We start from the raw sequence: 56,314 nt of genomic DNA on the forward strand, positions 1-56,314 counted from the left end.
ACGGACAGTAATGATCCGGACAGCTTTTTCCGCCCGCTCATGAGCTGCGCGGCGATCGATTCGCAAACCAACTACGCGCACTGGTGTAATCGGGAATTCGACGCTGTGCTGCAGAAAGCGTTAGCCACCCAGCAACTTGCGGCGCGCATTGATGCCTACGACGAAGCCCAGAGTATTCTGGCGAAAGAACTGCCGGTGTTACCGCTGGCCTCTTCCCTGCGTCTGCAGGCCTACCGCTACGATATGAAAGGCCTGGTACTCAGTCCGTTTGGCAATGCGTCCTTTGCGGGCGTCTCTCGTGAGAAACCGGAAGAGGTGAAAAAACCGTGATTATTTTTACCTTACGCCGGCTGGTATTGCTGCTCATCACCCTCTTCTTTCTGACCTTTATTGGCTTCAGCCTGAGCTATTTCACCCCTCATGCGCCGCTGCAGGGGGCATCATTATGGAATGCCTGGGTATTCTGGTTTGACGGCTTATTGCACTGGGACTTTGGTGTCTCCAGCATTAATGGTCAGCCCATTTCCGAGCAGTTAAAAGAGGTCTTCCCGGCGACCATGGAGCTCTGTATCCTCGCTTTCGGTTTTGCGCTGATGGTTGGTATTCCCGTGGGGATGCTGGCCGGGATCACCCGCAATAAGTGGCAGGATAAGCTGATAAGCGCTTTCGCACTGCTGGGCTTCTCAGTGCCGGTCTTCTGGCTGGCTCTGTTGCTGACGCTGTTCTTCTCGCTGACTCTCGGCTGGCTGCCGGTATCAGGGCGCTTCGACCTGCTCTATAACGTGAAAACCGTCACCGGTTTTGCCATCATCGACGCCTGGTTATCTGACTCCCCGTGGCGCCACGAGATGATCGTCAGCGCCGTGAGTCATATGGTTTTACCGGTGCTGACCCTTGCCGTGGCCCCCACCACGGAGGTGATTCGCCTGATGCGTATCAGTACCATTGATGTGTTTGATCAGAACTACGTCAAAGCCGCCGCGACGCGCGGACTATCGCGCCTGACGATTCTGCGCCGCCATGTGCTGCATAATGCGCTGCCGCCGGTAATACCGCGTCTGGGCTTACAGTTTTCGACCATGTTAACGCTGGCGATGATCACCGAGATGGTCTTTAGCTGGCCGGGTCTGGGTCGCTGGCTGATTAACGCTATCCGCCAGCAAGATTACGCCGCCATTTCTGCGGGCGTGATGGTAATAGGTGCACTGGTGATCATTGTGAACGTGATCTCCGATATTCTGGGCGCTATGGCTAACCCACTGAAACATAAGGAATGGTATGCCTTACGATAGCGTTTACAGCGAAAAACGCACCCCCGGTGCGCTACGCACCGCGTGGCGTAAATTCTACGGAGACACGCCGGCAATGGTCGGCCTTTACGGTTGTGGTGGCCTGCTGCTGCTCTGTCTGTTAGGCGGCTGGTTTGCACCTTATGGTATTGATCAGCAGTTCCTCGGTTATCAGTTGTTGCCGCCGTCCTGGTCGCGCTATGGCGAGGTCTCATTCTTTCTGGGGACCGACGATCTGGGACGCGATCTCCTGAGCCGTTTATTAAGCGGCGCGGCCCCTACCGTGGGCGGTGCGCTTATTGTCACGCTTGCCGCCACACTGTGCGGTCTGGCGCTGGGCATTCTGGCCGGGGCGACGCATGGCCTGCGCTCGGCGGTGATGAACCATATTCTCGACACCCTGTTGTCGATTCCGTCTCTGCTGCTGGCCATTATCGTGGTGGCCTTTTTCGGGCCTCATTTGAGCCACGCCATGTTTGCCGTCTGGCTGGCGCTGCTGCCGCGCATGGTGCGCTCGGTCTACAGCCTGGTACATGACGAACTGGAGAAAGAGTATGTTGTGGCGGCGCGTCTTGATGGCGCTACCACCCTGAACATTTTATGGTTCGCCGTGCTGCCCAACATCGCCTCGGGGATGGTGACAGAGATCACCCGCGCCCTGTCGATGGCGATTCTGGATATCGCGGCCCTCGGCTTTCTTGATCTTGGCGCGCAGCTCCCTTCACCTGAATGGGGCGCGATGCTCGGCGACGCGCTGGAGCTTATCTACGTGGCGCCCTGGACGGTGATGCTGCCCGGCGCGGCGATTATGGTTAGCGTACTGCTGGTCAACCTGCTGGGCGACGGCATTCGCCGTGCGATTGATGCGGGGGTGGAATAATGCCATTACTGGATATTCGCAATTTAACCATCGAATTCAAGACCAGCGAAGGCTGGGTCAAAGCCGTCGATCGGGTCAGCATTACCCTGAGCGAAGGCGAGATTCGCGGACTGGTAGGAGAATCCGGTTCGGGTAAAAGCCTTATTGCCAAAGCCATCTGCGGCGTGGCAAAAGACAACTGGCGGGTCACGGCCGACCGTATGCGCTTCGATGATATAGACCTGCTGCGCCTTTCCGCACGCGAGCGGCGTAAGCTGGTGGGCCATAACGTATCGATGATCTTCCAAGAGCCGCAATCCTGTCTCGATCCCTCTGAACGAGTGGGTAAACAGCTGATGCAGAACATCCCCGGCTGGACCTATAAAGGTCGCTGGTGGCAGCGTTTTGGCTGGCGCAAGCGCCGTGCCATTGAGTTACTGCACCGGGTCGGGATAAAAGATCATAAAGATGCCATGCGCAGTTTCCCTTACGAGCTGACAGACGGCGAATGTCAGAAGGTGATGATTGCCATCGCGCTGGCGAACCAGCCACGTCTGCTGATTGCCGATGAACCCACTAACGCGATGGAGCCCACCACGCAGGCGCAGATTTTCCGCCTGCTGTCGCGGCTGAATCAAAATAACAACACCACCATTTTGCTGATCAGCCATGATCTGCAAATGCTGAGTAAATGGGCAGATAAAATTGACGTGATGTACTGCGGCCAGACGGTAGAAACCGCATTCAGTGAAGATCTGGTGACCACACCGCATCACCCTTATACGCAGGCGCTGATCCGCGCGATTCCCGATTTTGGTAGTGCGATGCCGCATAAAAGCCGGCTTAATACCCTGCCCGGCGCGATTCCTCTGCTGGAGCATTTACCCATTGGCTGTCGCCTTGGGCCGCGCTGCCCCTATGCGCAGCGTAAATGTATTGAGACGCCGCGCCTGGCCGGGGCCAAAAACCACCTGTTCGCCTGCCATTTCCCGCTGAACATGGAGAGAGAGTGACATGGTCGACACACTGCTGGAAGTGCGCAATCTCAGTAAAACCTTTCGCTATCGCACCGGTTTATTCCACCGCCAGAACGTTGAGGCAGTCAAGCCGCTGAGTTTCGCGCTGCGTGAAAAGCAGACGCTGGCGATTATTGGCGAGAACGGTTCGGGTAAATCGACGCTGGCAAAAATGTTGGCCGGAATGATTGAACCCACCGACGGCGAGATCCTGATTGACGATCATCTGCTGAAGTTTGGCGACTACTCTTTCCGTAGCCAGCGCATCCGCATGATTTTTCAGGATCCGTCGACCTCGCTCAACCCGCGCCAGCGCATTTCGCAAATTCTGGATTTTCCGCTACGTCTGAACACTGATCTCAGTGCCGAAGCGCGGCGCAAGCAAATTATCGACACCCTGCGTATGGTGGGTCTGTTACCGGATCATGTGAGCTATTATCCACACATGCTGGCACCGGGGCAGAAACAGCGTCTGGGCCTCGCCCGCGCCCTGATCCTCCGCCCGAAGGTGATCGTTGCCGATGAAGCGTTGGCCTCGCTGGATATGTCGATGCGTTCCCAACTGATTAATCTGATGCTGGAGTTACAGGAGAAACAGGGGATCGCCTATATTTATGTGACCCAACATCTGGGCATGATGAAACATATCAGCGATCAGGTACTGGTGATGCACGAGGGCACCGTGGTTGAGCGTGGTAGCACGGCGTCGGTACTTGCTTCTCCGCTGCATGACCTGACAAAACGGTTGATAGCCGGGCATTTTGGCGAAGCTTTAACCGCCGATGCGTGGCGAAAAGACAGGTGATTCCTCCCTGTTTGAGTGGTCGGATTAACTAACTTCGCGACACATGCTATTATCGCCGCGTTTTAACGACGGTCGTCCACAAATGATGACGATCGCCACAACAATGAATATAAGGATTAAGAGCTATGGGTTTTCTTTCCGGTAAGCGCATTCTGGTCACTGGCGTTGCCAGCAAACTGTCCATCGCATACGGTATCGCACAGGCTATGCACCGTGAAGGCGCTGAGCTGGCGTTCACCTACCAGAACGAGAAGCTGAAAGGCCGTGTGGAAGAGTTTGCCGCGCAGCTGGGGTCCAGCATCGTTCTGGAATGTGACGTTGCTCAAGATGAAAGCATCGATGGCATGTTCGCTGAGCTGGCAAAAGCATGGCCGAAATTTGACGGCTTCGTGCACTCTATCGGTTTCGCACCGGGCGATCAGCTGGACGGCGACTACGTCAATGCCGTAACCCGTGAAGGCTTTAAAATCGCGCACGACATCAGCTCCTACAGCTTCGTGGCGATGGCGAAATCCTGCCGCACTATGCTGAACCCAGGCGCTGCCCTGCTGACCCTCTCTTATCTGGGCGCAGAGCGTGCAATCCCTAACTACAACGTTATGGGTCTGGCTAAAGCCTCTCTGGAGGCGAACGTACGCTACATGGCGAACGCAATGGGTCCTGAAGGCGTGCGTGTTAACGGCATCTCTGCGGGTCCAATCCGTACGCTGGCTGCCTCCGGCATCAAAGATTTCCGTAAAATGCTGGCGCACTGCGAAGCGGTTACCCCGATTCGTCGTACCGTTACCATCGAAGACGTGGGTAACTCTGCGGCCTTCCTCTGCTCTGACCTCTCTGCAGGTATCTCCGGCGAAGTGGTTCACGTTGATGGCGGTTTCAACATCGCGGCAATGAACGAGCTGGAAATCAAATAAACTTGTCCTGTTACCCGGCGGCGCACGCTGCCGGGTGCTTCCCTCCCTTCTCCCCCGCATCACCCCGACCTTATATACCGTTCTGCTATTTGTTATCACTTAACAATATTTTTCCCTCCGTATGGGTTACGCCAGGATATTGATCGCCATTTTGAGATCAAGGAACGCCCATGGAACAACGCCGTCTTTCTGGTAAAGGCCACTGGTATCACGAAACCCAGTCTAATCACTGTCCGGCTGATGTTCTGCCCCTGGTGCCTGAAGCCGCTTACGTCGACGACCGTTTTTTGCTCGATTTAGCCCTTTCTGAAGAGACCCTGTCCGCGCATGAAGGCTGGCTGGCGCCTGCGCGGGAGCTCTGTAGCTTGCTGTTCCCTCTGCGGGTACCGGTATCGCGATTACGAACCCTGAGCGCATATGACCGCCTGAGCACCGCCCTGACGGTCGCTCAGGTCTGTGGCGTGCAACGTTTATGCAATCACTACGCAGCCCTTCTCGCCCCGCTCCCCGGCCCGGACTCCTCGCGTGAAAGTAACCGCCGCCTTGCCGAGATTACCCAGTACGCCCGCCAGCTTGCCAGCTCGCCCGATGTCATCGACACCAAAGCCCAGCAGCAACTGGATGAAGTGGGTTTAACCACCTATGACGTGATAGTGATTAACCAGATTATCGGCTTTGTCGGCTTCCAGGCGCGCGTCGTCGCTGCGTTTCAGGCGATGCTGGGCCACCCGGTACGCTGGTTGCCAGGCCACCCTGGTTCGTCGCAACCGCTGATTGAGGAGGCGCAGCTGAGCGACTGGCAGGCGATTCTGCCGGTGGTGGCGCTTCCTGACGCCAGCGCACAACAGCTGGAGTCCCTGGCCCGCTGGCAAAACCAGCCCGCGTTACAACACCTGGCACCGGTGTTATGCCATGAACCGGCGCTGCTGGAACGCACCGGTCAGATCCTGACAAGCGGAGTAGAGACCGTATCGACCTGCCCCGCCGCACTCACCGCAGTCGAACTGCTGAGCTGCTCGCCAGACCGCTTTAGCGCTGCGCAATTCGCCCCGCTTATCCGGGAGGACGTTACCGCAACCCGGGCGATCAACCTGCTCGCCTGGAGCGCATTTTGTGGCTGGCTAAACCGCCTGAAGATCGCGCTACGTAAGGTCGAATAACCCTTCTTTTTACCGAAAGAGCGCTTGCTGAAGACCTAAGAATCGCGTAAAACTGTCAGCCGCTCATTGGCTACGAAAATAGACACTATGCTTCAGGACAACCCGCTGCTTGCGCAGCTAAAACAGCAGCTTCATTCTCAGACGCCCCGCACTGAAGGGGTTGTAAAAGCCACGGAAAAAGGCTTTGGCTTCCTCGAAGTCGATGCGCAGAAAAGCTACTTCATCCCGCCTCCGCAGATGAAGAAAGTGATGCACGGCGACCGTATCGTCGCTGTGATTCATACCGAAAAGGAACGCGAATCCGCCGAGCCGGAAGAGTTGATCGAGCCGTTCCTGACCCGTTTCGTTGGTAAGGTTCAGAGAAAAGACGACCGTCTTTCTATTACGCCGGACCATCCCCTGTTAAAAGATGCCATTCAGTGCCGTGCCGCACGGGGCGTTGAACACGATTTCAAAGAAGGCGACTGGGCCGTTGCTGAAATGCGCCGCCATCCGCTGAAAGGCGATCGCTCCTTCTATGCTGAACTGACCCACTTTATCACCTTCGGCGACGACCACTTCGTGCCATGGTGGGTAACCCTGGCGCGCCATAATCTTGAAAAAGAGGCGCCAAACGGCGTGGCGACGGAGATGCTGGATGAAGGTCTGGAGCGTCAGGATCTGACTGCCCTGAACTTTGTCACCATTGATAGCGCCAGCACCGAAGATATGGACGATGCGCTGTACGTCGAAGAGCGTGCCGATGGCAAACTGGTGCTGACGGTGGCTATCGCCGACCCTACCGCCTGGGTTGCCGAGGGGAGCAAGCTGGATGACGCGGCCAAAATCCGTGCGTTCACCAACTATCTGCCGGGCTTTAATATCCCAATGTTGCCGCGTGAACTCTCTGATGACCTGTGCTCTCTGCGCGCCATGGAGGTTCGCCCGGTGCTGGCTTGTCGTATGACCATCGCGACGGATGGCACCATCGAAGATGACATCACCTTCTTCGCGGCAACCATCGAATCGAAAGCGAAGCTGGTATATGACAACGTTTCAGACTGGCTGGAAAATAGCGGTAGCTGGCAGCCTGAAAACGACGCCATTGCCGACCAGATTCGTCTGCTGCACCGCGTATGCCAACGCCGTAGCGAATGGCGTCAGACCCATGCGCTGGTCTTTAAAGATCGCCCAGACTATCGCTTTATTCTGGGCGATAAAGGTGAAGTGCTGGATATCGTGGCAGAACCGCGCCGCATTGCTAACCGTATCGTTGAAGAGTCAATGATTGCGGCCAACATCTGTGCAGCCCGCGTATTGCGCGACAAACTTGGTTTTGGCATCTACAACGTCCATACCGGTTTTGACCCGGCCAACACCGAAGCGCTGGCGGCTCTGCTCAAAACTCACGATGTGCATGTTGATCCGCAAGAGGTGCTGACCCTCGAAGGTTTCTGCAAATTGCGTCGCGAGCTGGATGCCCAACCGACGGGCTTCCTCGACAGCCGTATTCGTCGCTTCCAGTCATTTGCGGAAATCAGCACCGAGCCCGGTCCCCACTTTGGCCTTGGCCTGGAAGCCTACGCGACCTGGACCTCACCTATTCGTAAGTATGGCGACATGGTGAACCATCGTCTGCTGAAGGCTATCATCAAAGGCGAAACCATTGCCCGTCCCGGCGATGAGACCACCCTGCAGATGGCCGAGCGCCGCCGCCTGAACCGCATGGCCGAGCGCGATGTCGGTGACTGGCTGTATGCCCGCTTCCTCAACGATAAAGCCGGAACGGAGACGCGTTTCCCGGCCGAAATTATCGATGTCAGCCGTGGCGGCATGCGCGTACGTCTGGTGGACAATGGTGCGGTGGCGTTTATCCCTGCACCATTCCTGCACGCCGTTCGCGACGAGCTGGTCTGTAGCCAGGAAAATGGCACAGTGCAGATCAAAGGCGAAACGGTGTATAAGGTCACCGAAGTGATCGATGTCACCATTGCGGAAGTCCGTATGGAAACCCGCAGCATCATCGCCCGTCCTGCGGTCTAATATCCCGCTGAAATGTCGGCTGCACCTCTTTCAGGGCAGCCGACATTTTTTATTCTGCGTTAAACCTCGCATTCATCACTGTTCCTCGCTTTTTTCCCCCACAATCCGCCAAAAGCGATCACAATTATCTATAGCTTCGGTGCGGTAGCATCACGATATTGTAGAATTTTCATTCACTTTTACCCCTTTTCATTATTCTCGTTCTAATATAAGAAAACAGGGAAAAAACAATAATTTCATCTCGTGAATACCTTTCTGGACTGATGGTGTACGCGAATGAAAATGCGCATTGTGAGCGCTATTAAGCGGGCCCGGGAGAGAACATGATTGACGATCTGGAGCAAAATTTGCTGTTTCGTTATATGGGCACCCTCAGTCCCTGGTGGCGCCTGACAGCCGACAGTAACGCGCTCCACCTTGCTGCCAGCGAGAGTTCCGATACCACGCAGGTGGTCGCCCTGACGGATGAACAGGCCGACAGCATTCGCGAGATGACCGTTATTACCTCCAGCATTACCATGACACTTTCGCTCTATGGCACCGACGTCCCGGTGCATCTGGTTGGCCGTAAAATCAATAAAAAAGAGTGGGCTGGCACCGCCTCTGCCTGGAATGACACCCCTTCCGTTGCGCGGGATCTGGCCCAGGGGCTCTCTTTTGCCGAGCAGGTGGTTTCTGAAGCCAACTCCGTGATTGTCATTCTCGACCGACACGGCAATATTCAGCGTTTCAATCGTCTGAGCGAAGAGTATACCGGCCTGAAAGAGCAGGAAGTCATCGGCCAGAACGTCTTTAAACTCTTTATGAGTCGTAGCGAAGCGGCTGCCTCCCGGCGTAATATCAGCGGTTTTTTTCGTAACGGCAGCTCCTATGAGGTGGAACGCTGGATCAAGACCCGCAAAGGTCAGCGCCTGTTTCTCTTTCGTAATAAATTCGTCCATAGCGGTAGTGGAAAAAATGAGATCTTCTTGATCTGCTCAGGCACGGATATCACGGAGGAGCGCCGCGCCCAGGAACGACTGCGCGTGCTGGCGAATACCGATACCATTACGGGCCTGCCTAACCGAAACGCCATCCATGAAATGATCAGCGATGCTATTGCGCAGCGCGGAGAGGGTCAGGTGGGCGTGGTCTATCTCGACCTGGATAATTTCAAAAAGGTGAACGATGCCTACGGGCACATGTTTGGCGATCAGCTCCTACAGGCCGTCGCGCTGGCAATTTTGAGCTGCCTTGAAGAGGGGCAGGTTCTTGCGCGCCTGGGTGGGGATGAGTTTATTGTTCTGGCGACTGACACCTCCCAAAGCTCGCTGGAGGCGATGGCCTCACGCATTTTAACCCGCCTGCGGCAGCCCTTTCGCATCGGTCTCATCGAAGTCTACACGGGTTGCTCACTGGGTATTTCCCTTGCGCCTCAGCACGGCACCGATCGCGAGAGCGTGATCCGTAACGCCGATACGGCGATGTACACCGCCAAAGAGAGTGGCCGTGGTAAATTTACGGTCTTCTCGCCGGAGATGAATCAGCGCGTATTTGAGTACCTGTGGCTGGATACCAACCTGCGCAAAGCGCTCGATAATGACCAGTTAGTGATCCACTACCAGCCCAAGATTACCTGGCGCGGAGAAGTCCGGAGCCTGGAGGCGCTGGTGCGTTGGCAATCGCCCGAACGCGGGCTGATCCCTCCCATGGAGTTTATCTCCTACGCGGAAGAGTCCGGGCTCATTGTGCCTCTCGGGCGCTGGGTGATGCTCGATGTGGTGCGCCAGGTGGCCAGGTGGCGTGATAAGGGAATCAACTTACGGGTGGCGGTTAACGTCTCTGCGCGGCAGCTCGCGGATCAGACCATTTTCAGCGATCTGAAACAGGCCCTGAAAGATTTGAATTTCGAATACTGTCCGATTGATGTAGAACTCACCGAAAGTTGCCTGATTGAGAATGAAGAGCTGGCGTTATCAGTGATCCAACAATTCAGCAAGCTGGGATCGCAAATCCATCTGGATGACTTTGGTACTGGATACTCATCCCTCTCTCAGCTGGCGCGTTTTCCCATTGACGCTATCAAGCTCGACCAGGCCTTTGTGCGGGATATTCATAAACAGTCCGTCTCTCAATCGCTGGTACGTGCCATTGTGGCCGTGGCGCAGGCCCTGAATCTGCAGGTGATCGCTGAAGGTGTGGAGAGTGCGAAAGAAGACGCCTTTCTGACAAAGAATGGCGTCAATGAACGACAGGGATTTCATTTTGCTAAACCTATGCCCGCGACTGCCTTCGAGCGTTGGTTTAAACGCTACCAGTCACGCAATGCCCGCTAGCTCGCTTTACGCAATCCGGAGGCGGTGTGACGATCCTGCAGCTGAACCAGCCGTTCCATATAGGCGATATCTTTCGGTTGCAGGCAGAAAGCGGCATCTACCCAGTCCTCGGTGATATCCATCAGTTCGCTACGGGGTAACTGCATCACGCGCTGCCGGGCCCGCAACATCGCCCGAACACCATTCATTTTGGGCTGCAGGGTATCAATAAAGGTCCGTGTCGCCACATAGCCTTGCCCCGGCTCAAAAAGCACGTCCACCAGTCCATGCTGCTGGTACCACTCCGCCGTGTGTGATTCCCCTTTGTAAATCAGCTCTTCGGCCAATTTCATGCCGGAACGACGCGCAACCAGCGAGTAGCCGCCCATCCCCGGAAAGAGGTTGAAGGCGATCTCCGGGAACCCTAAGCGCACATCTCGCTGGGCCAGCAGAAAGTGATGGGCCAGCGCCGCCTCAAAGCCTCCACCCAGCGCGCTCCCTTCGACCATCGAGAGGGAAATCGCCCCGGTATCAAAGCCCCTTGAGGCCGCATGGACACAATCCACGCAGGCGCGGGCGTAAGCGCGTAAGGCTTCGCGTCGCCCATGCTGGATACACTCCACGAAGAAACGTAAATCACCTCCTGCATTGTACATATCCGGTACCAGCGAGCCGGTCACCCAAAAGTCGACGATAAAGCCCGATTGCCGCACCAGCCATGACATATTCATGATCTCTTCGATCAACGCATGATTAAAACAGGGTCGCGGCTGAGCGCGCAGCATCATCCAGACGGTACGTCTCTCCTCCTCGTAATATCCCGCCAACTGCGTGAATCGTTCCGTATCAGTAAAGAGTTTACAGGTCACCTGATTGATAATAGTCATAGTCTATTTCCTCTTGGAAAAAAGCGCGTTGCGCGCAGAGTTAGACTAATCCACTGCTAAAGTACCCATCATGTTGAGCGTTAAAAATATCACTATCATTTATGTCATTTGGTGAGAACACATTTTCCCTTCTCTTTTGCCCTCATTTTCTGCATCATTGAATTTATTCACTTTTCATTTAAGGATGAGATTATGTCTGATATCAATGCACTGAAAGTGGCTCAACGTATTGATACCGTGCTGGATATCCTGGTCGCAGGCGATTATCACTCTGCTATTCGTAATCTCGAGATTTTAAAAAGCGAATTACTGACCCAGGCGGGGAGCGAACCCGCTTCCGATGCCCCTCAGCCGAAAGCGCCATGGGAGGTGTGAGGTATTCACTACCTCATGCGTGCTCCGTAGTGAGTTATCTCTGTTTTAACCATTAACCAACGGTGCTTACCGTTTTGATATGGATGCTATGAATTCCCGACAACAACAAATTCTGCAGATGGTGATCGACAGAGGGCGCGTCAGCGTCGTCGAGCTGGCGAAAACAACCGGCGTGTCGGAAGTGACCATCCGCCAGGATCTCAACCTGCTTGAAAAAATGAGTTATCTGCGTCGCGCGCACGGCTACGCGGTTCCGCTCGACAGTGAAGATGTTGAAACGCGGATGATGAATAACTATGCCCTGAAGCGTGAACTGGCGGAGTTTGCCGCCTCACTGGTGAACAACGGCGAAACGGTCTTCATTGAGAATGGCAGTAGCAATGCCCTGCTCGCCCGGACGCTGGCAGAGCAGAAAGAGGTGACTATCGTCACCGTCAGCAGCTATATCGCCCATCTGCTTAAGGAGACGCGCTGCGAAGTGATCCTGCTGGGCGGTATCTATCAGAAGAAGAGCGAAAGCATGGTTGGCCCGCTGACGCGGCAATATGTTCAGCAGGTGCATTTCAGTAAAGCCTTTATCGGCATCGATGGCTGGCAGCCTGAGACCGGCTTTACCGGGCGTGACATGATGCGTTCCGATGTCGTCAACGCGGTGCTGGAGAAAGGCGGCGAAGCTGTGGTACTGACCGATAGCACCAAGTTTGGTGCTGTTCACCCTTATATGATGGGCCCCATCTCGCGCTTCAGCCGGGTCATTACGGATAACGGCCTCAAAGCGGAGCATCAGCAGCAATTAGAACGTGACGGACTCATCGTCGATATCGTAAAAAAACCTGAATGACCCCCTCCTCTTCGCCCGATTATTCGGGCGAATTATCCCCTCGCGTTGTATGAGACTATTCCGACCATTTCTTTAAGACTATTTACCTGTCTGCTGAATGATTAAGTCGTAAAATTAATGTTAGCGATATAACAGGAAGTAACTATCACCTGCGTGATTTTGTAACGCCTGCGCGACAAGGTTTCATGGATAACGGCAACTGAGTATGTAAATAAGCTATACTTAGATTGATTATGTGTTCCATGAATCAATAATTCAGGAGAACGTATTATGTCTTTACTTACCAGCAAGAAATTAACTGCTGCCGTGGTGGCAGTGACTCTGGCAATGTCTTTGAGCGCATGTTCCAACTGGTCCAAACGCGATCGTAACACCGCTATCGGCGCGGGTGCTGGTGCTATCGGTGGTTCAGTCCTGACCGATGGCAGCACGCTGGGTACCTTAGGTGGTGCAGCAGTGGGCGGTATTATCGGCCACCAGGTAGATTAATTAAGTTAGTCGGCTTCACGCTATTGAATTTAATGCCACGGCCAATGCCGTGGCTTATTTTTTGCCTTTTTTAACCGCCTGCCAGTTTGACTTTCATCCCTTTGGCTTCCAGCAGCGATTTAATAAGATCGCGTTTATCCCCCTGGATTTCTATTACGCCATCTTTTACTGCGCCGCCACAGCCGCATTTCTTTTTTAATTCCGCGGCTATCTGCACCAGCGTAGCATCGTCAGCATCAATACCGGTAACCAGACATACGCCCTTCCCTTTCCGCCCGCTGGTCTGGCGCTGAATACGCACAATACCGTCCCCTTTCGGTCGTTCTGGGCAAGATTTGGGTTCATCGATACGCCCGGTTTCAGTTGAGTAGACCAGACGACTGTTTGTATCGCGCATTACGCCCCCTTATTCAGTGATGCGTTGATGGCACGCAGGGTTTGCGCCGGATCGGCAGACTGGGTCACCGGACGCCCAATAACCATATAGTCTACGCCGGCAGTCTGCGCCTCTTGCGGCGTCATGATACGACGCTGATCGCCCGCATCGCTGCCAACCGGACGAATCCCTGGCGTCACCAGCTTGAAGGACTGACCCAGCTCGCTCTTAAAGCGAACAGCTTCCTGAGCGGAACAGACCACGCCATCGAGGCCACAGTTTTGGGTCAGGCGTGCCAGACGTTCTGCGTGCTCCGCTGGCGTGAGCGTAATGCCCAGCTCGAGCAAGTCGCTGGCTTCCATGCTGGTGAGCACGGTAACCGCAATCAAGAGCGGGGCATCGTTGCCAAACGGTATCAGCGCTTCGCGCGCTGCTGTCATCATTCTTGCACCGCCGGAGGCATGAACGTTCACCATCCATACACCCAGATCTGCAGCTGCCGCTACGGCATGCGCGGTGGTGTTAGGAATGTCGTGAAATTTAAGGTCGAGGAAGATTTCAAACCCGCGCTGCTGCAGGTCACGGACGATTTGCGGCCCGAACAGCGTAAACATCTCTTTACCCACTTTCAGACGGCAGTCGCGTGGGTCGATGCGATCAACAAAAGCCAAAGCGTTATCACGATTGTTGTAATCAAGGGCGACAACAACAGGAGAGGATGTAACTACGCGGGAAGATGATGAAGCTAAAGACGTCATGACCTGGCCTTCTCGTCGATGGGCGCCGCACCGGCGCGGGATAGATAAACGGCGAGCATTCTACCTGTGAGTGCTAAAAATTAACAGAAACCATTTAAATCCTGTCAGGCCACAGGCCGCACGGAGTCAAAGGGCGGCAGATGAATCGTCAATAGTATGTTGTAACTAAAGTGAGGTTTTTTAAAAATTACTGTCCATCCAGCCCGCGAATCGGCTTAATGGTATTCCATGCCCGGCACGACGGACAGTGCCAGTAAAGGGTATAGGCCGTAAAACCACACTTCTGACAGCGAAAACGCGGCTTGCTGCGTACCTGTTCACCCACCATGTCGCGCAACACCATCAGACTCTCTTTGGCGCGCCCCTCTTCGGCATCATGAAGGTGATAATCCATCAGTTTATGAAATACGCGCATGGTTGGATGGCGCTGTAGCTGACGGTTTATATAGAGCTGCGCAGTGTCGCTACCTTCATGCTGTTCGATGACATCTGCCAGCATCAGCTCGGCGCTGGCCCCGGTGTTCTCTTCCACGCAGCGGCGCAGGAAAGCGACCCACTCCTCGGGTTTGCCCAACTGCTGATAGCAGGTTTGCAGCATCTCTAAGGTTTCGCTAACCAACTCTTTATCTTGATCAATGACGCGCAGCAAGCTCTCCACGGCTTTGTTATATTCGCCTTTGGCCATAAACACCCGGCCGAGCATGATGGAGATACGCGCGCTATTACGATCCGCCGCGGCGCCTTTTTTCAGCAACGCAATAGCGCGATCCATGTCCTCGCTGCCCATCTGCTGCAGCGCAAGCTCGCAGTAGAAATGAGCAATTTCGCCGCGCTGTTTATCTTTACCCAATTTCACCAGCCGCTCAGCCACCTCAATCGCTTTTTGCCAGTCACTGGTGGCCTGGTAAATTTGCAATAACTGCTGCAGGGCGCTGATACGGAAATCGGTTTCGTCCACCAGTTGGTTGAACATATCTTCCGCGCGGTCATAAAGCCCGGCGGCCATGTAGTCACGACCAAGCTGTTGAACGGCAAGCAGGCGCTGGTCGTAGGTTAACGACGCGCTCTCCATTAAGGTCTGGTGAATACGAATTGCACGGTCAACTTCTCCGCGGGAGCGGAAGAGGTTACCGAGGGTGAGGTGAGCCTCAACGGTGCCGGTATCTTCTTTCAACATCTCAAGGAACAGGTCTACCGCTTTATCCTGTTGATTGCTCAGCAGGAAGTTAACCCCTGCCACATAGTCACGTGACAGGCGATTGGCTTCATCCTGTTTTGTCTGTTGCGCACTTCTGCGGCCCATATACCAGCCATAGGCTGCGGCGACAGGCAAAAGCAGAAACAACAACTCCAGCATCTTCGATTATTCCTTCGCGACCGGCACACCTGAAGTTACCGGAACGTCGGCCGTGGGCGCGATCTGATATTCAAGACGTTTAATTTTTCGTTCAGCACGGGCCAACGAGACGCGTACTTTAAGCCAGAATAGCCCGCAAATTAGCCAGCCGATCGCAAAGCCTGCTGCAAAAAGCACCGCCAGCAGACTTGAAATTCGATACTCGCCCTGCGCCAGCAGATAATTGAAAGTTACCTGTTGATCGTTTTGCGCACCTAATGTGACGGAAATGACAAAAATCGCCAATACCAGTAAGAAAATGAGTAAATATTTCACATTACTTCCCGTTATGTGGTTCGAGCGAATAAAGTGTGTTCAACATACCGCAATCAGCCTTATAACCTATCATTTTAAGGGCTGGCGCGAAACGGAAAAAGTCGCGCGCCAGATTAGGATCTGCGGGTTAAATCGCGATTTTCAACCGCGGTCAGCTTTCCGCGTCCCGGGTGGCGATTTCTCGCTCTTCTTCTTTCGGCGGCATCAGCGGTCCACAGACTCGCTCAGCAATCCAGGTGGCAAGCGTCACCAGCAGCCATGATATAAGCGTAGCGACGATCAGATCGACCGGCCAGTGCATTCCCAGGAGCAGACGACTGCCCATCACCCCCGTGGCCCATGCCAGCAGAACGACGATGGTGAGGGTGCGCCGGCGTGGCCATAACAGCCCAACGCCCAGCAACGCCCAACTGGCGGCAAACATGGTGTGGCCCGAAGGAAAGGCAAAACCCGTCTCTTTTTGCCAGTGCTTGCGTAAGAATTTCGGAATATCCGTCTGCTCGGCCAACTGCTCTTTCACCAGTTCACCGCGCGCCTTACGCTTTAAATTGTAGAAGTCGTTTACCGGCACCTGGTGCTCTTTTTCGAGCCAGACAACATAAGGACGCGGTTCTTGCGCGCGTTCTTTAACCCAGGATTTCACCCCCTGCCCCACGGCAATCGATCCCCCGAGAATGGCAAACAGCATGATGGCGGCACGTAGACGAAAGCGCAGACACCATAAGAACCAGAGACAGAGTAGCGTATGGGTAATAATGCCCCAGGGTTGGGTGACGGTTTCGGTTACCCAGAACAGGGTTTTCAACCAGGCGCTGCTGCCTCCTGGCTGCCACTGCCAGCCGGAGATCCAGACGGCGGCGGGCATAATGAGCAATATCCCTGCTCCTACCGCCGTACGGCGGGCAATTGAAAGCATGTCGACTCCTTTTATCGGTAAGCCCAACAATCATAACCGAAAATTCATCGACAGGTAAAAATGTCGGATTGTGCGTTTAACGTTCGTATAGCGGGCGTGGATTAGGTGAACCTGCGCAGCTTGTGGCAAAATAAGCAGATAAAGAGAGCCGAACAGGCACATTTCTGGAGAATCACATGCAGCTTAAACGTGTGGCAGAAGCCAAACTGCCTACCCCCTGGGGCGATTTCCTGATGGTGGGTTTCGAAGAACTGGCAACCGGGCAGGATCATGTTGCGTTAGTCTACGGAGACATTTCCGGTCAGACGCCGGTACTGGCACGCGTGCACTCTGAATGTCTGACGGGCGACGCGTTGTTTAGCCTGCGTTGTGACTGCGGGTTCCAGCTCGAAGCTGCCCTCTCGCATATTGCTGAAGAGGGGCGCGGTATACTGATGTATCACCGCCAGGAAGGACGTAACATTGGCCTGCTGAATAAAATACGGGCCTATGCACTGCAGGATCAGGGTTACGATACCGTCGAAGCGAACCATCAACTGGGCTTCGCGGCCGATGAGCGTGATTTCACGCTGTGCGCGGATATGTTTAAGCTGCTGGGCGTAGACGAAGTGCGTCTGTTGACCAACAACCCACGTAAGGTCGAAATTCTGAGCGAAGCGGGCATCAATATCGTGGAGCGCGTACCGCTGATCGTCGGACGTAACCCGAAAAACGCCCATTACCTGGATACGAAAGCCGCCAAGATGGGCCATCTCCTCGGCGAATAAACGCGATAAAAATGAATGCCCGGCCATCGCTGCCGGGCATTTTTTTGCGTTAGTTAAGCATGTTTCGAATGACGTAATGCAGGATGCCGTCGTTCTGGTAGTAGGTTAACTCGGTTGCGGTATCAATACGGCAGCGGCATTCCAGCACTTCCGTTTTGCCATCGGCACGCGTCAGCGTAACTGGCACGGTCGCCCCCGGTTTCAGATTTTGAAGATCGCGAATATCGATCTTCTCCTCACCCGTCAGCCCCAGCGTTTTCCGTGATTCGCCCTGCGGGAACTCCAGCGGCAAGATGCCCATCCCAATCAGGTTTGAACGGTGGATACGCTCGAACGACTCGGCAATCACCACCCGCACGCCTAACAGACGTGGCCCTTTCGCCGCCCAGTCACGGCTGGAGCCAGAGCCATACTCTTTCCCGGCGATAACCGCCAGCGGCGTGCCTTCCTGCTGATAGGCCATGGCCGCATCGTAGATCGACACCACCTCGCTGCCCGGCAGGTGACGGGTCATGCCCCCCTCTACGCCCGGAACCATCTCATTACGAATGCGAATATTGGCAAAGGTACCGCGCATCATCACTTCGTGGTTACCCCTGCGCGAACCGTAGGAGTTAAAATCACGACGCTCTACACCGCGGCTTTGCAGATAACGTCCTGCCGGGCTGTCGGCCTTAATACTGCCCGCCGGGGAGATATGGTCCGTGGTCACCGAGTCCCCCAGCATTGCCAGGATCCGTGCCCCGTGGATATCCTCCAGCGGTTTTGGCTCGGTACCCATATCGTCAAAGAATGGGGAGAGACGAATATAGGTTGAGTCGCTCTGCCAGCTATAAGTATCTGAGCGTGCCACTTCGATATTTTTCCACTCAGGTGTGCCTTCAAAGACTTCGGCATACTCTTTGCGGAACATATCGGTTGAGACCTGCTCAACCGCGCGAGATATCTCCTGCGCCGATGGCCAGATATCTTTCAGGTAGACCGGGTCGCCTTTGCGGTCATGCCCCAGCGGATCGGTTGCCAGGTTGATATTCATGTTCCCCGCCAGCGCGTAAGCCACCACCAGCGGCGGCGAAGCCAGCCAGTTCGTTTTTATCAGGGGATGAATACGACCTTCAAAGTTACGGTTGCCCGACAGCACCGCACCGACGGTGAGGTCACCCTGCTTAATCGCCTGTTCGATAGGCTCCGGCAGCGGCCCCGAGTTGCCGATACAGGTCGTACAACCGTATCCCACCAGGTTAAAGCCCAGCTCATCGAGGTATGGGGTAAGTCGGGCCTGCGCCAGGTAATCTGATACCACTTTCGAACCCGGTGCCAGCGAGGCTTTGACCCACGGCTGACGCTTCAGGCCCAGCGTGACGGCTTTTTTCGCCAGCAGCCCGGCGGCCATTAGCACGCTGGGGTTGGAGGTATTAGTACAGGAGGTGATCGCCGCGATAGCCACCGCGCCGTCCGGCAGCTGGTAGGCGTGGCCGTTCATGGAATAATCGACGGGACGGCGATCTTTCTGCGCCGTATTGACCTCAAGCTCGGTGCTGGCGGCAAAGGCTTTCGGTACATCCCCCAGGGCAACACGATCCTGAGGGCGTTTTGGTCCGGCCAGGCTCGCCTCTACGCTGCCCATGTCCAGCGCCAGCGTACTGGTGAAGACGGGCTCATCTCCCGCATTACGCCACATACCTTGCGCCTTAGCATAGGCTTCTACCAGTGCCACCTGCTCCTCGCTGCGGCCACTCAGACGCATATAGTCGAGGGTGACGCCATCGATAGGGAAGAAGCCGCAGGTTGCGCCATATTCTGGCGCCATATTGGCGATGGTGGCGCGGTCCGCCAGCGGAAGAGAATCCAGTCCGTCCCCATAAAATTCGACGAATTTGCCCACTACCCCGTGCTTACGAAGCATCTGGGTGACGGTCAATACGAGGTCAGTGGCGGTGATGCCCTCACTGAGTTTGCCGGTCAGTTTGAAACCGACCACATCAGGAATAAGCATTGATACCGGTTGACCAAGCATCGCCGCTTCGGCTTCGATACCGCCGACGCCCCACCCCAGTACCCCAAGGCCGTTGATCATAGTGGTATGCGAATCCGTGCCAACCAGCGTGTCCGGATAGGCCACCCACTCTTTATCCTGAAGTTCGCTCCAGACCGCTCTGCCCAGATATTCAAGGTTCACCTGATGGCAAATCCCCGTTCCGGGCGGTACGACACTGAAGCGGCTAAATGCCTGTTGTCCCCACTTCAGGAAGACGTAGCGCTCGTGGTTGCGCTCCATTTCCAGACGCACGTTCTCTTCAAAGGCATCGTCGTCACCAAAGTGGTCAACGGTAACGGAGTGGTCGATAACAAGGTCAACGGGGGAGAGAGGATTCACTTTTGCGGTATCACCGCCCAGCCGTTTAACGGCTTCACGCATGGCGGCCAGGTCAACAACGGCAGGCACGCCCGTAAAGTCCTGCATTAAAACCCTGGCGGGGCGGTAGGCGATCTCCCGGTCAGCATGGGCGGTTTTCAACCAGCCGGCGAGCGCGCGAATATCTTCAAGCGTGACGGAAGTTTCGTCCTGCCAGCGCAGCAGGTTTTCCAGCAACACTTTTAACGACTTGGGTAGACGCGCAATATCCCCAAGTTCCCTGGCAGCCAGCGGCAGACTGTAGTAATGGTAAGTTTTATTCTCAGCCTGCAATGTGTCCTTACTGGCTTCGCGTAGGGTTAACGACATAAGCTCCTCCTTAATTACAGGGATTGCGATGTCCTGACAGTTATCAGGGCTGTAATTAAAGATAACACAAAGAGAACGTAACGTTTTGATAACAACCCAAATTGATAAATTAGCGGGATAAATCTGAATAAAGACGCATAAAAAACCCCGCACACAGGCGGGGTTTTTAAGCAATCAGTTGATTGTCATCCAGATTAGCTGGCACCAGAAAAGGATCGACAGTGAAAACGCGCCCATCCAGGACCAGTATTTGATACTGCGCATATTATTCATCATTGCGACACCAGTCATATATTTATTCGTAAGGGTTGAGGTTTTACTCAGTAATATTGCTGATGTGTATTTATTAATGAGTACAAAAGCGCGGCGAGTAATTGGACAATTACGCGGAGCGGCAAAAACTAAATTATTGTTTTTTCGGTTCGTCTTCTGCGAACGCGTCAATAAAAGCTTTCTGCTGCGGCGACAGCTTCCAGGAAGCCGGCACGTTAGCCTTGTCAGGTTTACGCGTGTCGCGCGCTGTGTCACGGTGCTGACACATTAGCTTGATGATTTCAAACCGCTCCTGAACAGCCATAGTTAACCCCAAAAGTGCCAGACGAGGAGCGCAACAACCACCCAAAACAGTGCTGAGCCAAGGAATACGGCCAGCCAGGCTTTACGCTTGAGCTGCGGGTCCCTTTGCGGTTCTTCACTTCCTGATGGCATTGCTATCCTCTTGCAATCGATTTCGCTTATCATTTCGATACCAAACAATCGGCATAAGTAATCATGGTTGAGATAAATCCTAAAAGAACTTTAGACGAAAATCCAGTGAATTTACGAATCCTAAGCCATTAAATAGTTAATCTTTTGACCGGAAATAAATAATTGAAACGATGAATTTGCGAAGCGGGATAATATTTTCTACTTTTGTCGCAAATTTGCGACAGTTTAGTCTGGCGAAGGGAGAAATTGGGCGGGTTAAACGAAGATGATGATAATTCTAATTTAGGTTAAGCCATTAAAGACGGTATCTTTCCGCAGGGGAAAGATACCGGATGTGATTATTTTTCCGGAAGTTTAATATCTTTAAACATCGCTTCGATATCTTCATTCGAGCGTAACGCGACGGCGGTATCCACCACATCGCGCGTCAAATGAGGCGCGAAACGTTGAATGAAATCATACATGTAACTGCGCAAGAAGGTGCTACGACGGAAACCGATTTTGGTCGTACTGTGGCTAAATACGCCCTGCGCATCCAGACGGACTAAATCCGGATCGGAGACGGGATCGACCGCCATACTGGCAATCACCCCTACCCCAAGCCCCAGACGAACGTAGGTTTTAATGACGTCGGCATCAGTAGCGGTAAAGACGATACGCGGCGTCAGCCCGGCACGATTAAATGCGGTATCCAGCTCTGAGCGCCCGGTAAAGCCAAAGGTGTAGGTCACCAGCGGGTACTGGGCCAGTTCCTCAATAGAGACGGAGCTCTTCGCCGCTAAGGGGTGATCCGGGGTCACTACGATAGAGCGGTTCCAGTGATAGCAAGGCAGCATGACCAGATCGTCGTACAGGTGCAGGGCCTCCGTGGCAATCGCAAAGTCAGCATTGCCTTTCGATACCGCCTCGGCAATTTGCGTGGGCGAACCCTGGTGCATATGCAGTGATACGCGCGGATAACGCTCAATGAAACCCTTAATAACGCCTGGCAGCGCATAACGCGCCTGGGTGTGGGTCGTCGCAATATAGAGCGAACCTTTATCAGGCCAGGTGTGTTCGCCCGCCACGGATTTGATGGCATCCACTTTGGATAGCACTTCGCGCGCAATACGAATAATTTCCTGCCCGGCGGGAGTGACCTGCGTCAGGTGTTTACCGCTACGGGCAAAGATTTGGATGCCCAGCTCATCTTCAAGCATACGCACCTGCTTGCTGATACCGGGCTGGGAGGTATAAAGACCTTCTGCGGTCGAAGAGACATTGAGGTTGTGATTAACGACCTCAACAATATAGCGAAGCTGCTGTAGTTTCATGCCAGACCATCCGATTTAACGCACACGGGCAATCGCTTAAGACGATTTGATAATAAGAAAGGGATTAACTATAACCACTATATCATTTATATCATCACTGTATAGTACGGAACTAAAAATAATAAGAATGTAATAAAAAAGGGCCGGAGATCCGGCCCTTTTACAGGTAAGTTACGGTATATAAAGGTTATTTCTTACCTTCGACCCATTTACCGTCAACGAAGAATGCAGACCAGCCAGTGGCTTTGCCCTCTTTTTCCGCTGCAACATACTGCTGTTTCGTTTTACGGCTAAAGCGGACCACGGTCTTGTTCCCTTCTGGATCCTGCTGCGGCGCATCAGCCAGATAACGCAGTTTTTCCGGCAAGCGGTCGCGGAAGCGGTACAGCTCTTCCACTAATGGCGCGCGGGTTTCGCGAGATTTCGGGAAGGTGTTAGCCGCCAGGAAGACCCCTGCAGCACCGTCGCGCAGTACGAAGTAAGCGTCCGATTTCTCGCATGGCAGTTCAGGCAGCGGAACCGGATCTTCTTTCGGCGGCGCCACTTCACCGTTACGCAGAATCTTACGCGTATTTTTACACTCGTCGTTTGTACAAGCCATGTATTTGCCAAAACGCCCCATTTTCAGGTGCATTTCAGAACCACATTTTTCGCACTCTACAATCGGGCCGTCATAGCCTTTGATGCGGAACTCGCCCTCTTCGATCTCGTATCCATCGCAGGTTGGGTTATTACCACAAACGTGCAATTTGCGTTTCGGATCGATCAGGTAGCTGTCCATCGCCGTGCCACATTTCTGGCAACGACGTTTGGCGCGCAACGCGTTGGTCTCTGCGTCATCACCTTCCAGCACGTTAAGAACTTCGTTCTCTGGCACCAGGTTAATGGTGGTTTTGCAACGCTCTTTCGGCGTCAGCGCGTAACCGGAGCAGCCCAGGAAGACACCGGTGGTCGCAGTACGGATACCCATTTTGCGGCCACAGGTCGGGCAATCGATGCTGGTCAGCACCATCTGGTTCGGCTGCATGCCGCCCTCTTCCGGCGCCTTTTCCGCTTTATCCAGCTGAAGGGTGAAGTCGCTGAAGAAGCTATCAAGCACCTTCTTCCATTCCGCCTGATGGTTCGCCACCTGATCGAGACGATCCTCCATCTGGGCGGTAAAGTCGTAGTTCATCAGCTCGCGGAAGTTGTCTTCCAGACGGTCGGTGACAATTTCTCCCATCTTCTCGGCGTAGAAACGACGACTCTCAACGCGTACATAGCCGCGGTCCTGGATGGTGGAGATGATTGACGCGTAAGTCGACGGACGACCAATACCGCGTTTTTCTAACTCTTTAACCAGTGACGCTTCGCTAAAACGTGCCGGCGGCTTAGTAAAGTGCTGAGCCGGGGTTAATTCAACCAGCGAGAGTGTGTCGCCCTTATTCACTGCCGGCAGGGTGCGGTCTTCATCACCTTTACGCAGCGCAGGCATCACTTTAGTCCAGCCGTCGAAGCGCAGAATGCGACCACGCGCTTTCAGACGGAAATCACCCGCAGCAACGGTCAAGGTTGTGGAGTCGTACTGGGCCGGGTTCATCTGGCAGGCAACAAACTGACGCCAGATCAGTTGATAAAGTTTCTGCGCGTCCGCTTCCATATCTTTCAGCGATTCAGCGGAGACGGCTACATCAGAAGGACGAATCGCTTCGTGCGCTTCCTGAGAGTTTTCTTTGCTCGCATACTGGTTCGCACTCTCCGGCAGATATTTCTTACCGAAGTTATCGCTGATGTAATCCCGCACCATGCTCACAGCATCCTGACTGAGGTTCGTCGAGTCAGTACGCATATAGGTGATGTAGCCTGCCTCATACAGACGCTGCGCCATCATCATGGTTTTCTTCACGCCGAAGCCCAGACGGGTACTTGCCGCCTGCTGCAGGGTGGAGGTGATAAATGGTGCGCCAGGCTTGCTGGAGGTCGGTTTATCTTCACGCTCCACCACGTCGTAACGTGCTTTTTCCAGCAGCGCCACGGCAGCCATGGTCTGGTCGCGGTTTTCCGGACGAAACGGCTTGTCGTTCTGATGCGTGACTTCCAGCGGCAGTTCATCGCCAGCCGGGGTAGTAACGTTGGCATTGATATCCCAGAACTCTTCCGGGACGAATGCTTTAATCTCACGCTCGCGCTCTACGACCAGGCGTACCGCTACTGACTGAACACGTCCGGCGGACAGCCCACGGGCAATTTTTTTCCACAGCAGCGGAGAGACCATGTAACCCACAACGCGGTCCATAAAACGACGGGCCTGTTGCGCATTTACACGATCGATATTCAGTTCGCCCGGCTTTTCAAACGCCTGACGAATCGCATTCTTGGTAATTTCGTTAAATACGACACGGCTATAGCGTGTCTCGTCGCCACCGATGATCTCCCGCAGGTGCCATGCAATGGCCTCCCCTTCGCGGTCAAGGTCGGTTGCGAGATAGATGTGGTCTGCTTTTTCAGCCAGCTGTTTCAGCTCGTTGACAACTTTCTCTTTTCCTGGCAGCACTTCATATTGTGCCTGCCAGTCATGCCAGGGATCGATCCCCATGCGGTTGACGAGCGCACTACGTTCATCCTTTTTAGGCTTTTTAGCCCCTTTGGTGGAGGTAGAGTCTGCGCTCTTTTTACTGGCTGAGCCACTGGTCGGCAAATCGCGGATATGACCGACGCTGGACTTAACCACGTAGTCACTACCCAGATACTTATTGATCGTTTTGGCTTTTGCCGGGGACTCAACGATAACGAGAGCTTTACCCATAATCACCTTTACCTAATTTGTTTCTTCCAGGAATACGTCGCACGTAATTTCACCTTCCACTGGCGACGAGCCATTTATATTGCGACATCCCCGGTGGATATCAACCCCCTGCGGTTTCGGGACGACAACGCGTCTTTCTGCAGGCGGTTGAGTTAACGGGCTTTTTCTCGCATCAACGTGACTGCACGACGAAGTTTAGGTCGAATGTCAAGCAAATCTATTGCCAGAATGACGAAAGCGCACACTCTACCTGATATAATTCGTTACGCAACTTTATTAGCATGCAAAAGCAAATCTCGCCAGCAGGGTCAGCAGGATAAACCCACTGCTAAAACAGGGAAAATTTGCCCACTTCATCGCTGCGGCGTAGACTATTGTCACTGTTTAAGGAGTGGATTATGCAGCAAACGACCCAACCTGTTGATCGAGCCACGTTGCTCGCAGAAGCAAATAAACTGATTCGTGAACATGAAGACACCCTGGCTGGCATTGAAGCCACGGGCGTCGAGCAGCGCAACGGCGTGCTGGTGTTCAGCGGTGAGTATTTCCTTGATGAGCAAGGGCTTCCAACCCCTAAAAGCACCGCGGTGTTTAATATGTTTAAATACCTGGCGCATACGCTCTCGGAAAAGTATCACCTTGTTGATTAAAAAAACGCGAGGCCTGGGCCTCGCGTTTTAGTTACAGCAGCGGTTTTTGACCGCGCTGAAGCCAGCGTAGCAGAAGGCGATCGGCGCTCTCAGCCGCGCTGTTGGTGAATCGGTCAGTCAGGCGTTTACGCTGGACAAACCGTACCCCTACCAGTTCATGGTTTTCCATCAGGCCCAGCAGCAGATCGTCGCTAGTCCCCACTTCGTCAACCAGCCCTTTCTCCTGCGCCTGGACACCGTACCAGTGCTCACCGGTTGCAACCTGATCAATATCCAGTGATGGACGCATCTGCTTAACGAAATCTTTAAACAGATGATGGGTTTCATTAAGATCTTCGCGAAACTTCTGCCGTCCCTCTTCGGTGTTTTCACCTAACAGCGTCAGGGTACGTTTGTACTGCCCCGCCGTGTGCAACTCGATATCAATATCTTTGCTTTTCAGAAAACGGTTGAAGTTAGGGATCTGCGCTACCACGCCAATCGACCCGATAATCGAGAATGGCGCCGCGACAATTTTGTCCGCCACGCAGGCCATCATGTAGCCGCCGCTTGCCGCGACTTTGTCGACCGCGATCGTCAGAGGGATCTGCTTGTCACGTAAGCGCTGCAGCTGCGAGGCTGCCAGGCCATAACCGTGCACCACTCCACCAGGGCTTTCGAGTCGTACCACCACTTTATCTTGCGGTTTGGCAACGGCAATAACAGCGGTTACCTCTTCACGCAGGGAAGTCACTTCATGCGCATCCATACTCCCTTTAAAATCCAGCACATAGACGCGCGGTTTTGTCGGCTCGTCTCGCTGTTCCTGTTTAGCCTTCGCTTTAGCGGCTTTGGCTTCCTGCTTGTGTTTCTTCTTCTGGGCTTTATGCCACAGCTTTTGCTGATGTTTGTCGAGCAGGGAGACCGACATATCTTCCTGCATTTCACTGTACTGCTCGCTCAAACGGGTAATACGTAACTCGCCGCGCTGACGCTTGCGCTGCGTCAGGTTAACAATGAGAACTGCGATTATCGCAATGGCAATTACCACCGTTGCGATTTTCGCCAGAAATAAACCATATTCAGAGAGTAATTCCACGCGTCCACCTTGATTTAACCACTTGTTTTCGCACCCAGTGTACAACAGCCATGGCCGGGCGTCTCGCTTGTGAAGTTACCCTTGCGATCGCGCTTCCGGAATGGTTAAACCGCCGCGAAATGTTTGCAAATTGTTAATTTCACTACCAAGTCTCCGGTAGACTGATTGAAATCACGCGCGCTTTCGGGCATAAACCCGAAAAGCGTAGAGAGCAGACGCAGAAAACATGCGTGCCAGAGGAGTTACCGTGCACTATCAACCGAAAAAAGATCTACTGCAAAACCGTATTATTTTGGTCACCGGCGCCAGCGACGGCATTGGCCTTGAAGCAGCCTTGACCTATGCCCGCCACGGCGCCAGCGTGATCCTGCTGGGCCGTAACGAAGAGAAATTACGCGCTGCGGCCGACGATGTCGCCCAGGTGAGCCCGCATCCGGTGCGCTGGTATACACTGGATCTCCTGACCTGCACCCCTGAGAGCTGTCAGGCCCTGGCGCAGCGCATTGCCGCCCACTACCCTCGCCTCGACGGGGTGCTGCATAACGCCGGTTTACTGGGGGAAGTGCGCCCGATGGATGAACAGGATCCGGTGTTGTGGGAGCAAGTGATGCAGGTCAACGTCAACGGTACTTTTTTCCTGACTCAGGCATTGCTTCCTTTATTACTGAAGTCAGACTCTGGCTCGCTGGTCTTTACCTCTTCCAGCGTTGGCCGTCAGGGGCGTGCCAACTGGGGCGCTTATGCCGTCTCGAAATTCGCTACTGAGGGGATGATGCAGGTTCTGGCAGAAGAATATCAGAGCCGTCATCTGCGCGTGAACTGTATTAACCCAGGAGGTACGCGTACCAAAATGCGTGCCAGCGCATTCCCGACGGAAGATCCGGACAAACTCAAAACACCTGCCGACATTATGCCGCTCTATTTATGGCTGATGGGCGATGATAGCCGCCGGAAAACCGGTATGACTTTTGATGCCCAACCGGGCCGTAAACCAGGGATTTCCCAATGAGTGATGATCGTCATCAGCAGCGCCAGCAGCGGTTAAAAGAACAGGTCGACGCCCGCGTTGCCGCCGCTCAGGACGAGCGTGGAATTATTATTGTCTTTACGGGCAATGGTAAGGGTAAAACTACCGCCGCGTTTGGCACCGCCACTCGCGCGGTCGGTCACGGTCAAAAGGTCGGCGTAATCCAGTTTATTAAAGGCGAATGGCCAAACGGCGAGCGTAATCTGTTGGAACCGCATGGGGTAGAGTTTCAGGTGATGGCAACCGGGTTTACCTGGGACACGCAAAACCGGGAGACTGACACCGCCGCCTGCCTGGCGGTCTGGCAGCATGCCGAGCGGATGCTGGCTGATCCCACCCTGAACATGGTGCTGCTAGATGAGATTACCTATATGGTGGCCTACGACTATCTGCCGCTTGAAAGGGTCATCACCGCGCTGCAAAACCGGCCAGCTCATCAGACGGTGATCGTGACCGGGCGTGGTTGTCACAGAGATATTCTGGAGATAGCGGATACCGTTAGTGAGCTACGTCCGGTCAAACATGCGTTTGATGCGGGGGTGAAAGCGCAAATCGGTATCGACTATTAAGAAAAAACCCGGCAATGCCGGGTTTGTCGTTTTTAACCGTTGTTGTTACGGCTGCCTGAGCGGCGACCGGTGCTCACCTGGCTGTGGCGCTTCACCGCACGGCGGATCTGGTTCGCCTTCATGCGACGGCGATCTTTCTCAACCGCCACCTTGGAGGTGGTTTCCGGCGTCAGCCCAACCAGCTCGCGCAGGTAGTTTGTCTGGGTTAAATCCAGCTCGGTGTAACCACCGCGTGGCAAACCTTTTGGCAGGAGGATGTCGCCGTAGCGCACGCGAATCAGGCGGCTGACCTGCACGCCCACGGCTTCCCACAGACGGCGCACTTCACGGTTACGGCCTTCGGTCAGGGTCACGTTGTACCACTGGTTGATGCCTTCACCGCCGGTGAATTTGATGGTTTTGAATGCTGCCGGACCATCTTCAAGCTGCACACCGCGCGACAGGTCGCGCACTTTATTGTCGTCGACTTCACCAAACACGCGCACCGCGTATTCACGCTCAACTTCACGACTCGGGTGCATCAGACGGTTGGCCAGTTCACCATCGGTAGTGAACAGCAGCAGCCCGCAGGTGTTAACGTCCAGACGGCCCACGGCAATCCAGCGCGCACCGCGCAATTTCGGCAGGCGATCGAAGACGGTAGGACGCCCTTCAGGATCGTTACGAGTACAGAGTTCGCCTTCTGGCTTATAGTAAGCCAGCACGCGGCAGATCTGCTCCGCCGACTCTTTTACCGAGATCAGATGTCCGTCGATACGGATCTTCAGTCCCGGTACGATCTCAACGCGATCGCCCAGCGTAGCGATTTTGCCGTCTACACTGACGCGACCTGCTTCAATAATGGTTTCGATTTCACGGCGTGAACCGTGGCCAGCACGCGCCAGCACTTTCTGTAATTTCTCGCTCATTGAGCTTCCTTCAGGTGTCGCCTTCACAGGCGTCGAACAGGATTCATTATAGCGGGATAACACCGCAATAATGATGGCCGCGTAGTATAGCGGCTTACATCCTTACAAGAAAGGCTTAACGTCACCCACACCTTCACGGATAACAGTTGGCCCTTCGTCGGTTAAATCGATCACCGTTGTCGGCTGTTGACCCAGGTAACCGCCGTGAATAATCAAATCCACCACTTTCTCCAGACGGTCTTTGATCTCTTCCGGGTCTGACTCGGTAAATTCGCTGCCCGGTAGCATCAGGGATGTCGAGAGCATCGGCTCGCCCAGTGTTTCAAGCAACGCCTGTGCAATGGGGTTCGACGGCACACGCATACCGATTGTTTTACGCTTCTCTTGCAGAAGACGACGGGGTACCTCTTTAGTCCCTTTCAGGATAAAGGTGTAGTTGCCCGGGGTGTTATTTTTAATCAGGCGAAACGCCACGTTGTCCACATAGGAGTAGGTGGAGAGCTCCGAGAGATCGCGACACATCAGGGTAAAATTGTGCCCGTCCGGCAGTTGGCGAATGCGGCAAATACGCTCCATCGCCCCTTTGTCTTCGATCTTGCAGCCCAGCGCGTAACCGGAGTCCGTGGGATAGACGATAACGCCGCCCTTACGCACAATCTCCACCGCCTGGTTAATCAACCGCGCCTGCGGGTTATCCGGATGGATATAGAAAAATTGACTCATACTTCCCTCTCTTTATTTGGCTCAGGCTGTTCCCAGAGCTGCCACACCGGCTCGACGCCCGCGGGTAACCACAGCTTGCGGCCCAGCTCTATCCACGGACAAGGCTGATGAAAATCGGAGCCTTGCGAGGCCAGTAAACCGAACTGTTGGGCATAAGTTGCAAGTTGTGTACGCTCATTGGGGGCTTGCTGGCACTGTGCGACTTCCATCGCATCGCCGCCCTGTTCCGCGAACCAGGCCAGCAGCCTTTTCAGCCACTTGGCGGAGAGGTTATACCGTGCCGGATGGGCCAGTACCGCCTTACCGCCAGAATGATGAATGACATCAATAGCTTGTTCTATTGTACACCACTGAGGAGGAACGTATCCGGTTTTCCCCCGCGCCAGGTATTTTTTGAAAACATCAGCGATGTTATTGGCCTTCCCCGCTTCCACCAGAAAACGGGCGAAGTGCCCCCGGGTTACTGCCCCGCCTCCCGCCAGCCGAAGCGCCCCTTCCAGGGCGCCTGGGATATGTGCTTTTTCCAGGCGTTCGGCAATCAACGCAGCCCGCTGGTTACGGCGGTTTTTTTGCTCGTCCAGAAATTCGCACATCAGCGGGTTCTCAATGTCGATATTCAGACCAACAATGTGAATCTCATGATTTTCCCAGAGAGTGGAGATCTCCACGCCTGAGATTAAGGTTAACGGCAGTTGGCTGCGGGTAATTTCCGCCCGTGCTGCCGGGATCGCCTCGGTGGTATCGTGATCGGTTATTGCCAGGGTGCCCACGCGCATCTCATGGGCGCGATGAACTAACTCTTCGGGCGTAAGCAGGCCGTCTGAGGCCTTTGTGTGGCTATGTAAATCGTAGATCACTGCGTAATTCGTGTCGCTCAAAGCGGCTCCCGTCACTATTTTCATCTCTTTGCGCTCACTATGATAACGGTATGCCGTGAATAACTGAAATCGGGGGTTGACATTCAACCATCGAACTAGTTAACTAGTACGCAAGTTCACTTTTTAAGGTATCTGCAAATGACCCTCTCTTTCTCTCAGCATGGTTGGTGGCGCACTTCCTGAATTTACGGGCAGTGTCAGACGTTTGCGTCGCGCATACAGATACCAGGCCCGCCACAGAGCGGGCTTTTTATTGAACAGAATATGAGAACACACTAATGCAAACAGCCAAACCAACCCTCGAACTGCTTACCCGGGACGCAGCCTATCGCCATAACCCAACGGCTCTGTTTCATCAGCTCTGCGGCGCCCGCGCGGCCACCCTGCTGCTGGAATCCGCCGATATCGACAGCAAAGATGATCTAAAGAGTTTGCTGCTGGTAGACAGCGCTTTGCGGATCACCGCCATGGGTGACGTTGTCACTATCCAGGCGTTATCGGCTAACGGCGCGGCATTGTTACCTTTACTGGATAGCGTCCTGCCCGCTGGCATTGAAAATGAACAACGCCCGGACGCCCGCGTTCTGCACTTCCCGCCGGTAAGCCAACTGCTGGATGAAGATGCCCGCCTCTGCTCATTATCGGTCTTTGATGCCTTCCGCATGTTGCAAAACCTGGTCAATGTGCCGGAAGACGAGCGTGAAGCGATGTTCTTTGGCGGGCTGTTTGCCTATGACCTGGTCGCCGGTTTTGAAAATCTGCCTGACGTTGAACAGGGAAATCGCTGCCCGGATTACTGCTTCTACCTCGCAGAAACCTTACTGGTGATCGACCACCAGAAGAAAAGCACCCGTATCCAGGCCAGCCTTTTTACTCCCCTGACGGCTGAAAAAGAGCGCCTCGAGCAGCGTATCGCCCAGCTACAGCAGCTGATGACGGAAGAGCCTGCTTCTCTGCCGGTGCAACGCGTTGAGCAGATGCGCTGCGAATACAGCCAGACCGACGACGAATTTGGCGTGGTCGTACGCCAGATGCAGAAAGCGATCCGCGCAGGCGAAATTTTCCAGGTGGTGCCATCCCGTCGCTTCTCGCTGCCGTGCCCTTCTCCGCTGGCAGCCTATGATGTGCTGAAGAAGAGCAACCCAAGCCCGTACATGTTCTTCATGCAGGACAACGACTTTACGTTGTTCGGCGCCTCGCCGGAAAGCTCCCTGAAATATGACGCCACCAGCCGTCAGATTGAAATCTATCCAATCGCCGGGACTCGTCCGCGGGGTCGTCGTGCGGACGGCACGCTTGATCGCGACCTGGACAGCCGTATTGAGCTGGAGATGCGTACCGATCAAAAAGAGATGTCTGAACATTTGATGCTGGTCGATCTGGCGCGTAACGACCTGGCGCGTATCTGCACGCCGGGCAGTCGCTACGTTGCGGATTTGACCAAGGTCGACCGTTACTCTTTCGTGATGCACCTGGTCTCCCGCGTGGTCGGCGAGTTGCGGAGCGATCTGGACGTGCTGCACGCCTATCGGGCCTGCATGAACATGGGCACCCTGAGCGGCGCGCCAAAAGTCCGCGCCATGCAGCTTATCGCTCAGGCAGAGGGACGACGCCGCGGTAGCTATGGCGGCGCGGTAGGTTACTTCACGGCCCATGGCGATCTGGATACCTGCATCGTCATCCGCTCCGCTTACGTTGAAGATGGTATCGCTACCGTTCAGGCTGGCGCTGGCATCGTTCTTGATTCCGTACCGCAGTCTGAAGCCGACGAAACCCGCAATAAAGCCCGCGCCGTACTGCGCGCGATTGCCACCGCACATCACGCACAGGAGATTTTCTGATGGCTGACATTCTGCTGCTCGATAATATCGACTCCTTTACTTACAACCTGGCGGATCAGCTGCGTGCCAACGGCCACAATGTGGTGATCTACCGTAATCACGTCCCGGCTCAGACCTTAATTGAGCGCCTGGCCACCATGCAGAACCCGGTGCTGATGCTCTCTCCGGGCCCGGGTGCGCCAAGCGAAGCAGGCTGTATGCCAGAACTGCTGACCCGTATGCGCGGTAAACTACCGATTATCGGTATCTGCCTCGGCCATCAGGCGATTGTGGAAGCCTACGGCGGCTACGTCGGCCAGGCGGGCGAAATTCTGCACGGCAAGGCATCCAGTATTGAACACGACGGCCAGGCGATGTTTGCCGGGCTGATGAACCCGCTGCCGGTCGCGCGTTACCACTCGCTGGTGGGCAGCAACATTCCGGCGGGGCTGACCATCAACGCCCATTTCGAGGGAATGGTGATGGCTGTTCGTCATGACGCCGACCGCGTCTGCGGCCTGCAGTTTCACCCGGAATCCATTCTGACCTCACAGGGGGCTCGGCTGCTGGAGCAGACGCTGAACTGGGCGCTGCAAAAACTGGAGCAGACGAATACCCTGCAACCTGTTCTGGAAAAACTGTACCAGGCGCAGACCCTGAGCCAGCAAGAGAGCCACCAGCTGTTCTCCGCCGTGGTACGCGGTGAGCTGAAACCCGAGCAGCTGGCAGCCGCCCTGGTGAGCATGAAAGTCCGTGGTGAAAGCCCGCAGGAGATCGCTGGCGCAGCAACCGCCCTGCTGGAAAACGCTGCGCCGTTCCCGCGTCCGGATTATCGCTTTGCCGATATCGTGGGTACCGGCGGCGACGGCAGTAACAGCATCAATATCTCCACCGCCAGCGCCTTTGTGGCTGCCGCCTGTGGTATCAAGGTGGCTAAACACGGCAACCGTAGCGTCTCCAGCCGTTCCGGTTCATCCGATCTGCTGGCCGCATTTGGCATTAACCTCGACATGAATGCTGAAAAGTCTCGCGCTGCGCTGGACGAACTGGGGGTCTGCTTCCTGTTCGCGCCGAAGTACCACACCGGTTTCCGCCATGCTATGCCGGTGCGTCAGCAGCTGAAGACCCGTACCCTGTTTAACGTGCTGGGGCCGCTGATTAACCCGGCACACCCTCCGCTGGCGCTGATTGGTGTTTACAGCCCTGAACTGGTACTGCCCATAGCTGAAACACTGCGCATGCTGGGATATCAGCGTGCAGCCGTGGTTCACAGCGGCGGCATGGACGAAGTGTCACTGCATGCCCCTACCCTGGTGGCAGAACTGAATGATGGCGAAATTAAGAGCTATCAGCTTGAGGCGAGCGATTTTGGCTTAACGCCTTACCATCAGGAGGCGCTGGCAGGCGGTACCCCGGAAGAAAACCGTGACATTCTCACCCGCCTGTTACAAGGTAAAGGTGAAGCCGCTCATGAGGCTGCCGTCGCCGCCAATGTCGCCATGCTGATGCGTCTGCACGGCGAAGAGGATCTTAAGGCGAATGCGCAAAAAGTTATCGACGTGTTGCGCTCTGGCGCAGCATACGACCGTGTGACCGCACTTGCGGCAAGAGGGTAATTCATGCAGACCGTTTTAGCGAAAATCGTTGCCGATAAGGCTATCTGGGTAGAAGCCCGTAAGGCGCAGCAGCCGCTCGCCAGCTTTCAGAACGAGGTGGTCCCCAGCAGCCGTCGATTCTACGAAGCCCTGCAGGGCGCACGGACGGCATTTATCCTGGAGTGCAAAAAAGCCTCTCCGTCCAAAGGGGTGATCCGCGACGACTTCGACCCGGCCACCATCGCCGGAATTTATAAACACCATGCGTCGGCGATTTCTGTTCTGACGGATGAGAAGTATTTCCAGGGCAGCTTTGATTTTCTGCCCGTCGTTAGCGGTATCGCGCCGCAGCCGATTTTGTGCAAAGACTTTATCATCGATCCTTATCAAATCTGGCTGGCGCGTTTCTATCAGGCCGACGCCTGCCTGTTGATGCTCTCGGTGCTGGATGACGAGCAGTATCGTCAACTGGCGGCCGTCGCCCACAGCCTTAACATGGGCGTGCTGACGGAAGTGAGTAATGAAGAGGAGCTGGAGCGCGCCATTGCGCTGGAGGCCAAAGTGGTGGGGATTAATAATCGCGATCTGCGCGATCTCTCCATCGACCTCAACCGTACTCGCCAGCTCGCGCCGCGCCTGGGTGCCGGGGTAACGGTCATCAGCGAATCGGGGATCAATACCTATGCCCAGGTGCGTGAGCTGAGCCACTTTGCCAACGGTTTTCTGATTGGCTCCGCCATGATGGAGCAGGCCGACCTGAGCGCCGCCGTGCGCCGGGTGCTGTTAGGTGAGAATAAGGTTTGCGGACTGACGCGCCCGGAAGATGCCGCTGCGGCGCATGCTGCTGGCGCGATCTATGGCGGGCTCATTTTCGTCGCCTCCTCCCCGCGGGCGGTAGATATCGCGCGCGCCCGTGACGTTATGGCCGCCGCGCCGCTGCGCTATGTTGGCGTATTCCGCGATGCCGCTATTGCCGACGTTGCCGCAACAGCCAGAGTGCTGAACCTGACCGCCGTTCAACTGCACGGCAGTGAAGATCAAGCCTATATAGACGCGCTGCGTGAATCGCTGCCCGAACAGGTCGACATCTGGAAAGCGCTGAGCGTGAGTGATGTTCTGCCCGTACGTAACCTGCAACACGTGACTAAATATGTGCTGGATAACGGCCAGGGCGGTACCGGGCAACGTTTCGACTGGTCACTGCTAACCGGCGAGAAGCTCGACAATGTTCTTCTCGCGGGCGGTTTAGGTCCGGATAACTGTGTAGAGGCCGCTAAAGCGGGCTGTGCAGGACTCGATTTCAATTCAGGCGTCGAATCGCAGCCAGGCATTAAAGATGCCAGCAAACTGGCTTCGGTGTTTAAAACGCTGCGTGCATATTAAGGAAGAGAAGATGACAACATTACTTAACCCCTATTTTGGTGAGTTCGGTGGCATGTATGTGCCACAGATCCTGATGCCCGCGCTGCGCCAGCTGGAAGAAGCCTTTGTCAGCGCGCAAAAAGATCCTGCGTTTCAGGCCGAATTTACCGACCTGCTGAAAAACTACGCCGGACGCCCGACCGCGCTGACCAAATGCCGCAACCTGACGGAAGGGACGAAGACGACCCTCTACCTGAAGCGTGAAGATCTGCTCCACGGCGGCGCGCACAAAACCAACCAGGTGCTGGGACAGGCGCTGCTGGCAAAACGGATGGGCAAAACCGAGATTATCGCTGAAACCGGTGCCGGTCAGCACGGCGTTGCCTCTGCCCTTGCCAGCGCCCTGCTCGGCCTGAAATGCCGCATCTATATGGGGGCTAAAGACGTGGAGCGCCAGTCGCCGAACGTCTTCCGGATGCGTTTAATGGGTGCGGAGGTGATTCCGGTACATAGCGGCTCCGCAACCCTGAAAGATGCCTGTAATGAAGCGCTGCGCGACTGGTCTGGCAGCTACGACACCGCCCACTACATGCTGGGCACGGCGGCGGGCCCTCACCCGTTCCCGACCATTGTGCGCGAATTCCAGCGCATGATTGGCGAAGAGACCAAAGCGCAGATCCTCGAAAAAGAGGGGCGTTTGCCGGATGCGGTCATCGCCTGCGTTGGCGGTGGATCTAACGCCATCGGCATGTTCGCCGACTTTATCGATGAAACCAGCGTCGGACTGATTGGCGTTGAACCGGCCGGGCACGGTATTGAAACCGGCGAGCACGGTGCGCCGCTGAAGCATGGCCGCGTGGGGATTTATTTCGGTATGAAGGCGCCGATGATGCAGACTGAGGAGGGGCAGATCGAAGAGTCCTACTCTATCTCTGCCGGGCTGGATTTCCCGTCCGTGGGGCCGCAGCACGCGTTCCTGAACAGTACCGGTCGTGCGGATTACGTCTCTATTACCGATGACGAAGCGCTGGAAGCTTTCAAAACGCTCTGTCGCAGCGAAGGTATTATCCCGGCACTGGAGTCCTCGCACGCGCTGGCCCATGCCCTGAAAATGATTAAGGAAAACCCGGAAAAAGAGCAGCTGCTGGTGGTTAACCTTTCCGGTCGCGGTGATAAAGATATCTTCACCGTTCACGATATTTTGAAAGCACGAGGGGAAATGTGATGGAACGTTACGATAACGTATTTGCTGAGCTCAAAGCACGCAAGGAAGGCGCATTTGTTCCCTTTGTGACCCTGGGCGATCCGTCGCCTGAACACTCTTTAAAAATTATCGACACGCTGATTGAGGCCGGTGCCGATGCGCTGGAGCTGGGGATCCCCTTCTCCGATCCGCTGGCTGATGGCCCGACCATCCAGAACGCGACTCTGCGCGCCTTTGCCGCCGGTGTCACCCCGACCCAGTGTTTTGAAATATTGGCCACCGTTCGTCAGAAATACCCGACCATTCCAATTGGCCTGCTGATGTATGCCAACCTGGTCTTTAGTCGCGGGATTGACGCGTTTTATGCCGAATGCGCTCGCGTGGGTGTGGACTCGGTACTGGTGGCAGACGTGCCGGTGGAGGAGTCTGCGCCGTTCCGTCAGGCGGCGATGCGTCATAACGTGGCGCCGATTTTTATCTGCCCGCCTAATGCCGACGACGAACTGCTGCGCCAGATTGCCTCTTATGGCCGCGGCTATACCTATCTGCTCTCTCGTGCGGGGGTAACCGGCGCAGAGAATAAAGCAGCGCTCCCTCTGCATCACCTGGTCGCAAAACTGGCCGAATATCATGCGGCACCGCCGCTGCAGGGCTTTGGCATCTCTTCACCGGACCAGGTTAAAGCGGCCATCGAGGCGAAGGCCGCAGGGGCGATCTCCGGCTCGGCGATTGTCAAAATCATCGAGAACAACCTCAACAGTCCTGACCAGATGCTCAGCGAGCTGAAAACCTTTGTTAGCAGCATGAAAGCAGCAACGCGTGGCTGATAACCTCTTCGCCGTCTGAAATTTTCAGGCGGCGTTTCGCATAAATTGATCCCGTCGAGCTTTACGGCTTTTTTCTCTTTTCAAACGCCATTCCCGGCGTATCATCCCCTCTTCTTTTACGGCTAACGCCCCTAATCCTTCTGAGTTCAGAGGTTTATCCATGTCATGGCATGACTTCAAACAGGCTTATCTTATTAAGTTCTGGTCACCTGTCCCTGCGGTTATCGCAGCGGGCATTCTCTCTACCTATTATTTCGGCATCACCGGCACCTTCTGGGCCGTGACGGGTGAATTCACCCGCTGGGGCGGGCAGTTGCTCCAGCTGGCGGGGGTTCATACCGAAGAGTGGGGATATTTCAAACTGATCCATCTTGAGGGTTCGCCTCTGACCCGCATCGACGGCATGATGATTATCGGGATGTTCGGCGGCTGCTTTGCCGCCGCACTGTGGGCCAATAACGTGAAGCTGCGTATGCCGCAAAACCGGATTCGCATTGCGCAGGCCCTCGTCGGGGGAATTATTGCCGGTTTTGGGGCTCGTCTGGCGATGGGGTGTAACCTGGCGGCCTTTTTTACCGGCATTCCACAGTTTTCGCTGCACGCATGGTTCTTCGCCCTGGCCACCGCTGTCGGCTCGTACTTCGGCGCGCGCTTCACGCTGTTACCGATGTTCCGTATCCCGGTCAAAATTCAAAAAGTGAGCGCAGCCTCGCCCCTGACGCAGAAACCGGAGAAGGCTCGACGCCGCTTCCGCATGGGGATGCTGGTCTTCTTCGGCATGCTGGCCTGGGCGCTGTGCACGGCACTGAATCAACCCAAATTAGGGCTGGCGATGCTCTTCGGCGTTGGCTTTGGGTTGTTAATTGAACGCGCGCAAATCTGCTTTACCTCCGCCTTCCGTGACATGTGGATCACCGGACGAACCATGATGGCGAAAGCCATTATTGCCGGGATGGCAGTGAGTGCTATCGGCATCTTTAGCTACGTACAACTTGGCGTCGAACCGAAAATCATGTGGGCAGGCCCGAATGCCGTGATTGGCGGTTTGCTGTTTGGTTTTGGCATCGTGCTGGCCGGCGGCTGTGAAACCGGCTGGATGTATCGTGCCGTTGAAGGCCAGGTTCACTACTGGTGGGTGGGGCTGGGTAATGTTATCGGCTCAACGTTGCTGGCCTACTACTGGGATGATCTCTCGCCTGCGCTCGCGACAAACTGGGATAAAGTCAATCTGCTGAATACCTTCGGTCCGCTGGGGGGATTACTGGCAACCTATGTGATGTTGCTGGCCGCCTTTTTACTGGTGCTGGCCCAGGAGAAACGCTTCTTTCGCCGCACGTCCCGCCAAACAGCAACCTGTAAGGAGACCGCATGAAACAGTTCATTCCTGATTATCGCCTGGACATGGTGGGTGAGCCCTGTCCGTATCCCGCCGTGGCCACGCTGGAGGCCATGCCACAGCTGAAGAAAGGCGAGATCCTGGAGGTAGTGAGCGACTGTCCGCAGTCGATCAATAATATTCCCCTTGACGCTAAAAACCATGGCTATACCGTGCTGGATATTCAGCAGGACGGGCCGACCATTCGCTATTTGATTCAGAAGTAAAGTGAGGGTGGCCTTGCGCCACCCTTTTCTCTTAGAAGCGATAACCCGCTGAGAACATAAACACCCACGGATCCAGACGGGTACTGATATTTTGTTGCTCGCCGCCCGCCTTGAATTTCACCTCAGTGTCGATATCCATGTACCAGACGGACATGTTGATCAGCCAGTCGCGGTTGATGAGGTAATCCACCCCCGCCTGTCCCGCCATACCCCAGGAGTCTTTCAGGCTCAGATCCGACAGACCGGCCTCTTTACCTTTGTCATTAAACTTTTCGTCAAAGAAGGTGGTGTAGTTCACCCCGGCGCCGATATACGGGCGAACCTTGCTACCTGCATCGCCAAAATACCACTGGGCCATCAGCGTTGGCGGAAGATGGTGAACCGTGGCGATATCGCCCATTGGCCCAAGCCCCACTTTATGACGGAACGGGGTGGCGGCCAGAAGCTCTACCCCGACATTGTCGGTGGCCATCCAGGTTAAGGTCATACCCAGTTGCGTATTGTTATTGACGTTGAAGCCGCCCATTCCCAGCACGTTGTCAGAGCCTTCCGTTGGGCGAACCGTGGCGGAGCCCGCCCGGAAGAAGAATTCCCCTGCCTCATGGGCATAAGCGCCGCCTGACAGACTGCCTAAGATAAGTGCTGCAACCACTGCCTTTTTCATATCCACTCCCTCGTTATGGTTTTAACTGCGAGGGGGAATATACCTACAAATAATTACGAAGTGATCTTACTCAGATCACATTCATTTCAGTAATTTAACATTCATTGATCTACGTTAATTTTTCCTATGGTTCGTTAAAAAGAGTATTGGTAAGCAGATCAATTTTGCCGATAGGTGCCAAATTCAAAAATGTGCGCGTCTTGAGGGGTAAAAACCTGTCATGGATTACTGATGCTTTACAAAGATATGCTTTTCCATACAAGCCTTGATGCTGCCACCGCAGAGTTATCCAGGGTACAATTGCCCGCTAATTAATACCTGCAATACTCAAGGAGAGTGCATGTCTATCACGGCGAAGTCTGTCTACCGTGACACGGGGAATTTTTTCCGCAATCAGTTCATTACTTTTTTACTGATTGCCTTGTTATGCGCATTTATCACGGTGGTACTGGGTCATGCTTTTTCGCCGAGTGAGGAGCAGATTGCCAGCCTGAGTCAGGGTGACAATCTGGCCGGTAGCGTTGGGTTGTTTGAGCTTGTACAGAATATGACGCCCGAGCAGCAGCAGATTTTACTGCGCGCGTCGGCGGCCTCTACCTTCTCTGGTCTGATTGGTAATGCCATTATGGCGGGTGGCGTGCTGCTGATGATTCAGTTGGTCACTGCCGGTCAGCGGGTGAGTGCTCTGCGCGCTATCGGGGCCAGTGCTCCGGTGTTGCCAAAACTCTTTATCCTCATCTTCTTAACGACCCTGCTGGTGCAGATGGGTATTATGCTGGTCGTGGTACCTGGCGTGCTGCTGGCCATTGTTCTGGCCTTTGCGCCGGTCATGGTGGTACAGGATAAGATGGGCATCTTTGTCGCCATGCGCAGCAGTGTGCGTCTGGCCTGGGCGAATATGCGTCTGGTGGCGCCCGCCGTGATCGGCTGGCTGCTGGCTAAAACCGCCCTTCTGCTGTTTGCCCCCAATTTTGCTGTATTAACACCTAATGTGGGCGCCGTTGTTGCCAACACGCTGAGCAACCTGATCTCCGCGATTTTGCTGGTATACCTGTTCCGTCTGTACACGCTGATTCGCCAGTAACCTCCCTGACGGCCTGGGTCATGCTCAGGCTGTCGCAGATAATGGAATCGAAGAATGAAGCAGTTTCTTGATTTTTTACCGCTGATTGTCTTTTTTGCGTTCTATAAGCTCTACGACATCTATGCCGCTACCACGGCGTTGATTGTTGCTACCGCTGTTGTGCTTATCTACAGTTGGGTGCGCTATCGCAAAGTAGAGAAGATGGCACTCATCACTTTCATCCTGGTCGCCGTGTTTGGTGGTCTGACGGTCTTCTTCCATAACGACGAGTTTATTAAATGGAAGGTGACGGTCATTTACGGTCTGTTCGCTGGCGCACTGCTGGTTAGCCAGTTTGTCATGAAGAAGCCGCTGATCCAGCGCATGCTGGGTAAAGAACTGGCGCTGCCGCAGGAGGTCTGGTCACGCCTGAATATCGCCTGGGCGGTGTTCTTTATTCTTTGTGGGCTGGCGAATATCTATATCGCTTTCTGGCTGCCGCAAAATATCTGGGTGAACTTTAAAGTCTTTGGTCTTACCGCGCTGACGCTGATTTTTACGCTGTTGAGCGGTGTCTATATTTATCGCCATATGCCGCAAGACGACAAACAGTAATTTCTATACCGGGCTGCCTACCAGCCCGGCCTTTCTCCCCCTGTCACAAATCTCCTTGATACTCCCTGGTTCAGTTCAAAAATGGCTGAATCTTGAGGAAATTATGAAGATTGCCCTCACGACTTGTAATGAGAATGATTGTCATTATTATTCTTCATCGCATTTTTAACAAATGGACATGTGTTGATGAAGATAAAAACAATTCCCGTCTTTGCCCCTCTGGCATTAGCCATTACCGCAGCATTAAGTCACTACGCTCAGGCAGCCGACGACATCATTAACGATGGTGAAACTCTGGTCGTGCAGGCGACTGCAGAAGAGGCGCTTAAGCAGCAACCAGGCGTATCAATCATTACTGCAGACGATATAGCCAAAGAGCCACCGGTAAACGATCTCTCTGAAATTATCCGTAAGATGCCCGGCGTTAATCTAACCGGTAACAGTGCCAGCGGCAGTCGTGGTAACAACCGCCAGATCGATATTCGCGGGATGGGCCCGGAAAATACCCTGATCCTGATTGATGGCGTCCCTGTCACCTCCCGCAACGCGGTACGCTATAGCTGGCGCGGTGAGCGCGATACCCGTGGCGATACTAACTGGGTGCCCGCAGAAATGGTGGAACGCATCGAGGTGCTGCGTGGCCCTGCTGCGGCGCGGTATGGTTCTGGTGCCGCAGGGGGGGTGGTTAACATCATCACTAAACGACCCACTAACGACTGGCACGGCTCGCTGTCTCTCTTCACTAACCAGCCCGAAAACGACAAAGAAGGGGCGACCAAAAGGGCCAACTTCAATCTTAGCGGCCCACTGGCGGGCGATGCCCTGACCATGCGCCTGTATGGCAACATCAACAAGACCGATGCTGACGCCGCGGACATCAATACCGCGCAGAATGGCTCTTACGCCGCGGGGCGTGAAGGGGTGCGTAACAAAGACATTAACGCCCTGCTCTCGTGGAAAGTTACCCCACAGCAGATCATCGATTTTGATTACAGCTACAGCCGCCAGGGGAATATTTACGCTGGCGATACGCAGTACAGCAACAGTAATGTTAGTCCCGGCGGGCTGGTTGATTCGCTCTATGGCGATGAAACCAACCGGATGTATCGGCAAAGCTGGGGATTAACCCATAACGGCATCTGGGACTGGGGCCAGTCGAAGCTCGCGTTGAATTATGAAAAAACCAATAATACCCGTCTGGGAGAAGGTTCCACCGGCAAAGTTGAGGGGATGATCAACAGCGATAAGTACAACACCAGCCGTCTGGAGTCTTACCGCGCGAGCGGCGAGCTGAACGTGCCATTGTACTGGCTGGTAGACCAGACCCTGACGCTGGGTGCGGAGTGGAACCGTGATGAGCTGAATGATCCGGCCTCCATGCAGGCCACCAACAATGCGGGCGTGGTGATTGGCGGCGTTACAGGTGATGCCTCAGGCCGCAGCAGTAAAAACAGTGCGGACCTTACAGGACTCTACCTTGAAGACAACATCGAAGCCCGTCCTGGCACCAACCTGATCCCCGGCTTGCGTTTCGATTACCACAACGAGTTTGGCAGCAACTGGAGCCCAAGCCTGAACATGCAGCAGGAGCTGGGCGACATGTTAAAACTGAAAGCAGGTATTGCGAGGGTCTTCAAAGCGCCGAACCTGTATCAGTCCAGCGAGGGGTATCTGCTCTCAACGCGCGGTAATGGTTGCCCGGTGAACGTCACTTCCGGCAGCTGCTACCTGCTGGGTAACCCTGACCTGGACCCGGAGATCAGCATCAATAAAGAGATGGGTCTCGAGTTTAACCACAACGGCTATGATGTCGGGATAACCTGGTTCCGAAATGATTATAAAAATAAAATCGTATCGGGAACTGAGGTGTTGGGTCATGCCTCGAACGGCAATAACATTCTTCAATGGCAAAACGGCGGCAAGGCGGTAGTTGAAGGGCTGGAGGGCAACTTGCTGGTGCCGCTCATCGCCGATACGCTGAGCTGGCGTACCAATGCAACCTATATGATTAAATCTGAGGATAAAAAGACCGGCAACCCGCTGTCGATTATCCCGAAATATACAATCAACTCCATGATCGACTGGCAGGTGAACAGTAAGCTAACGGCTAACGTGAGTTGGACCCAGTATGGGCGCCAGAAACCGCGCGACAATGCGGAGATCCGCAACGAAGCGAATGCCATGTCGAATAAAGAGATCGGTGCTTATTCTATTGTTGGCATTAGCGGTAATTATCAGCTGACGAAAAACCTGCGCCTGAATGCAGGAATCAATAATGTCTTCGATAAGCAGATTTACCGTGAGAACGACGGCGCCTCTACCTACAACGAACCAGGACGCGCTTATTTTGCAGGCGTGACCATGTCCTTCTAACTTTTGAGCGCCCGCATCGCGGGCGTTTTCTTCTATTCTCCTCTGCTGGAAATCATAGTAGCATCCCGCCTGAAGTCCTCCGTAATGAGTAGAGTACATAATGACAACAACGAACGCCCCACAGGGCGAACTGGTTTTACGCACACTTGCCATGCCCGCAGATACCAATGCGAATGGCGATATTTTTGGCGGCTGGCTGATGTCGCAGATGGATATGGGTGGCGCAATTCTCGCGAAAGAGATTGCCCATGGCCGCGTGGTGACGGTCAGAGTCGACGGCATGACCTTTCTGCGCCCGGTTGCCGTCGGTGACGTGGTGTGCTGTTACGCGCGCTGCGTGAAGAGGGGTAATACCTCGGTGTCGATCAATATTGAAGTGTGGGTGAAGAAAGTCTCTTCCGAGCCAATTGGTCAGCGTTATAAAGCGACCGAGGCGCTGTTTATTTATGTGGCCGTAGACAACGACGGTAAACCGCGTCCTTTGCCCAAGATCTAACGAACAGACAAAAAAAAGCCTCCTTACGGAGGCTTTTTTTATTCCATCGTCGCACCGCCGTTCAGGCGGAAGACAATATTGACAATTAAACCGCTGCCCGGTTTGCCCGCTTCGTAACGCCATTTGCGCATCGCGTTTTTCACTTCGCGCTCGAACATATTTGATGGCTGGGCGGAAAGCACCTGCACATTTTCAACGCGCCCGTCAGGCGTAACGTCGAATTTCACGCGAACGCGGCCTTCAATACGCAACGCCTGTGCGCGTGCCGGATATTGCGGCTGATTACGGCTCAAAGCGCGCGGCCCTGAAGGCGCAGTCACTACCGGCTTCGCGGTGCTCGGCGTGTTACTGACTAACGGACGCGATGGGGCCGTATTCTGCAACGGTGCGGTACGTGGCTCAAACGGACGTTCTTCACGTTTCGGACGCTCTTCGACCTTCTTCACCGGTTTCGGCTTTGGCTTCGGCTTGGGTTTAGGCTTCGGCTCGGGTTTATGGATCACCACCGGTGCTTCTTTAGGTGGCTCCGGAATGGGTTCCGGTTCGGGTTCTGGCTCAACAACAGGTTCCGGTGGCGGGGGCGCAGCCTGGACAGGCTCCAGCTCTGCAGGCGTAACCATGGTCACGGAAATAGGCTGCGCAGGCGCTGGCATTTCAATAACCTGATGTACCGATGTGTATAGCAGACCCGCCACGACGGCTCCATGAATACCGACTGACAGCAATGTCGGCCAGGGAAAGCGGCGAGGTAAATCAAGGGTCATTGAAGTCATAATCGTTTCAGTTAAAAAACCAGACCTCGATTTTAAATGCAAATAGCAATCATATTCAATAAGCCAGTTCATCTTCAGGCGATTTAAGCCCACTGACGCTGAAAAAAGGCACGCGTTTGTTACGGTTTTAACATTGTCTATATCTTTACATTGCAGTCATATGACGTTTCACTTAACGTAATTAACTCTTTTATCGCTTCAGGAGCTCCACCGTGCTTTACGTGATTTACGCTGAAGATATTGCCGATTCCCTGGAAAAACGTCTTTCCGTCCGCCCTGCCCATCTGGCCCGTTTGCAACTGCTGCACGATGAGGGCAGATTGCTGACTGCGGGTCCACTGCCGGCTGTTGATAGTAACGATCCGGGCGCCGCAGGATTTACGGGTTCAACGGTCATTGCGGAATTCGAGTCGCTGGAGGCCGCCAAAGCCTGGGCGGAGGCGGATCCCTACGTTGCGGCGGGAGTGTATCAAAAGGTCGCGGTCACGCCTTACAAGAAAGTCTTCTAAAAGTAGTCAAGGCTCCCGAGGGAGCCTTGAATCACTGCAGCGATGCCAGCCTGGCAGCAAAACCAACAAACAACAGCCCGATTAAACCGTTGCCCAGTTTGGCCAGTTTCTTTTTGGTTTTCAGATAACGGGTGACAAATGCCCCTGAGAAGATCAAAAAGCTCATATAAATAAAGCTAATCAGCTCCAGCGTCAGTGCCAGAATCATAAAAGAGACGCCGGTATGTTTGGCGTTGACATCAATAAACTGCACAAAGAAGGAGACATAAAACAGAATCGCTTTCGGGTTGGTCATACTCAATACCAGCGAGCGTTTCATGATCATTTTTGCCGGCTCCGCGCTGCCGGATTCGCCCTGCTGCTTATGCGTAATAACTGACCAGAGGATTTTTCCACCGAGCCACAATAAATAAAAAGCGCCCAGATAGCGAACCACGTTAAAGAGAACCGGGGTCGTCTGAATCAATGCAGCCACGCCCGCCCAGGCGAGGAACATCAGTACCGCATCACCAATAAAAACGCCACTTGCTGCAAGGTATCCCTTCTTCACACCGTGCCCAATTCCGGTTTTCAACACAAACAGCGTATTAGGCCCGGGCACCAGTACGATAAAAATCGCACCGACGACATAAGTCCAAAAATTCACCACACCAAATTCTGCAAACACCTTTCACTCCTGTTGAAATTGCATAACCCGGCTATCTCCGGGTGACACCTGACTGACGAAGAGACGTTTTTAACAACGCGTTTATATCGTCATGCAATGCGCCGAGAGGGTCAAAATATAGTCAATAAGGGCCGGTAAAGATGGCTGTTGTGTATATTCCCTCAACGCATCCACGATAAATAACGCAATAATTACCCAGAGAAATGGATTCATTGTTGTTATATCTGCGATACGGGGGCTATATCATACAGCAGCGGACAAGGAAATTAACCCGATTAAGCGAAACGGTGGGAAAACTTAAAGGGTTAAGAGAACATCGGGCACCGCAGAGGGTGCCCTGGTATCGTTCACTGAATCTGAACGGCGAACAACAACGAATTTCGTTGACGGTTCACACTGCATTTCCTGATGGCGTGGATACGCATATTGCGGCGGGATTGTGCTTCCAGCCACCGCGACTTGCGGCGGCTGCTCTGTCGCAACATGCGCCAGCGCCCTACTTCAGTTTTACTGCGCTTCATGTTTACAACTCTTGCCTTAACAGAGGCGCCATTATAGACCCTTACCAGACGCAAACCAGCGCTTTTATCTGCCGTTTTTATTTGCCAGAAAAATCCTGATGCGTAAACTCATAACAATACGCTTTCAAAAGGATTTTTTTTATGACGACCTTCTACACCGTGGTGAGTTGGCTGGTCATTCTGGGATACTGGCTGGTGATAGCCGGGGTAACGCTGCGCATACTGATGAAGCGCCGCGCCGTGCCGTCCGCGATGGCCTGGCTGTTGATTATCTATATTCTGCCGCTGGTGGGAATTATCGCTTATCTCTCCGTCGGGGAGCTGCACCTGGGGAAGCGTCGCGCCGAACGTGCCCGTGCCATGTGGCCCTCGACGGCAAAATGGTTAAACGACCTTAAAGCCTGCAATCATATCTTTGCCGAAACCAACAGTGACGTGGCGTCGTCCCTGTTTAAATTGTGCGAACGTCGCCAGGGGATCGCCGGCGTCAAGGGCAATCAGCTGCAGCTGCTAACCTCTTCCGACGATGTCATGAACGCGCTAATCAGAGACATTCAGCTCGCCCGGCACAACATCGAAATGGTCTTCTATATCTGGCAACCCGGCGGTATGGCCGACCAGGTGGCGGAGTCGCTGATGGCCGCGGCCCGTCGAGGCATCCACTGCCGCCTGATGCTCGACTCCGCAGGCAGCGTCGCCTTCTTCCGTAGCCCCTGGGCTGCGATGATGCGCAATGCCGGCATCGAAGTTGTGGAGGCGTTGAAAGTTAACCTGCTGCGTGTGTTCTTACGCCGCATGGACCTTCGCCAGCATCGAAAAATGGTGCTGATCGATAATTACATCGCCTATACCGGCAGCATGAATATGGTTGATCCCCGCTTCTTTAAACAGGACGCGGGTGTCGGCCAGTGGGTCGATTTGATGGCGCGTATGGAAGGCCCCGTCTCCACGGCCATGGGGATTGTCTACTCTTGTGACTGGGAAATCGAAACCGGTAAACGTATTCTGCCCCCGCCGCCAGATGGCAACATCATGCCCTTTGAAGAGGCCAGCGGGCACACCATTCACACCATCGCCTCCGGCCCCGGCTTCCCGGAAGATCTGATTCATCAGGCCCTGCTTACCGCCGCCTACTCGGCGCGTGAGTACCTGATTATGACGACGCCCTACTTCGTGCCGAGCGACGACCTGCTGCATGCCATCTGTACCGCAGCGCAGCGCGGGGTTGATGTGAGCATTATTCTGCCGCGGAGAAACGATTCGGTTCTGGTGGGCTGGGCCAGCCGTGCCTTCTTTAGCGAACTGCTGGCCGCCGGGGTGAAAATCTACCAGTTTGAAGGCGGCTTACTGCATACCAAGAGCGTCCTGGTCGATGGCGAACTGAGCCTGGTGGGGACGGTGAACCTCGATATGCGCAGTCTGTGGCTCAATTTTGAAATCACGCTGGTCATTGATGACGCCGGGTTTGGCGGCGATCTGGCGGCTGTCCAGGACGACTACATCTCCCGCTCTCGCCTGCTGGATGCGCGCCTGTGGATGAAACGTCCGCTGTGGCAGCGAATTGCCGAACGACTGTTTTACTTCTTTAGTCCGTTGCTGTAAAACGTGCCCAACGATGTTAAACAGGTAGTCATCATGGAAATGGATCTGAACAATCGCCTGACCGAAGACGAAACGCTCGAGCAGGCTTACGATATTTTTCTCGAACTGGCGGTTGATAACCTCGATCCCGCAGACGTTATTCTTTTCAATCTGCAGTTCGAAGAGCGTGGCGGCGCAGAGCTGTTTGATCCGTCAGAAGACTGGGCCGAGCATGTCGATTACGACCTCAACCCGGACTTCTTCGCCGAAGTGGTGATTGGCCTTGCGGACGAAGACGGCGGCGAAATTAACGATATTTTTGCCCGCGTTCTGCTGTGCCGGGAAAAAGACCATAAGCTTTGCCACATTCTCTGGCGCGAATAAAAGAAAAAGGCTGCGATAGCAGCCTTTTTTATTGATGGTGTTCGCTTAGAGCGGGTCAACTTTCAGACAAGAGACCGCGTGGCGGAAGCTCCCTTCCAGCACCGGGCGCGTTTTAGCACACTCCGGCCCCGCTATCGGGCAGCGCGTACGGAACACGCAGCCAGACGGCGGATTGATCGGGGATGGCAGTTCACCTTCCAGCAACTGAATACTTTTGTTCTTCTCCAGATCCGGATCGGGTACCGGCACTGCCGACATCAGCGCTTTGGTGTAAGGGTGCAGCGGATTGTGGTACACCTCATCGTAGGTGCCGAGCTCAACCGCGTGGCCTAAATACATGACCAGAACGCGGTCAGAGATGTGCTTCACCACCGCCAGGTCGTGGGCAATGAAGATCAGCGACAGCCCCATCTCGCGCTGCAGTTTTTGCAGCAGGTTAACCACCTGCGCCTGAATAGAGACGTCCAGCGCCGACACCGGTTCATCACAGATAATCAGCTTCGGCTCAAGGATCAGCGCACGGGCAATCCCGATACGCTGACACTGGCCGCCGGAAAACTCATGCGGGTAGCGGTTGATCAGGTTTGGCAGCAGCCCTACTTTCATCATCATCGCTTTTACGCGGTCACGCACTTCGGTGCGCGGCATTTTTGGATGATAAGTACGCAGCGGCTCAGCGATGATTTCGCCGATGGTCATACGCGGGTTCAGCGAGGCCAGCGGATCCTGGAAAATCATCTGGATATCGCTGCGCACATTGCGCCACTCTTCCGGCTTCATTCCCAGCAGATCTTTACCCAGCCAGGCAACCTTGCCGTCGGTAGCTTTCACCAGGCCGATGATGGCACGGGCAAAAGTCGACTTACCGCAGCCCGACTCCCCTACCACGCCCAGGGTTTCGCCTTCATACAGACGCAGCGTGACGCCATCTACCGCTTTCAGCGTTTTTGGTGGCTGCCAGAACCACTGCTTGCCATCCTTGATGTCGAAATGCACCTTCAGATCGGCGATTTCGAGCAATACGTTTCTTTTTTCGTCGATAGCGTTCATACCAGCTCCTCGTACGGCTTAAAGCAGGCGCGTAGACGGCCTGGTGCAAATTCCACCAGCGGTGGAGCGCTGTTACAGATCTCCATCGCATGCGGGCAGCGCGGCTGGAACGGACAGCCTTTCGGCAAGCGAAGCAGGTTTGGCGGGTTGCCCGGGATGGTTAACAGAGATTCACCCTCTGCATCGAGACGTGGTACAGCATTCAACAGACCGATAGAGTAAGGGTGCGCGGGTTGATAGAAGACATCGCGCGCTTTGCCATACTCCATGGTACGGCCGGCATACATCACCAGTACCTTATCGCAAATACCTGCCACAACCCCCAGGTCGTGGGTGATCATAATGATCGCGGTATTGAACTCACGCTTCAGTTCATTCAACAGGGTCATGATCTGCGCCTGCACGGTCACGTCCAGGGCTGTTGTCGGTTCATCGGCAATCAGCAGCTTAGGCCGGCAGAGCAGTGCCATAGCGATCATCACACGCTGACGCATCCCGCCAGAGAACTCGTGCGGGAACATGCGCATACGCTTACGTGCTTCGGGCATTTTCACCGCATCAAGCATTTTGACGGACTCTTCAAACGCTTCGGCTTTGCCCATCCCTTTGTGCAGCATCAGGACTTCCATCAGCTGTTTGCCCACACGCATGTAGGGGTTCAGGGAGGTCATCGGATCCTGGAAAATCATCGAAATCTGCTCGGCACGGAGCTTATTCAGCTCCTGCTCAGGCAAATTCAGGATCTCCCGGCCGTTGAATTTAGCAGAACCGCCAATAACGCCGTTCGCCGCCAACAGACCCATCAGCGCAAATGCCGTCTGGGATTTACCGGAACCCGACTCACCTACGATGCCCAGCGTCTCACCGGCGCGGAGGCTGAAATTGAGATCGTTTACCGCAGTCACATCGCCATCAGGCGTTTTAAAGGTGACGCGCAGATCTTTGACGTCCAGCAGCGCATTATCCTGCTGCTGTGCAATGGGTGCAGATGCCGTTTCAATAATTGTCATCACGGCGCTCCTTAGCGGTCTTTCGGATCGAGGGCATCACGCAGGCCATCGCCGATAAAGTTGAAACAAAACAGCGTCACGACCAGGAAACCAGCCGGGAACAGCAGCAGCCACGGTGAAACCTCCATGGAGTTGGCGCCATCGCTAAGCAACGCGCCCCAGCTGCTAAGCGGCTCCTGGGTACCCAGCCCGAGGAAGCTCAGGAAAGATTCGAACAGAATCATGCTTGGCACCAGCAGCGAGGCGTACACCACCACCACGCCGAGCACGTTCGGCACAATGTGGCGCACCACGATGTTGCCGGTAGAAACACCGCCAACCTGGGCCGCTTCGATGAACTCTTTACGCTTCAGGCTCAGGGTCTGACCACGCACAATACGCGCCATGTCCAGCCATGACACCATCCCGATCGCCACGAAGATCAGCAGGATGTTCTGACCAAAGAAGGTCACCAGCAGGATCACGAAGAACATAAACGGGAAGGAGTTAAGAATTTCCAGCAGACGCATCATTACCGAGTCCACTTTTCCGCCAAGATAGCCAGAAAGTGAACCGTACAGGGTACCGAGGATCACCGCGACGAAGGCTGCGGCAATACCCACCATCAGCGAGATACGACCCCCGATGGCTACGCGCACCAGCAAATCTCGCCCGGAGGAGTCGGTACCAAAATAGTGGCCCGATTCCGCATCAGGGGCGCTGGACATCATGCCCCAGTCGGTATCGAAATAGGTGAATTGCGACAGCATTGGCGCCAGCGTGACGAACAGGGCAATGAGCACCAGCACGATCAGACTGGCAACCGCCGCGCGGTTGTGCATAAAGCGACGGCGAGCATCCTGCCACAGGCTGCGTCCTTCCACTTCCAGCTTCTCACTGAAGTTTTCCAGCGCCTCGCTATTTTTCTTACTTAACATCATCGCGAGCTCCAGGATCAGTAGCGAATTTTCGGATCGATAACGGCATAGAGCACATCGACGATCGCGTTAAAGAGAATAGTCAGCGCACCGACGAGAATGGTCAGGCTCAGCACCAGCGAGTAGTCACGGTTAAGCGCACCGTTAACAAACAGCTGGCCGATACCCGGCAGACCATAAATGGTTTCGATAACCATTGAGCCGGTGATAATGCCGACAAACGCCGGACCTAAGTAGGAGAGCACGGGCAACAGCGCAGGTTTCAAAGCGTGACGGAAAATGATCCGACGCATTGGCAGCCCTTTCGCACGCGCAGTACGGATGAAGTTAGAGTGCAGAACTTCAATCATTGAACCACGGGTGATACGCGCAATACTGGCGATATAAGCCAGTGACAACGCCACCATTGGCAAAATCATGAATTTCAGTGCCCCGCCGTTCCAGCCGCCGCCGGGCAGCCATTTCAGCGTGATAGCGAATATCATGACCAGTAACGGCGCCACGACAAAGCTCGGTATGACGACCCCGGTCATTGCCACCCCCATTACTGCATAATCCCATTTTGAGTTTTGTTTAAGCGCGGCGATGACGCCGGCAGTGACGCCGAGAACCAGAGCCAGCAAGAATGCTGCAGCGCCTAATTTAGCCGAAACGGGGAAGCTCGAGGCCACCAGATCGTTTACGGAATAGTCTTTATATTTAAATGACGGTCCAAAATCGCCGTGCGCCAGCTGCTTCAAATAATTGAAGTACTGAGTGGAGATCGGATCGTTTAAATGATATTTCGCCTCGATATTGGCCATTACCTCTGGCGGTAATGTACGTTCACCGGTAAATGGACTCCCCGGCGCGAGACGCATCATAAAGAAGGAGATCGTAATAAGAATAAATAGTGTTGGAATCGCTTCAAGACAGCGACGTAGGATAAATTTCAACATTGCCCGTACCTTCTGGCGTGTGCCTATATAGTGTCACGATGATTAGACACAGTGGGGCGAGCGCTGCCCGCCCCACTTATTGCCATTAATGCTTGATAATATACAAGTTTTTAACGTAGATATTATCCATCGGGTCTTTACCGGTATATCCACCTACCCACGGTTTCACCAGACGGGCGTTCACGTAGTAGTAGACCGGCACAATCGCGGAGTCTTTATCCAGTTGCTGTTCAGCTTTGGAGTAGAGCTCGGAACGCTGGGCTTCGTCAGTCGCTTTCAGCGTATCGCCAATCAGCTTGTCGAACGCTGGGCTCTTGTAGTGCGCCGTGTTGTTCGAGCTGTCGCTCAGCATTGTGTTCAGGAAGGAAGTCGGTTCGTTGTAGTCTGCACACCAGCCAGCACGCGCTACATCGAAGGTGCCCTGATGGCGGCTATCCAGGAAGGTTTTCCACTCCTGGTTTTCCAGCTTCACGTTCGCACCCAGGTTCTTTTTCCAGATGGAAGAGACGGCGATAGCCAGTTTCTTGTGCAGGTCAGAAGTGTTGTACAGCAGGCTGAAGGACAACGGCTTGTCAGCGGTAAAGCCCGCTTCGGCCAGCAGTTTCTTCGCTTCTTCGTTACGTTTTTCCTGAGACCAGCCGAACCACTCAGGCTGAGTCAGTTTCGCGCCATCGGTATACGGAGGGGTGTAGCTGTATGCCGGCAGATCGCCCTGGTTTTTCACCTTGTTAACGATGATGTCGCGATCCAGCGCCAGTTTCAGCGCGGTACGAACACGAACGTCATTGAATGGCGCTTTCTGGTTGTTGATTTCGTAATAGTAAGTACACAGATACGGGTCAACATGGACTTCAGCCGGGATCTCTTTCTTCAGTTTCTGGAACAGTTCGATCGGCATGTTGTTATAGGTCATGTCGATTTCACCGCTGCGATAGCGGTTAACGTCAGTCACTTCTGAAGAGATTGGCAGGTAAGTTACCTGGTTAATAACGGTCTTGGCGTTATCCCAGTAGTTAGTGTTACGCACCAGGTCGATACGTTCGTTAACAACCCAGTCTTTCAGCTTATAGGCGCCGTTGGTCACGATATTTGCTGGCTGAGTCCACTTATCACCAAATTTCTCAACCGCAGCTTTTGGAACCGGGGAGACGGACGGGTGAACCAGAAGTTTGTAGAAGTAAGGAACCGGCTCGCTCAGGGTCACTTCGAAAGTATTATCATCAAGCGCCTTAACGCCCAGATCGGTGACCGGTTTTTTGCCAGTGATGATGTCATCAATGTTGGCAATATGACCGTACTGCAGATAGCTCGCATACGGAGAGGCAGTGTTTGGATCTGCCAGGCGCTGCCAGCTATAGACGAAATCGTGTGCGGTAACAGGAGAGCCATCTGACCATTTCGCATCTTTACGCAGATGGAAGGTCCAGACTTTACCGTCTTTGTTTTCCCATTTTTCAGCCACACCCGCTACCGGGTGGCCATTTACATCAGAGACCAGCAGACCTTCGAAGAGATCGCGGTTAACGTTGGACTCAGGTACACCTTCAATTTTGTGCGGATCCAGAGACTGAACCTCGGCACCGTTGTTACGCACCAGCGTCTGTTTTTCCGCCAGTTGTACTCCAGCAGGAACGTCTGCAGCCATTGCAACGTTGCCTGCGATTAGCGCAGTCAAAATTCCCGCCGCTACCAGACTTTTTTTTGTGATGATGGACATTGTGTTGGTACTCCACTCATTATAATTACTGGTTTTTACCAGCCTGTTTAATTCCCCTGTTGGGGTTTCCTGACAACCCAGGAGTTTATGTGGCTGTCAGGTGTTTTTACTGCCTGCTATCACCGACTTTACTATTACCGGTGGTTCGTTCGACCACCTTATGTCGATTTTTCACACCCCTCTCCTGTCAGAGAGATGTATTTTTTTGTGAAAACGAAAACCTCAAATACAAATGATTCTCATCTTCGTGATATCTGCTGAAATTATAAGGCCGGAAAGTACCAAATGGCTGTAACCGGTGCCAATACATTTTGCAAATTTGTTAAGCAATTCTCTTTTACGAAAGATAATGACGCTTTGTGGGCTACCCTGCCGCGCATCGAAACCAGACAAATAATGCCAACTTTCAATGGGATAAAGAATGATGATGCACCCCGATCGTTACGAATCCAGAGGCGAGAGGCAATCTGTACAAAAAATTAACAACTGTCTATTTTTTAGCACATTCATCTACATGAATCATCAAATTACTAATATCATTTCATTAATCCCTCAGCAAGCCCCAGAGTATGGTGTGAGTAAAATAACAGGGTGGTTGCGTGTAATGTGAGCTTCAGAAGTGAGGATGTATAGACAAACTATTGAAAGTTAAGGGAACAAAATGATGAGTGGAAGTTCTTATCTTTCATGAAATTTTCAACTTTTATTATAGGATTTACTAATAATGATGAAAAAAAGCGAAGCCATTAGCTCCGCTCTTTCGTATGAAATAGTTATGACAAGAGTCCTGGGAATATCGACTTAATTCCAGTGACTATAAATTCAATACCCAGAGCCATTAACAATAACCCCATTATACGGGTGATCACGTTAATACCGGTCTGGCCCAGCAGACGAACCAGCCAGGGTGCCATGCGGAAGACGCCCCAACAACATAACGCAAACAGCGCAATGGCGAGGGAAAAGCCGATTAAGTGCATCCAGTTATGGTATCGGGTTCCCCAGACTATCGTTGAACTGATTGCCCCAGGCCCCGCCATTAAGGGCAGCGCCAGCGGCACCACGCCAATACTTTCGCGTATCGCGGTTTCTGATTTCTCTTGTTTGTTCTGCTTATCTTCCCCGAGCTTGCCGCTGATCATCGACATCGCAATGGTAACCACCAGAATCCCCCCGGCGATCCTGAACGAATCGATGGAGATGCCGAAAATCTGCAATATGGAATCGCCAAGATAGAGCGAGGTCAGCAGGATGATCGCCACCGACAAGTTTGCGGTGAGGTTGGTTTTGTTCCTCGCCACGGCCGACTGGTAGCTGGTCATGCTGATAAACACGGGAATGATACCGACCGGGTTAACTAACGCGAAAAGACCAATAAAAAATTTAAAATAGGTTTGAAAATCAAAGAGCGATAGATCCACTGTTAGCTCCGGTAAAACGCAGTGCCTGATAAATAAGGGTGGGAATAATAACCGCGCTGAAGATACGCTTTTTAGACCCAGACTTCATCACAATATTGCTTAATCCCTGCATTTGGGAATGTAAAATATTTGTATACTGAATGAGTCATTATGGTTCAATAATTTACGGAACTCATTAACACCTGATGAAATCACACGAAATGCCCCTGCTGAAAGGTATCAGCTTATGGATAAATTGATTTGGATCATGATTTTCGTACTCAGAAGTGAGTAATCTTGATTACGCCACCAGGGAGTTTCAATACTACTCAATAAGGTGTTGAAAGGAGGCTCTTTTAGTAAGTCAGGGGTTGCATAAACAAGATAAACCATTGATTTAAATGTGAGATAAGCAAGTCACT

57 protein-coding genes, 1 pseudogene and 1 other annotated feature (1 of these 59 only partly in view) are annotated in these 56,314 nt (G+C 54.0%); of the genes and pseudogenes, 31 read left to right on the forward strand and 27 right to left on the reverse strand.

Going from position 1 to position 56,314, the window contains the following annotated elements:
• The 9 genes from sapA to pdeR form a co-directional block, all read left to right on the forward strand.
• Positions 1–330 carry the end of an ABC transporter substrate-binding protein SapA gene (gene sapA, locus B3B59_RS12120; protein ID WP_046885229.1) on the forward strand. It extends 1,311 nt beyond the left edge of the window, so 330 of the gene's 1,641 nt are visible here — the last part of the coding sequence; its start codon lies beyond the left edge, outside the window; its stop codon occupies positions 328–330.
• On the forward strand, positions 327–1,292 hold the full coding sequence (sapB, locus tag B3B59_RS12125) for a putrescine export ABC transporter permease SapB (protein WP_046885228.1): 966 nt from the start codon (positions 327–329) through the stop codon (positions 1,290–1,292). The genes sapA and sapB overlap by 4 nt, the downstream gene beginning before the upstream one ends.
• Positions 1,279–2,169, forward strand: a complete 891-nt coding sequence (sapC, locus tag B3B59_RS12130; protein ID WP_046885227.1) for a putrescine export ABC transporter permease SapC — start codon at positions 1,279–1,281, stop codon at positions 2,167–2,169. The genes sapB and sapC overlap by 14 nt, the downstream gene beginning before the upstream one ends.
• Entirely contained in the window at positions 2,169–3,161 is a 993-nt protein-coding gene (gene sapD / locus B3B59_RS12135) for a putrescine export ABC transporter ATP-binding protein SapD (protein ID WP_207291838.1), read from the forward strand. Before sapC ends, sapD begins: the two co-directional genes overlap by 1 nt.
• 1 nt (position 3,162) lies before the next feature.
• Positions 3,163–3,969, forward strand: coding sequence for a putrescine export ABC transporter ATP-binding protein SapF (gene sapF, locus B3B59_RS12140; RefSeq protein WP_040075381.1), 807 nt, complete (start codon positions 3,163–3,165; stop codon positions 3,967–3,969).
• A gap of 125 nt (positions 3,970–4,094) precedes the next feature.
• Complete coding sequence (gene fabI, locus B3B59_RS12145) at positions 4,095–4,883, forward strand: enoyl-ACP reductase FabI (RefSeq protein ID WP_040075380.1); 789 nt, start codon at positions 4,095–4,097, stop codon at positions 4,881–4,883.
• A 170-nt stretch (positions 4,884–5,053) separates the two neighbouring features.
• Positions 5,054–6,043, forward strand: a complete 990-nt coding sequence (locus tag B3B59_RS12150) for a CMD domain-containing protein (RefSeq protein ID WP_286809112.1) — start codon at positions 5,054–5,056, stop codon at positions 6,041–6,043.
• Positions 6,044–6,130: 87 nt separating this feature from the next.
• Entirely contained in the window at positions 6,131–8,065 is a 1,935-nt protein-coding gene (locus tag B3B59_RS12155; protein ID WP_286809113.1) for an exoribonuclease II, read from the forward strand.
• Between the two features lie 323 nt (positions 8,066–8,388).
• Entirely contained in the window at positions 8,389–10,380 is a 1,992-nt protein-coding gene (gene pdeR, locus B3B59_RS12160) for a cyclic di-GMP phosphodiesterase (RefSeq protein WP_286809114.1), read from the forward strand.
• Here pdeR and B3B59_RS12165 read toward each other — a convergent pair.
• Positions 10,377–11,246, reverse strand: a complete 870-nt coding sequence (locus B3B59_RS12165) for a crotonase/enoyl-CoA hydratase family protein (protein WP_207291841.1) — start codon at positions 11,244–11,246, stop codon at positions 10,377–10,379. The genes pdeR and B3B59_RS12165 overlap by 4 nt on opposite strands.
• 192 nt (positions 11,247–11,438) lie before the next feature.
• On the opposite strand from B3B59_RS12165, the gene B3B59_RS12170 reads away from it, so the two are divergent.
• From B3B59_RS12170 to osmB, 3 genes are all read left to right on the forward strand, one after another.
• Complete coding sequence (locus tag B3B59_RS12170; protein ID WP_040075375.1) at positions 11,439–11,621, forward strand: hypothetical protein; 183 nt, start codon at positions 11,439–11,441, stop codon at positions 11,619–11,621.
• 88 nt (positions 11,622–11,709) lie between these two features.
• On the forward strand, positions 11,710–12,462 hold the full coding sequence (locus B3B59_RS12175) for a DNA-binding transcriptional regulator YciT (RefSeq protein WP_212475757.1): 753 nt from the start codon (positions 11,710–11,712) through the stop codon (positions 12,460–12,462).
• A 270-nt stretch (positions 12,463–12,732) separates the two neighbouring features.
• Entirely contained in the window at positions 12,733–12,951 is a 219-nt protein-coding gene (osmB, locus tag B3B59_RS12180; RefSeq protein ID WP_040075373.1) for an osmotically-inducible lipoprotein OsmB, read from the forward strand.
• Between the two features lie 70 nt (positions 12,952–13,021).
• On the opposite strand, the gene yciH is transcribed toward osmB, so the two are convergent.
• The 5 genes from yciH to pgpB form a co-directional block, all read right to left on the reverse strand.
• Positions 13,022–13,348, reverse strand: coding sequence for a stress response translation initiation inhibitor YciH (yciH, locus tag B3B59_RS12185; protein ID WP_286809117.1), 327 nt, complete (start codon positions 13,346–13,348; stop codon positions 13,022–13,024).
• Positions 13,348–14,085, reverse strand: coding sequence for an orotidine-5'-phosphate decarboxylase (pyrF, locus tag B3B59_RS12190; protein WP_286809119.1), 738 nt, complete (start codon positions 14,083–14,085; stop codon positions 13,348–13,350). Before pyrF ends, yciH begins: the two co-directional genes overlap by 1 nt.
• Positions 14,086–14,272: 187 nt before the next feature.
• Positions 14,273–15,442, reverse strand: coding sequence for a lipopolysaccharide assembly protein LapB (lapB, locus tag B3B59_RS12195; RefSeq protein WP_040075369.1), 1,170 nt, complete (start codon positions 15,440–15,442; stop codon positions 14,273–14,275).
• A gap of 6 nt (positions 15,443–15,448) precedes the next feature.
• Positions 15,449–15,757 carry a LapA family protein gene (locus tag B3B59_RS12200; protein ID WP_040075368.1) on the reverse strand — a complete coding sequence of 103 codons (309 nt, stop codon included), beginning with the start codon at positions 15,755–15,757 and terminating at the stop codon, positions 15,449–15,451.
• Positions 15,758–15,908: 151 nt separating this feature from the next.
• A complete protein-coding gene (pgpB, locus tag B3B59_RS12205) occupies positions 15,909–16,673 on the reverse strand; it encodes a phosphatidylglycerophosphatase B (protein WP_286809120.1) in 765 nt (254 codons plus the stop codon).
• Positions 16,674–16,849: 176 nt separating this feature from the next.
• Between pgpB and ribA the strand changes: the two genes are divergently transcribed.
• Positions 16,850–17,440: a GTP cyclohydrolase II gene (gene ribA, locus B3B59_RS12210; RefSeq protein WP_040075365.1), complete on the forward strand. Its 591-nt coding sequence runs from the start codon at positions 16,850–16,852 to the stop codon at positions 17,438–17,440.
• A gap of 49 nt (positions 17,441–17,489) precedes the next feature.
• Here the strand turns inward: ribA and acnA are convergent, their stop codons facing one another.
• The 6 genes from acnA to topA all read right to left on the reverse strand — a co-directional run bounded on the left by acnA (position 17,490) and on the right by topA (position 24,971).
• Complete coding sequence (gene acnA / locus B3B59_RS12215) at positions 17,490–20,165, reverse strand: aconitate hydratase AcnA (RefSeq protein WP_207291847.1); 2,676 nt, start codon at positions 20,163–20,165, stop codon at positions 17,490–17,492.
• Between the two features lie 174 nt (positions 20,166–20,339).
• Entirely contained in the window at positions 20,340–20,438 is a 99-nt protein-coding gene (gene ymiC / locus B3B59_RS12220) for a small membrane protein YmiC (protein WP_327061775.1), read from the reverse strand.
• Between the two features lie 133 nt (positions 20,439–20,571).
• Positions 20,572–20,742, reverse strand: coding sequence for a hypothetical protein (locus B3B59_RS12225; protein WP_286809121.1), 171 nt, complete (start codon positions 20,740–20,742; stop codon positions 20,572–20,574).
• Positions 20,743–20,744: 2 nt separating this feature from the next.
• The gene (locus B3B59_RS12230) at positions 20,745–20,906 is read right to left on the reverse strand and encodes a YmiA family putative membrane protein (RefSeq protein WP_080346611.1); all 162 of its coding nucleotides are present in this window, start codon (positions 20,904–20,906) and stop codon (positions 20,745–20,747) included.
• A gap of 305 nt (positions 20,907–21,211) precedes the next feature.
• Complete coding sequence (gene cysB / locus B3B59_RS12235) at positions 21,212–22,186, reverse strand: HTH-type transcriptional regulator CysB (RefSeq protein WP_040075362.1); 975 nt, start codon at positions 22,184–22,186, stop codon at positions 21,212–21,214.
• Positions 22,187–22,373: 187 nt separating this feature from the next.
• Complete coding sequence (topA, locus tag B3B59_RS12240; RefSeq protein WP_286809123.1) at positions 22,374–24,971, reverse strand: type I DNA topoisomerase; 2,598 nt, start codon at positions 24,969–24,971, stop codon at positions 22,374–22,376.
• A 398-nt stretch (positions 24,972–25,369) separates the two neighbouring features.
• Between topA and B3B59_RS12245 the strand changes: the two genes are divergently transcribed.
• Positions 25,370–25,621 (forward strand): YciN family protein, encoded by a 252-nt coding sequence (locus B3B59_RS12245; protein ID WP_040075359.1) that lies wholly within the window; start codon positions 25,370–25,372, stop codon positions 25,619–25,621.
• Between the two features lie 31 nt (positions 25,622–25,652).
• Here the strand turns inward: B3B59_RS12245 and sohB are convergent, their stop codons facing one another.
• Entirely contained in the window at positions 25,653–26,699 is a 1,047-nt protein-coding gene (gene sohB, locus B3B59_RS12250; protein ID WP_286809125.1) for a protease SohB, read from the reverse strand.
• Positions 26,700–26,946: 247 nt separating this feature from the next.
• On the opposite strand from sohB, the gene B3B59_RS12255 reads away from it, so the two are divergent.
• The gene (locus B3B59_RS12255; RefSeq protein ID WP_040075357.1) at positions 26,947–27,708 is read left to right on the forward strand and encodes a YciK family oxidoreductase; all 762 of its coding nucleotides are present in this window, start codon (positions 26,947–26,949) and stop codon (positions 27,706–27,708) included.
• A complete protein-coding gene (cobO, locus tag B3B59_RS12260) occupies positions 27,705–28,295 on the forward strand; it encodes a cob(I)yrinic acid a,c-diamide adenosyltransferase (protein WP_286809126.1) in 591 nt (196 codons plus the stop codon). Before B3B59_RS12255 ends, cobO begins: the two co-directional genes overlap by 4 nt.
• A gap of 32 nt (positions 28,296–28,327) precedes the next feature.
• Here cobO and rluB read toward each other — a convergent pair whose 3' ends face one another.
• The 3 genes from rluB to rnm all read right to left on the reverse strand — a co-directional run bounded on the left by rluB (position 28,328) and on the right by rnm (position 30,804).
• On the reverse strand, positions 28,328–29,203 hold the full coding sequence (gene rluB, locus B3B59_RS12265) for a 23S rRNA pseudouridine(2605) synthase RluB (protein ID WP_040075355.1): 876 nt from the start codon (positions 29,201–29,203) through the stop codon (positions 28,328–28,330).
• 102 nt (positions 29,204–29,305) lie between these two features.
• Positions 29,306–29,926, reverse strand: coding sequence for an L-threonylcarbamoyladenylate synthase (locus tag B3B59_RS12270; RefSeq protein ID WP_040075354.1), 621 nt, complete (start codon positions 29,924–29,926; stop codon positions 29,306–29,308).
• Positions 29,923–30,804, reverse strand: coding sequence for an RNase RNM (gene rnm, locus B3B59_RS12275; protein ID WP_286809127.1), 882 nt, complete (start codon positions 30,802–30,804; stop codon positions 29,923–29,925). Before rnm ends, B3B59_RS12270 begins: the two co-directional genes overlap by 4 nt.
• A 159-nt stretch (positions 30,805–30,963) precedes the next feature.
• Positions 30,964–31,059: a sequence feature (Trp leader region), on the forward strand.
• A gap of 23 nt (positions 31,060–31,082) precedes the next feature.
• On the opposite strand from rnm, the gene B3B59_RS12280 reads away from it, so the two are divergent.
• From B3B59_RS12280 to yedF, 7 genes are all read left to right on the forward strand, one after another.
• Positions 31,083–32,645 carry an anthranilate synthase component 1 gene (locus B3B59_RS12280; protein WP_286809128.1) on the forward strand — a complete coding sequence of 521 codons (1,563 nt, stop codon included), beginning with the start codon at positions 31,083–31,085 and terminating at the stop codon, positions 32,643–32,645.
• The gene (trpD, locus tag B3B59_RS12285) at positions 32,645–34,240 is read left to right on the forward strand and encodes a bifunctional anthranilate synthase glutamate amidotransferase component TrpG/anthranilate phosphoribosyltransferase TrpD (RefSeq protein WP_040075349.1); all 1,596 of its coding nucleotides are present in this window, start codon (positions 32,645–32,647) and stop codon (positions 34,238–34,240) included. The genes B3B59_RS12280 and trpD overlap by 1 nt, the downstream gene beginning before the upstream one ends.
• Positions 34,241–34,243: 3 nt before the next feature.
• Positions 34,244–35,602, forward strand: coding sequence for a bifunctional indole-3-glycerol-phosphate synthase TrpC/phosphoribosylanthranilate isomerase TrpF (gene trpCF / locus B3B59_RS12290; RefSeq protein WP_286809129.1), 1,359 nt, complete (start codon positions 34,244–34,246; stop codon positions 35,600–35,602).
• A 10-nt stretch (positions 35,603–35,612) separates the two neighbouring features.
• Positions 35,613–36,806, forward strand: coding sequence for a tryptophan synthase subunit beta (gene trpB / locus B3B59_RS12295; RefSeq protein WP_040075347.1), 1,194 nt, complete (start codon positions 35,613–35,615; stop codon positions 36,804–36,806).
• Positions 36,806–37,612 carry a tryptophan synthase subunit alpha gene (gene trpA / locus B3B59_RS12300; RefSeq protein WP_040075346.1) on the forward strand — a complete coding sequence of 269 codons (807 nt, stop codon included), beginning with the start codon at positions 36,806–36,808 and terminating at the stop codon, positions 37,610–37,612. Before trpB ends, trpA begins: the two co-directional genes overlap by 1 nt.
• Positions 37,613–37,772: 160 nt before the next feature.
• A complete protein-coding gene (gene yedE, locus B3B59_RS12305) occupies positions 37,773–38,984 on the forward strand; it encodes a selenium metabolism membrane protein YedE/FdhT (RefSeq protein ID WP_286809131.1) in 1,212 nt (403 codons plus the stop codon).
• Positions 38,981–39,214 carry a sulfurtransferase-like selenium metabolism protein YedF gene (yedF, locus tag B3B59_RS12310; RefSeq protein WP_040075344.1) on the forward strand — a complete coding sequence of 78 codons (234 nt, stop codon included), beginning with the start codon at positions 38,981–38,983 and terminating at the stop codon, positions 39,212–39,214. Before yedE ends, yedF begins: the two co-directional genes overlap by 4 nt.
• Positions 39,215–39,245: 31 nt before the next feature.
• Here yedF and ompW read toward each other — a convergent pair whose 3' ends face one another.
• On the reverse strand, positions 39,246–39,878 hold the full coding sequence (gene ompW, locus B3B59_RS12315; RefSeq protein ID WP_263617088.1) for an outer membrane protein OmpW: 633 nt from the start codon (positions 39,876–39,878) through the stop codon (positions 39,246–39,248).
• A 219-nt stretch (positions 39,879–40,097) separates the two neighbouring features.
• Here ompW and B3B59_RS12320 point away from each other — a divergent pair.
• The 5 genes and pseudogenes from B3B59_RS12320 to yciA form a co-directional block, all read left to right on the forward strand.
• Positions 40,098–40,193, forward strand: a pseudogene (locus tag B3B59_RS12320) (YkgJ family cysteine cluster protein); the annotation flags it as partial.
• A gap of 25 nt (positions 40,194–40,218) precedes the next feature.
• Complete coding sequence (locus tag B3B59_RS12325; RefSeq protein ID WP_046885205.1) at positions 40,219–40,962, forward strand: YciC family protein; 744 nt, start codon at positions 40,219–40,221, stop codon at positions 40,960–40,962.
• A 54-nt stretch (positions 40,963–41,016) separates the two neighbouring features.
• Positions 41,017–41,556, forward strand: a complete 540-nt coding sequence (locus B3B59_RS12330; RefSeq protein WP_212475714.1) for a septation protein A — start codon at positions 41,017–41,019, stop codon at positions 41,554–41,556.
• A gap of 186 nt (positions 41,557–41,742) precedes the next feature.
• Positions 41,743–43,929, forward strand: coding sequence for a TonB-dependent siderophore receptor (locus tag B3B59_RS12335; protein ID WP_046885203.1), 2,187 nt, complete (start codon positions 41,743–41,745; stop codon positions 43,927–43,929).
• Between the two features lie 100 nt (positions 43,930–44,029).
• Complete coding sequence (gene yciA / locus B3B59_RS12340) at positions 44,030–44,425, forward strand: acyl-CoA thioester hydrolase YciA (protein WP_040075340.1); 396 nt, start codon at positions 44,030–44,032, stop codon at positions 44,423–44,425.
• A 38-nt stretch (positions 44,426–44,463) separates the two neighbouring features.
• On the opposite strand, the gene tonB is transcribed toward yciA, so the two are convergent.
• Complete coding sequence (gene tonB, locus B3B59_RS12345; protein ID WP_286809521.1) at positions 44,464–45,189, reverse strand: TonB system transport protein TonB; 726 nt, start codon at positions 45,187–45,189, stop codon at positions 44,464–44,466.
• 221 nt (positions 45,190–45,410) lie between these two features.
• Between tonB and B3B59_RS12350 the strand changes: the two genes are divergently transcribed.
• Positions 45,411–45,707 carry a YciI family protein gene (locus B3B59_RS12350; RefSeq protein WP_040075339.1) on the forward strand — a complete coding sequence of 99 codons (297 nt, stop codon included), beginning with the start codon at positions 45,411–45,413 and terminating at the stop codon, positions 45,705–45,707.
• Between the two features lie 31 nt (positions 45,708–45,738).
• On the opposite strand, the gene leuE is transcribed toward B3B59_RS12350, so the two are convergent.
• The 3 genes from leuE to B3B59_RS12360 form a co-directional block, all read right to left on the reverse strand.
• Positions 45,739–46,374, reverse strand: coding sequence for a leucine efflux protein LeuE (leuE, locus tag B3B59_RS12355; RefSeq protein ID WP_207291872.1), 636 nt, complete (start codon positions 46,372–46,374; stop codon positions 45,739–45,741).
• Between the two features lie 81 nt (positions 46,375–46,455).
• On the reverse strand, positions 46,456–46,587 hold the full coding sequence (locus tag B3B59_RS20495) for a KPN_01571 family protein (protein WP_414671905.1): 132 nt from the start codon (positions 46,585–46,587) through the stop codon (positions 46,456–46,458).
• A 134-nt stretch (positions 46,588–46,721) separates the two neighbouring features.
• The gene (locus B3B59_RS12360) at positions 46,722–46,895 is read right to left on the reverse strand and encodes a YciY family protein (protein ID WP_154298803.1); all 174 of its coding nucleotides are present in this window, start codon (positions 46,893–46,895) and stop codon (positions 46,722–46,724) included.
• 141 nt (positions 46,896–47,036) lie between these two features.
• Here B3B59_RS12360 and cls point away from each other — a divergent pair, with 141 nt between their 5' ends.
• Positions 47,037–48,497, forward strand: coding sequence for a cardiolipin synthase (gene cls, locus B3B59_RS12365; RefSeq protein ID WP_040075278.1), 1,461 nt, complete (start codon positions 47,037–47,039; stop codon positions 48,495–48,497).
• Positions 48,498–48,530: 33 nt separating this feature from the next.
• On the forward strand, positions 48,531–48,860 hold the full coding sequence (locus B3B59_RS12370) for an HI1450 family dsDNA-mimic protein (protein WP_040075277.1): 330 nt from the start codon (positions 48,531–48,533) through the stop codon (positions 48,858–48,860).
• Positions 48,861–48,905: 45 nt separating this feature from the next.
• Here B3B59_RS12370 and oppF read toward each other — a convergent pair whose 3' ends face one another.
• The 6 genes from oppF to B3B59_RS12400 all read right to left on the reverse strand — a co-directional run bounded on the left by oppF (position 48,906) and on the right by B3B59_RS12400 (position 55,913).
• Positions 48,906–49,910 carry a murein tripeptide/oligopeptide ABC transporter ATP-binding protein OppF gene (oppF, locus tag B3B59_RS12375; RefSeq protein ID WP_040075276.1) on the reverse strand — a complete coding sequence of 335 codons (1,005 nt, stop codon included), beginning with the start codon at positions 49,908–49,910 and terminating at the stop codon, positions 48,906–48,908.
• Positions 49,907–50,920, reverse strand: a complete 1,014-nt coding sequence (locus B3B59_RS12380; protein WP_286809134.1) for an ABC transporter ATP-binding protein — start codon at positions 50,918–50,920, stop codon at positions 49,907–49,909. The genes oppF and B3B59_RS12380 overlap by 4 nt, the downstream gene beginning before the upstream one ends.
• An 11-nt stretch (positions 50,921–50,931) precedes the next feature.
• The gene (gene oppC / locus B3B59_RS12385; protein ID WP_040075274.1) at positions 50,932–51,840 is read right to left on the reverse strand and encodes an oligopeptide ABC transporter permease OppC; all 909 of its coding nucleotides are present in this window, start codon (positions 51,838–51,840) and stop codon (positions 50,932–50,934) included.
• Between the two features lie 14 nt (positions 51,841–51,854).
• Positions 51,855–52,775, reverse strand: coding sequence for an oligopeptide ABC transporter permease OppB (oppB, locus tag B3B59_RS12390; protein WP_040075273.1), 921 nt, complete (start codon positions 52,773–52,775; stop codon positions 51,855–51,857).
• Between the two features lie 85 nt (positions 52,776–52,860).
• Positions 52,861–54,492, reverse strand: coding sequence for an oligopeptide ABC transporter substrate-binding protein OppA (gene oppA / locus B3B59_RS12395; RefSeq protein WP_046885199.1), 1,632 nt, complete (start codon positions 54,490–54,492; stop codon positions 52,861–52,863).
• A gap of 773 nt (positions 54,493–55,265) precedes the next feature.
• Entirely contained in the window at positions 55,266–55,913 is a 648-nt protein-coding gene (locus B3B59_RS12400; RefSeq protein ID WP_046885198.1) for a YchE family NAAT transporter, read from the reverse strand.
• Positions 55,914–56,314 lie beyond the last annotated feature (401 nt).

Source organism: Leclercia sp. UBA2479, assembly GCF_002341985.1.
GTDB classification, from domain to species: domain Bacteria; phylum Pseudomonadota; class Gammaproteobacteria; order Enterobacterales; family Enterobacteriaceae; genus Enterobacter; species Enterobacter pneumoniae.

What these genes read in the sequence shown, in the direction of transcription:
- ompW (WP_263617088.1), bottom strand. Translation starts at nt 39,878, where the DNA reads ATGAAAAAGGCAGTGGTTGCAGCACTTATCTTAGGCAGTCTGTCAGGC.
- B3B59_RS12155 (WP_286809113.1), top strand. Translation starts at nt 6,131, where the DNA reads ATGCTTCAGGACAACCCGCTGCTTGCGCAGCTAAAACAGCAGCTTCAT.
- trpCF (WP_286809129.1), top strand. Translation starts at nt 34,244, where the DNA reads ATGCAGACCGTTTTAGCGAAAATCGTTGCCGATAAGGCTATCTGGGTA.
- pgpB (WP_286809120.1), bottom strand. Translation starts at nt 16,673, where the DNA reads ATGCTTTCAATTGCCCGCCGTACGGCGGTAGGAGCAGGGATATTGCTC.
- oppA (WP_046885199.1), bottom strand. Translation starts at nt 54,492, where the DNA reads ATGTCCATCATCACAAAAAAAAGTCTGGTAGCGGCGGGAATTTTGACT.
- topA (WP_286809123.1), bottom strand. Translation starts at nt 24,971, where the DNA reads ATGGGTAAAGCTCTCGTTATCGTTGAGTCCCCGGCAAAAGCCAAAACG.
- B3B59_RS12165 (WP_207291841.1), bottom strand. Translation starts at nt 11,246, where the DNA reads ATGACTATTATCAATCAGGTGACCTGTAAACTCTTTACTGATACGGAA.
- oppB (WP_040075273.1), bottom strand. Translation starts at nt 52,775, where the DNA reads ATGTTGAAATTTATCCTACGTCGCTGTCTTGAAGCGATTCCAACACTA.
- lapB (WP_040075369.1), bottom strand. Translation starts at nt 15,442, where the DNA reads ATGCTGGAGTTGTTGTTTCTGCTTTTGCCTGTCGCCGCAGCCTATGGC.
- ymiC (WP_327061775.1), bottom strand. Translation starts at nt 20,438, where the DNA reads ATGAATAATATGCGCAGTATCAAATACTGGTCCTGGATGGGCGCGTTT.
- B3B59_RS12175 (WP_212475757.1), top strand. Translation starts at nt 11,710, where the DNA reads ATGAATTCCCGACAACAACAAATTCTGCAGATGGTGATCGACAGAGGG.
- yedE (WP_286809131.1), top strand. Translation starts at nt 37,773, where the DNA reads ATGTCATGGCATGACTTCAAACAGGCTTATCTTATTAAGTTCTGGTCA.
- trpA (WP_040075346.1), top strand. Translation starts at nt 36,806, where the DNA reads ATGGAACGTTACGATAACGTATTTGCTGAGCTCAAAGCACGCAAGGAA.
- B3B59_RS12380 (WP_286809134.1), bottom strand. Translation starts at nt 50,920, where the DNA reads ATGACAATTATTGAAACGGCATCTGCACCCATTGCACAGCAGCAGGAT.
- acnA (WP_207291847.1), bottom strand. Translation starts at nt 20,165, where the DNA reads ATGTCGTTAACCCTACGCGAAGCCAGTAAGGACACATTGCAGGCTGAG.
- sapD (WP_207291838.1), top strand. Translation starts at nt 2,169, where the DNA reads ATGCCATTACTGGATATTCGCAATTTAACCATCGAATTCAAGACCAGC.
- pyrF (WP_286809119.1), bottom strand. Translation starts at nt 14,085, where the DNA reads ATGACGTCTTTAGCTTCATCATCTTCCCGCGTAGTTACATCCTCTCCT.
- B3B59_RS12335 (WP_046885203.1), top strand. Translation starts at nt 41,743, where the DNA reads ATGAAGATAAAAACAATTCCCGTCTTTGCCCCTCTGGCATTAGCCATT.
- B3B59_RS12280 (WP_286809128.1), top strand. Translation starts at nt 31,083, where the DNA reads ATGCAAACAGCCAAACCAACCCTCGAACTGCTTACCCGGGACGCAGCC.
- B3B59_RS12330 (WP_212475714.1), top strand. Translation starts at nt 41,017, where the DNA reads ATGAAGCAGTTTCTTGATTTTTTACCGCTGATTGTCTTTTTTGCGTTC.
- B3B59_RS12225 (WP_286809121.1), bottom strand. Translation starts at nt 20,742, where the DNA reads ATGGCTGTTCAGGAGCGGTTTGAAATCATCAAGCTAATGTGTCAGCAC.
- B3B59_RS12370 (WP_040075277.1), top strand. Translation starts at nt 48,531, where the DNA reads ATGGAAATGGATCTGAACAATCGCCTGACCGAAGACGAAACGCTCGAG.
- pdeR (WP_286809114.1), top strand. Translation starts at nt 8,389, where the DNA reads ATGATTGACGATCTGGAGCAAAATTTGCTGTTTCGTTATATGGGCACC.
- yciA (WP_040075340.1), top strand. Translation starts at nt 44,030, where the DNA reads ATGACAACAACGAACGCCCCACAGGGCGAACTGGTTTTACGCACACTT.
- osmB (WP_040075373.1), top strand. Translation starts at nt 12,733, where the DNA reads ATGTCTTTACTTACCAGCAAGAAATTAACTGCTGCCGTGGTGGCAGTG.
- fabI (WP_040075380.1), top strand. Translation starts at nt 4,095, where the DNA reads ATGGGTTTTCTTTCCGGTAAGCGCATTCTGGTCACTGGCGTTGCCAGC.
- sapF (WP_040075381.1), top strand. Translation starts at nt 3,163, where the DNA reads ATGGTCGACACACTGCTGGAAGTGCGCAATCTCAGTAAAACCTTTCGC.
- oppC (WP_040075274.1), bottom strand. Translation starts at nt 51,840, where the DNA reads ATGATGTTAAGTAAGAAAAATAGCGAGGCGCTGGAAAACTTCAGTGAG.
- oppF (WP_040075276.1), bottom strand. Translation starts at nt 49,910, where the DNA reads ATGAACGCTATCGACGAAAAAAGAAACGTATTGCTCGAAATCGCCGAT.
- yedF (WP_040075344.1), top strand. Translation starts at nt 38,981, where the DNA reads ATGAAACAGTTCATTCCTGATTATCGCCTGGACATGGTGGGTGAGCCC.
- trpD (WP_040075349.1), top strand. Translation starts at nt 32,645, where the DNA reads ATGGCTGACATTCTGCTGCTCGATAATATCGACTCCTTTACTTACAAC.
- yciH (WP_286809117.1), bottom strand. Translation starts at nt 13,348, where the DNA reads ATGCGCGATACAAACAGTCGTCTGGTCTACTCAACTGAAACCGGGCGT.
- trpB (WP_040075347.1), top strand. Translation starts at nt 35,613, where the DNA reads ATGACAACATTACTTAACCCCTATTTTGGTGAGTTCGGTGGCATGTAT.
- sapC (WP_046885227.1), top strand. Translation starts at nt 1,279, where the DNA reads ATGCCTTACGATAGCGTTTACAGCGAAAAACGCACCCCCGGTGCGCTA.
- B3B59_RS12170 (WP_040075375.1), top strand. Translation starts at nt 11,439, where the DNA reads ATGTCTGATATCAATGCACTGAAAGTGGCTCAACGTATTGATACCGTG.
- cobO (WP_286809126.1), top strand. Translation starts at nt 27,705, where the DNA reads ATGAGTGATGATCGTCATCAGCAGCGCCAGCAGCGGTTAAAAGAACAG.
- B3B59_RS12230 (WP_080346611.1), bottom strand. Translation starts at nt 20,906, where the DNA reads ATGATAAGCGAAATCGATTGCAAGAGGATAGCAATGCCATCAGGAAGT.
- rluB (WP_040075355.1), bottom strand. Translation starts at nt 29,203, where the DNA reads ATGAGCGAGAAATTACAGAAAGTGCTGGCGCGTGCTGGCCACGGTTCA.
- B3B59_RS12245 (WP_040075359.1), top strand. Translation starts at nt 25,370, where the DNA reads ATGCAGCAAACGACCCAACCTGTTGATCGAGCCACGTTGCTCGCAGAA.
- B3B59_RS12360 (WP_154298803.1), bottom strand. Translation starts at nt 46,895, where the DNA reads ATGAAGCGCAGTAAAACTGAAGTAGGGCGCTGGCGCATGTTGCGACAG.
- B3B59_RS12270 (WP_040075354.1), bottom strand. Translation starts at nt 29,926, where the DNA reads ATGAGTCAATTTTTCTATATCCATCCGGATAACCCGCAGGCGCGGTTG.
- cysB (WP_040075362.1), bottom strand. Translation starts at nt 22,186, where the DNA reads ATGAAACTACAGCAGCTTCGCTATATTGTTGAGGTCGTTAATCACAAC.
- tonB (WP_286809521.1), bottom strand. Translation starts at nt 45,189, where the DNA reads ATGACCCTTGATTTACCTCGCCGCTTTCCCTGGCCGACATTGCTGTCA.
- B3B59_RS12150 (WP_286809112.1), top strand. Translation starts at nt 5,054, where the DNA reads ATGGAACAACGCCGTCTTTCTGGTAAAGGCCACTGGTATCACGAAACC.
- B3B59_RS20495 (WP_414671905.1), bottom strand. Translation starts at nt 46,587, where the DNA reads ATGAATCCATTTCTCTGGGTAATTATTGCGTTATTTATCGTGGATGCG.
- cls (WP_040075278.1), top strand. Translation starts at nt 47,037, where the DNA reads ATGACGACCTTCTACACCGTGGTGAGTTGGCTGGTCATTCTGGGATAC.
- ribA (WP_040075365.1), top strand. Translation starts at nt 16,850, where the DNA reads ATGCAGCTTAAACGTGTGGCAGAAGCCAAACTGCCTACCCCCTGGGGC.
- B3B59_RS12325 (WP_046885205.1), top strand. Translation starts at nt 40,219, where the DNA reads ATGTCTATCACGGCGAAGTCTGTCTACCGTGACACGGGGAATTTTTTC.